The sequence below is a fragment of the Clostridium sp. D43t1_170807_H7 genome (assembly GCF_015555905.1).
Taxonomy (GTDB): domain Bacteria; phylum Bacillota; class Clostridia; order Clostridiales; family Clostridiaceae; genus Clostridium.
This window is the reverse complement of record NZ_JADNLK010000003.1, coordinates 115,344-173,014: the sequence shown is the minus strand read 5'-3', so window position 1 is coordinate 173,014 and position 57,671 is coordinate 115,344. Positions and strand designations below refer to the sequence as shown.

The 57,671-nt window shown below is 28.8% G+C and carries 43 protein-coding genes, 4 pseudogenes and 2 riboswitches (2 of these 49 cut by a window edge); of the genes and pseudogenes, 43 read left to right on the top strand and 4 right to left on the bottom strand.

The features are described from left to right. The 11 genes from I2E98_RS03235 to I2E98_RS03185 form a co-directional block, all read left to right on the top strand. A protein-coding gene (locus I2E98_RS03235) for an ABC transporter permease (protein WP_195467525.1) crosses the window boundary here: on the top strand, nucleotides 1-1,051 show its 3' portion. Its footprint begins 566 nt before the window's first position; 1,051 of the gene's 1,617 nt are visible here — the last part of the coding sequence; its start codon lies beyond the left edge, outside the window; it ends in the stop codon at nucleotides 1,049-1,051. Nucleotides 1,052-1,200: 149 nt separating this feature from the next. After that, nucleotides 1,201-2,088 carry a HAMP domain-containing sensor histidine kinase gene (locus I2E98_RS03230; RefSeq protein ID WP_195467524.1) on the top strand — a complete coding sequence of 296 codons (888 nt, stop codon included), beginning with the start codon at nucleotides 1,201-1,203 and terminating at the stop codon, nucleotides 2,086-2,088. A gap of 128 nt (nucleotides 2,089-2,216) precedes the next feature. Further along, the gene (gene uvrA, locus I2E98_RS03225; RefSeq protein WP_195467523.1) at nucleotides 2,217-5,042 is read left to right on the top strand and encodes an excinuclease ABC subunit UvrA; all 2,826 of its coding nucleotides are present in this window, start codon (nucleotides 2,217-2,219) and stop codon (nucleotides 5,040-5,042) included. A gap of 73 nt (nucleotides 5,043-5,115) precedes the next feature. After that, the gene (locus tag I2E98_RS03220) at nucleotides 5,116-5,565 is read left to right on the top strand and encodes an FHA domain-containing protein (RefSeq protein ID WP_195467522.1); all 450 of its coding nucleotides are present in this window, start codon (nucleotides 5,116-5,118) and stop codon (nucleotides 5,563-5,565) included. A gap of 86 nt (nucleotides 5,566-5,651) precedes the next feature. Continuing rightward, complete coding sequence (locus tag I2E98_RS03215) at nucleotides 5,652-6,875, top strand: FtsW/RodA/SpoVE family cell cycle protein (protein WP_195467521.1); 1,224 nt, start codon at nucleotides 5,652-5,654, stop codon at nucleotides 6,873-6,875. A gap of 4 nt (nucleotides 6,876-6,879) precedes the next feature. Beyond that, nucleotides 6,880-8,433 (top strand): penicillin-binding protein 2, encoded by a 1,554-nt coding sequence (locus I2E98_RS03210; RefSeq protein ID WP_195467520.1) that lies wholly within the window; start codon nucleotides 6,880-6,882, stop codon nucleotides 8,431-8,433. Nucleotides 8,434-8,603: 170 nt separating this feature from the next. Continuing rightward, nucleotides 8,604-10,469, top strand: a complete 1,866-nt coding sequence (gene uvrC, locus I2E98_RS03205) for an excinuclease ABC subunit UvrC (protein ID WP_195467519.1) — start codon at nucleotides 8,604-8,606, stop codon at nucleotides 10,467-10,469. A gap of 78 nt (nucleotides 10,470-10,547) precedes the next feature. Beyond that, nucleotides 10,548-11,462 (top strand): UDP-N-acetylmuramate dehydrogenase, encoded by a 915-nt coding sequence (gene murB / locus I2E98_RS03200; RefSeq protein WP_195467518.1) that lies wholly within the window; start codon nucleotides 10,548-10,550, stop codon nucleotides 11,460-11,462. 349 nt (nucleotides 11,463-11,811) lie between these two features. Next, nucleotides 11,812-12,696: an RNase adapter RapZ gene (gene rapZ, locus I2E98_RS03195; protein WP_195467517.1), complete on the top strand. Its 885-nt coding sequence runs from the start codon at nucleotides 11,812-11,814 to the stop codon at nucleotides 12,694-12,696. Further along, entirely contained in the window at nucleotides 12,693-14,021 is a 1,329-nt protein-coding gene (locus I2E98_RS03190) for a YvcK family protein (protein ID WP_195467516.1), read from the top strand. The genes rapZ and I2E98_RS03190 overlap by 4 nt, the downstream gene beginning before the upstream one ends. 177 nt (nucleotides 14,022-14,198) lie before the next feature. Further along, nucleotides 14,199-15,143, top strand: a complete 945-nt coding sequence (locus tag I2E98_RS03185; RefSeq protein WP_195467515.1) for an LPXTG cell wall anchor domain-containing protein — start codon at nucleotides 14,199-14,201, stop codon at nucleotides 15,141-15,143. A gap of 179 nt (nucleotides 15,144-15,322) precedes the next feature. Here the strand turns inward: I2E98_RS03185 and I2E98_RS15920 are convergent. After that, nucleotides 15,323-15,504: pseudogene (locus I2E98_RS15920) on the bottom strand (transposase); the annotation flags it as partial. Between the two features lie 351 nt (nucleotides 15,505-15,855). On the opposite strand from I2E98_RS15920, the gene I2E98_RS03180 reads away from it, so the two are divergent. The 19 genes and pseudogenes from I2E98_RS03180 to I2E98_RS03090 all read left to right on the top strand — a co-directional run bounded on the left by I2E98_RS03180 (nucleotide 15,856) and on the right by I2E98_RS03090 (nucleotide 39,817). Then, complete coding sequence (locus I2E98_RS03180) at nucleotides 15,856-16,221, top strand: hypothetical protein (protein WP_195467514.1); 366 nt, start codon at nucleotides 15,856-15,858, stop codon at nucleotides 16,219-16,221. 102 nt (nucleotides 16,222-16,323) lie between these two features. Then, a complete protein-coding gene (locus I2E98_RS03175) occupies nucleotides 16,324-17,346 on the top strand; it encodes an ABC transporter permease (RefSeq protein WP_195467513.1) in 1,023 nt (340 codons plus the stop codon). Between the two features lie 4 nt (nucleotides 17,347-17,350). Continuing rightward, nucleotides 17,351-18,619 (top strand): hypothetical protein, encoded by a 1,269-nt coding sequence (locus tag I2E98_RS03170; RefSeq protein WP_195467512.1) that lies wholly within the window; start codon nucleotides 17,351-17,353, stop codon nucleotides 18,617-18,619. Continuing rightward, on the top strand, nucleotides 18,619-19,287 hold the full coding sequence (locus I2E98_RS03165) for an ABC transporter ATP-binding protein (RefSeq protein WP_347708011.1): 669 nt from the start codon (nucleotides 18,619-18,621) through the stop codon (nucleotides 19,285-19,287). Before I2E98_RS03170 ends, I2E98_RS03165 begins: the two co-directional genes overlap by 1 nt. A gap of 7 nt (nucleotides 19,288-19,294) precedes the next feature. Continuing rightward, complete coding sequence (locus tag I2E98_RS03160; protein WP_195467511.1) at nucleotides 19,295-21,541, top strand: hypothetical protein; 2,247 nt, start codon at nucleotides 19,295-19,297, stop codon at nucleotides 21,539-21,541. Between the two features lie 262 nt (nucleotides 21,542-21,803). Further along, entirely contained in the window at nucleotides 21,804-22,754 is a 951-nt protein-coding gene (gene whiA / locus I2E98_RS03155) for a DNA-binding protein WhiA (protein WP_195467510.1), read from the top strand. Between the two features lie 133 nt (nucleotides 22,755-22,887). Next, nucleotides 22,888-24,184: pseudogene (gene dnaE / locus I2E98_RS03150) on the top strand (DNA polymerase III subunit alpha); the annotation flags it as partial. An 18-nt stretch (nucleotides 24,185-24,202) separates the two neighbouring features. Beyond that, entirely contained in the window at nucleotides 24,203-25,024 is an 822-nt protein-coding gene (locus I2E98_RS16270; protein WP_347708010.1) for an LAGLIDADG family homing endonuclease, read from the top strand. A gap of 387 nt (nucleotides 25,025-25,411) precedes the next feature. Beyond that, nucleotides 25,412-26,230, top strand: a pseudogene (locus I2E98_RS03140) (DNA polymerase III subunit alpha); the annotation flags it as partial. Nucleotides 26,231-27,074: 844 nt separating this feature from the next. Further along, nucleotides 27,075-27,419: a hypothetical protein gene (locus I2E98_RS03135; RefSeq protein WP_195467508.1), complete on the top strand. Its 345-nt coding sequence runs from the start codon at nucleotides 27,075-27,077 to the stop codon at nucleotides 27,417-27,419. Between the two features lie 98 nt (nucleotides 27,420-27,517). Continuing rightward, a pseudogene (locus tag I2E98_RS03130) lies at nucleotides 27,518-28,987 on the top strand (OB-fold nucleic acid binding domain-containing protein); the annotation flags it as partial. Nucleotides 28,988-29,489: 502 nt separating this feature from the next. Further along, nucleotides 29,490-30,449: a 6-phosphofructokinase gene (gene pfkA, locus I2E98_RS03125; RefSeq protein WP_195467506.1), complete on the top strand. Its 960-nt coding sequence runs from the start codon at nucleotides 29,490-29,492 to the stop codon at nucleotides 30,447-30,449. 66 nt (nucleotides 30,450-30,515) lie between these two features. Further along, nucleotides 30,516-31,928 (top strand): pyruvate kinase, encoded by a 1,413-nt coding sequence (gene pyk, locus I2E98_RS03120; protein ID WP_195467505.1) that lies wholly within the window; start codon nucleotides 30,516-30,518, stop codon nucleotides 31,926-31,928. Between the two features lie 575 nt (nucleotides 31,929-32,503). Next, entirely contained in the window at nucleotides 32,504-33,871 is a 1,368-nt protein-coding gene (rlmD, locus tag I2E98_RS03115; RefSeq protein WP_195467504.1) for a 23S rRNA (uracil(1939)-C(5))-methyltransferase RlmD, read from the top strand. Between the two features lie 396 nt (nucleotides 33,872-34,267). Continuing rightward, the gene (locus I2E98_RS03110) at nucleotides 34,268-34,867 is read left to right on the top strand and encodes a TetR/AcrR family transcriptional regulator (protein ID WP_195467503.1); all 600 of its coding nucleotides are present in this window, start codon (nucleotides 34,268-34,270) and stop codon (nucleotides 34,865-34,867) included. 53 nt (nucleotides 34,868-34,920) lie between these two features. Next, on the top strand, nucleotides 34,921-35,760 hold the full coding sequence (locus tag I2E98_RS03105; protein ID WP_147732834.1) for an alpha/beta hydrolase: 840 nt from the start codon (nucleotides 34,921-34,923) through the stop codon (nucleotides 35,758-35,760). Between the two features lie 29 nt (nucleotides 35,761-35,789). After that, on the top strand, nucleotides 35,790-36,698 hold the full coding sequence (locus tag I2E98_RS03100) for an Mph(B) family macrolide 2'-phosphotransferase (protein ID WP_195467502.1): 909 nt from the start codon (nucleotides 35,790-35,792) through the stop codon (nucleotides 36,696-36,698). 797 nt (nucleotides 36,699-37,495) lie between these two features. Further along, the gene (locus I2E98_RS03095; protein WP_291659008.1) at nucleotides 37,496-38,407 is read left to right on the top strand and encodes a radical SAM protein; all 912 of its coding nucleotides are present in this window, start codon (nucleotides 37,496-37,498) and stop codon (nucleotides 38,405-38,407) included. A gap of 231 nt (nucleotides 38,408-38,638) precedes the next feature. Beyond that, nucleotides 38,639-39,817 carry a cyclopropane-fatty-acyl-phospholipid synthase family protein gene (locus I2E98_RS03090; RefSeq protein ID WP_195467501.1) on the top strand — a complete coding sequence of 393 codons (1,179 nt, stop codon included), beginning with the start codon at nucleotides 38,639-38,641 and terminating at the stop codon, nucleotides 39,815-39,817. Between the two features lie 99 nt (nucleotides 39,818-39,916). Here the strand turns inward: I2E98_RS03090 and I2E98_RS03085 are convergent, their stop codons facing one another. Next, a complete protein-coding gene (locus I2E98_RS03085) occupies nucleotides 39,917-41,596 on the bottom strand; it encodes a PTS transporter subunit EIIC (protein ID WP_195467500.1) in 1,680 nt (559 codons plus the stop codon). Nucleotides 41,597-41,967: 371 nt separating this feature from the next. Here I2E98_RS03085 and I2E98_RS03080 point away from each other — a divergent pair, with 371 nt between their 5' ends. Then, on the top strand, nucleotides 41,968-42,144 hold the full coding sequence (locus I2E98_RS03080; RefSeq protein WP_195467499.1) for a hypothetical protein: 177 nt from the start codon (nucleotides 41,968-41,970) through the stop codon (nucleotides 42,142-42,144). A gap of 547 nt (nucleotides 42,145-42,691) precedes the next feature. Further along, nucleotides 42,692-43,384: a DNA/RNA nuclease SfsA gene (gene sfsA, locus I2E98_RS03075; protein WP_195467498.1), complete on the top strand. Its 693-nt coding sequence runs from the start codon at nucleotides 42,692-42,694 to the stop codon at nucleotides 43,382-43,384. Between the two features lie 41 nt (nucleotides 43,385-43,425). On the opposite strand, the gene I2E98_RS03070 is transcribed toward sfsA, so the two are convergent. Both I2E98_RS03070 and I2E98_RS03065 read right to left on the bottom strand, forming a co-directional pair. After that, nucleotides 43,426-43,773 carry a hypothetical protein gene (locus I2E98_RS03070; protein WP_195467497.1) on the bottom strand — a complete coding sequence of 116 codons (348 nt, stop codon included), beginning with the start codon at nucleotides 43,771-43,773 and terminating at the stop codon, nucleotides 43,426-43,428. Between the two features lie 3 nt (nucleotides 43,774-43,776). Beyond that, complete coding sequence (locus tag I2E98_RS03065; protein ID WP_195467496.1) at nucleotides 43,777-45,018, bottom strand: DUF1576 domain-containing protein; 1,242 nt, start codon at nucleotides 45,016-45,018, stop codon at nucleotides 43,777-43,779. Nucleotides 45,019-45,271: 253 nt separating this feature from the next. Here I2E98_RS03065 and I2E98_RS03060 point away from each other — a divergent pair, with 253 nt between their 5' ends. The 11 genes from I2E98_RS03060 to I2E98_RS03010 all read left to right on the top strand — a co-directional run. After that, a complete protein-coding gene (locus I2E98_RS03060; protein WP_195467495.1) occupies nucleotides 45,272-45,946 on the top strand; it encodes a hydrolase in 675 nt (224 codons plus the stop codon). A gap of 96 nt (nucleotides 45,947-46,042) precedes the next feature. Further along, nucleotides 46,043-46,209: riboswitch (Lysine riboswitch) on the top strand. 143 nt (nucleotides 46,210-46,352) lie between these two features. After that, nucleotides 46,353-47,645 (top strand): diaminopimelate decarboxylase, encoded by a 1,293-nt coding sequence (gene lysA, locus I2E98_RS03055; RefSeq protein WP_195467494.1) that lies wholly within the window; start codon nucleotides 46,353-46,355, stop codon nucleotides 47,643-47,645. Nucleotides 47,646-47,877: 232 nt separating this feature from the next. Continuing rightward, on the top strand, nucleotides 47,878-48,102 hold the full coding sequence (locus I2E98_RS03050) for a DUF3006 domain-containing protein (protein WP_195467493.1): 225 nt from the start codon (nucleotides 47,878-47,880) through the stop codon (nucleotides 48,100-48,102). Next, nucleotides 48,099-48,620, top strand: a complete 522-nt coding sequence (lepB, locus tag I2E98_RS03045) for a signal peptidase I (protein WP_291656599.1) — start codon at nucleotides 48,099-48,101, stop codon at nucleotides 48,618-48,620. The genes I2E98_RS03050 and lepB overlap by 4 nt, the downstream gene beginning before the upstream one ends. 46 nt (nucleotides 48,621-48,666) lie before the next feature. Continuing rightward, nucleotides 48,667-50,757, top strand: a complete 2,091-nt coding sequence (gene ftsH, locus I2E98_RS03040) for an ATP-dependent zinc metalloprotease FtsH (RefSeq protein ID WP_195467491.1) — start codon at nucleotides 48,667-48,669, stop codon at nucleotides 50,755-50,757. Nucleotides 50,758-50,880: 123 nt separating this feature from the next. Next, nucleotides 50,881-52,974: an AAA family ATPase gene (locus tag I2E98_RS03035; RefSeq protein ID WP_195467490.1), complete on the top strand. Its 2,094-nt coding sequence runs from the start codon at nucleotides 50,881-50,883 to the stop codon at nucleotides 52,972-52,974. Between the two features lie 130 nt (nucleotides 52,975-53,104). Further along, nucleotides 53,105-53,280: riboswitch (Lysine riboswitch) on the top strand. A 207-nt stretch (nucleotides 53,281-53,487) separates the two neighbouring features. After that, nucleotides 53,488-54,930 (top strand): YfcC family protein, encoded by a 1,443-nt coding sequence (locus I2E98_RS03030; protein WP_195467489.1) that lies wholly within the window; start codon nucleotides 53,488-53,490, stop codon nucleotides 54,928-54,930. 169 nt (nucleotides 54,931-55,099) lie between these two features. Further along, nucleotides 55,100-56,233: a M20 family metallopeptidase gene (locus tag I2E98_RS03025; protein ID WP_195467488.1), complete on the top strand. Its 1,134-nt coding sequence runs from the start codon at nucleotides 55,100-55,102 to the stop codon at nucleotides 56,231-56,233. Nucleotides 56,234-56,488: 255 nt separating this feature from the next. Then, a complete protein-coding gene (locus tag I2E98_RS03020) occupies nucleotides 56,489-56,857 on the top strand; it encodes a GntR family transcriptional regulator (protein ID WP_195467487.1) in 369 nt (122 codons plus the stop codon). Then, on the top strand, nucleotides 56,857-57,558 hold the full coding sequence (locus I2E98_RS03015; RefSeq protein ID WP_195467486.1) for an ABC transporter ATP-binding protein: 702 nt from the start codon (nucleotides 56,857-56,859) through the stop codon (nucleotides 57,556-57,558). Before I2E98_RS03020 ends, I2E98_RS03015 begins: the two co-directional genes overlap by 1 nt. Further along, nucleotides 57,552-57,671, top strand: partial view of an ABC transporter permease gene (locus I2E98_RS03010; RefSeq protein ID WP_195467485.1) — the 5' end (the start) only. 684 nt of this gene lie beyond the right edge of the window; only the first 120 of its 804 coding nucleotides appear in the window; the start codon lies at nucleotides 57,552-57,554; its stop codon lies off the right edge, out of view. The genes I2E98_RS03015 and I2E98_RS03010 overlap by 7 nt, the downstream gene beginning before the upstream one ends.

Sequence of the window (57,671 nt, the reverse complement as noted above, 5' to 3'; positions counted from 1 at the left end):
AAATATAGTAACTACAGTAGTTGGAATGATAGCTTTTTTATTAATTATGATAGTTTCGATGAATATGCAAAATTATATTAATGCATTTGTTGAAAATAGTGATTCAATAGTGAAAGGATTATCTAGTATATATCCACCAGCAATGTATTTAAAAGATGCTTTAGTAAATTATAATATTGTTGATTTGATAAAGTTTATATTAATATCAATACTTCCATTTGTAATATTTATTATAGTATTTAGCAAAACATTTAAAGTTATAAATGGAAAGTTAGCTGAAAGTTATAAGAAAGCAAATTATAAGGTTGAAAGATTGGAATCAAGTAGTATCACAAAAGCATTAGTTTCACAAGAGTTAAGAAGATATTTTGCAACACCTATTTATGTTATGAATACAGCCTTTGGAATGGTATTATTAGTTGCAGCATCTATAGCTACTTTGTTTGTAAGTAAAGAAACATTAGCAGAGTTAATGGGATATCCAGAAATAGTAAATATTATTCCATTAGCAATATTAGTGCTATTAGTATTTACTATTGGATTATCTTGTACAACAAATTCATCTATATCATTAGAAGGAAATAGATTATGGATATTAAAATCTTTACAAATAGAGCCTAAGGATATATTTAAAGGAAAGATAATAACTAATTTAATAATAACAATTCCAGCAGCCATTGTAGCAAATATTATATTTTATATAGGATTAAAATTTGAGATTAAATATTTAATACTTAATGTAATGATAAGTATAGTATTTGCAGGGATATCAGCAGTATTAGGATTAATAATAAATTTATATTTTCCTAAAATGGACTGGACAAATCCAACAACAGTAGTAAAACAAAGTGCAAGTGTAATGATTACTATTTTAGGATTATTAATATTAACGTTAGCAATGATAGGTATATCAGTTGCACTAGTTGAAATATTTAATATTACTAATATGATTATTATTTTAACTGTAGTGTTAATATTATTTTTAATACTATTATTTGCTTCAATTAAGATATTAGATAGTATAGGTAGTGAAAAATTTAATAGATTATAAACAAGTTACCTCTGAGGTTGATATAAATATTGGATTAAACTTCAGAGGTAATTTATTTGTTATTGTGAGTTATTGGAAATGTTTAATATATAGAATATAATATATTTTAGAAAATATAAGAGAAAAATGGGTTTAGAAGAGGAGAAAATATGGTGATAATATGCTTAATAGGGATAATTATTGTTTTAATTGCTATTATTATAGGGTATAAGAGAGAGTTTAAAAGAATAAATAAGGAAATTACTAATAATTTAGATGAATATGTAAATATAAAAACAAAGTCTGTAGATAAGGATGTTGAGAATTTAGTTCAAAGTATAAATCTAATTTTTGATTCAAAACAAAAGGTTGTATCAGAAAAGAAGAAAAGTGAAGATGAACTAAGGGCAAGTATAACAAATATGTCTCATGATTTAAGAACTCCTTTAACATCTATAATGGGATATTTACAGATGATAAAATCGGAAAAATCATCAGAAACTGATAAAAAAGAATATATGGACATAGTAGAGAAAAGAACAAAATCTTTACAACAGCTTATAAGTAGTTTTTATGATTTATCAAGAATAGAAGGAAATGAATATAAATTTAATTATAAGAAGGTTAATTTAAGTAACATACTATGTGAAAATATAGCTTTATTCTATAATGACTTTATAAATAATAATATTGAGCCAGTTATTGAAATTGAGGAAGGCATTAAAGAAATTATATCTGATGAGAGTGCTATTACTAGGATTTTTTCAAACTTAATAGGAAACATGATTAAGCATGGTGAAAATTTTGTGAAAATAACCTTAAAGCAAGAAAATGATATGATAATTACAGAGTTTATTAACAAAGCAACAGGATTAACAGAAGAAAATGTGGATAAATTGTTTGATAGGTTTTATACTGTGGATAATTCTAGAAGTAATAAGAATACCGGGTTAGGGTTATATATAACAAGAATATTAGTAGAGAAGCTTGGTCATAATATAAAAGCTAATTTAAAAGGAGATAATCTTGTTATTTCAATAGCTTGGAAGAAAAATTAAAAGATGAAAATTTCATTGACAATAAAAATCAATAATTCTAAAATTAAATAAAGAATGTTTGTTCGAGAGTAAAATATACTATTTCTGACAAAAATAAAATAATGAAGTATATTGAAGAGGTTTAAAAAATGAAAGATAAAATTATAGTAAAGGGTGCAAGAGTACATAATTTAAAAAATGTATCATTAGAAATACCAAGAGACAAATTAATAGTTTTTACAGGGTTATCAGGTTCAGGTAAATCTTCTTTAGCTTTTGATACATTGTATGCAGAAGGGCAAAGAAGATATGTTGAGTCTTTATCCTCATATGCAAGGCAGTTTTTAGGACAAATGGATAAACCAGATGTAGATTATATTGAAGGGTTATCGCCTTCAATATCTATAGACCAAAAAACTACAAGCAAAAATCCAAGATCAACAGTTGGTACAATTACAGAAATATATGATTATTTAAGATTATTATATGCAAGAGTAGGTATTCCACATTGTCCTAAGTGTGGAAAGGTAATAAGGCAACAATCTGTGGATCAAATTGTGGATCAAATAATGGCTCTTGGGGATAGAACTAAAATTCAAGTTTTATCACCAATAGTAAAAGGTAAAAAAGGTGCACATGAAAAAGTACTAAGTAATATAAAGAAGAATGGATACGTAAGAGCAAGAATTGATGGAGAGATTTATGAATTAGCAGAAGAGGAAATAACTTTAGAAAAAACTAAAAAGCATAATATAGAAGCTGTAGTAGATAGATTAATCATTAAAGAAGGCATAGAGGGAAGACTAAGTGATTCATTAGAAGCAGCACTAAAGTTAGGAGAAGGTTTAGTAATAATAAATGTAATTGGTGAAAAAGATATATTATTTAGTGAAAATTTTGCTTGCCCTGATTGTGGAATTAATATACAAGAGTTTGAACCAAGGATGTTTTCATTTAACGCTCCTTTTGGAAAATGTGAAAAATGTGATGGTTTAGGAACGTTAATGGAGATAGACCCAGATTTAATTATACCAAATAAAGATTTAAGTATTATGGAAGGTGCTATAGCTACATGGGGGGAAGGTAGATTAAAAGATGATTCTTGGACTTTTGCAATATTAAAGTCATTAGAAAAAGAATATGGATTAGATTTAAATAAGCCTATAAAGGAGTTTTCTAAAGAGCACTTAGACTTATTACTATATGGAACAAATGGAAATAAGTTAATAGTTACTTATACAAAAGATGGAGTAAAAGCTAATTATTCATATGTATATGATGGAGAAATAAATTCGTTAGTAAGAAGATATAAAGAAACAAATTCAGATGTTATAAAAGGCGATATTGAACAATATATGAGTAATAAATATTGTCCAAAGTGTAAAGGTGCTAGGTTAAATAAAGAAGTCTTAGCAGTAACTATTGGAGATAAGAATATATATGAATTTACTCAAATGTCAATAAGAGACGAGTTGGATTTTATTAATTCATTAGAGTTCACAGAAAAAGAAAAATTAATAAGTAATCAAATAGTTAAAGAGATAAAAAATAGATTAAAGTTTTTAGTTGATGTAGGATTAGATTACTTAAACCTTTCAAGAAGTTCGGGAACTCTTTCTGGTGGTGAAGCGCAAAGAATTAGACTTGCAACACAAATTGGTTCTGCATTAATGGGAGTTTTATATATATTAGATGAACCTAGTATAGGATTGCATCAAAGAGATAACGATAAGTTAATTCAGACATTAAAAAATTTAAGAGATGTTGGTAATACTGTTATAGTTGTTGAGCATGATGAAGATACTATGAGAGAGGCTGATTTTATTGTGGATATTGGACCTAGAGCAGGAGAGCATGGTGGTCAAATTATTGCTGCAGGAACTGTTGATGAGATTAAAGCATGTAAAGAGTCTATAACGGGACAATATCTAACAGGAGAGAAGGAAGTTAAAGTTCCAGAGGTAAGAAGACAAGGTAATGGGAAGTTTATTACTGTTTCAGGAGCAAAGGAAAATAACCTTAAGAACTTAACTGTTAAATTCCCTCTAGGAGTTTTAACAATGGTTACTGGGGTTTCTGGATCAGGTAAAAGTACATTAGTAAATGAAATACTTTATAAGGGATTAAATAAAATAATAAACAAAAGTAAAAATCCTACAGGAGTTTATAAAGAAATAAGTGGCTATGAAAATATAGATAAAATTATAGATATTGATCAAAGCCCAATAGGAAGAACACCACGTTCAAATCCAGCAACTTATACAGGAACTTTCGATATAATAAGAGAATTATTCTCTCAAACACCAGAAGCAAAGATGAGAGGATATAAACCAGGAAGATTTAGTTTCAATGTAAAAGGAGGAAGATGTGAAGCTTGTTCAGGTGATGGAATTATAAAAATAGAGATGCAGTTCTTATCAGATGTTTATGTTCCTTGTGAAGTATGTAAAGGAAAGAGATATAATAGGGAAACTCTTGAGGTTAAATACAAAGGAAAAAATATTGATGATATATTAAATATGACTGTTGAAGAAGCATTAGAATTCTTTGAAAATATACCAAGAATAAAAAATAAGATTCAAACATTAAAAGATGTAGGATTAGGATATATAAGATTAGGTCAGCCATCAACTCAATTATCAGGTGGTGAAGCACAAAGAATTAAGCTTGCTTTTGAACTATCAAAGAGAAGCACTGGAAAAACATTATATATTTTAGACGAACCAACAACGGGACTTCATGTTGATGATGTAAATAGATTAGTTGAAATACTACAAAGATTAGTTGAGGCAGGAAATACTGTTGTAGTAATAGAACATAATTTAGATATGATTAAATGTGCTGATTATATAATAGATTTAGGTCCAGAAGGTGGAGATAAAGGTGGAACTTTAGTTGCACAAGGTACACCAGAAGAAATAATTAAAAATGATACCTCATATACAGGAAAATATCTTAATAAACTATTAAGATAAATAAGATGTCTTGTTATTTTTTTCAATAAGATTTAATATATAATGGTAAATATCATTAATTTGAGGTGAAAATATGAATTTTGGAAGGTTAGTCACTTTTATATTTGGTATAATTTTTATAGTTCTATTATATGTAATCATATATTATGCATTAAAGATAATGTATAGAGATGTAAAAACAGGCGATAAGAAAAAAAATAATAACACAGGAATAAGATATGGTATAGAGATTATTCAAACAGGAGTAAACTCTACATTGGAAAATGGATCAGTAGTGCCAATTAGGGGAATTACAACAATAGGTAGAAGAGCAGAAAATACAATTGTATTAACAGAACCTTTTGTATCAGGAAGTCATGCAAAAATATATACTAAAAATAATAATTTATATGTTGAAGATTTAAATAGTACAAATGGTGTTTATGTTAATAATGAAAAAATTAATGAAAAGGTGAAGCTTATTGCTGATGATGAAATTAAAATAGGAAGCGCTATTTTTAAAGTTTTAAAATCAAGTAAGTAAAATATTTAATCTATAATTTAGTTTAAATAAACTTATAATTTTATAAATAGAAAAGGATATTTCATTTAACATAGTAGAGGTGGATTATGAAGGCATTAAAGCGTGAAAAAAGATTGCTGAGATGGGTATATCTACTATGCTTGCTACTTTTCACAACATTAGGTTTTATTGAACAACCTTTTGATAAATTTGCATTAATAATGGGAGTAGTCTTATGTATTTTAATAGGCTATTCCCACTTTGTAATTAGAAGATTTTATCCTGATGGAGATAAATTTATATTAATTTTTGCAAGTGTATTGGCGGTAGTAGGGATAGCAGCATTATATAGAATAGATAAAGGAATAGCAATTAAGCAATTAATTTGGATTACAGGGGGAATAGTTTCCTATATTTTAATTGTAGTTATCTTACCAGATTTAAGAAGTTTTGCAAAATATAAAAATCTATATATGATAGGAACCTTAATATTAATGCCATTAGCATTGATATTTGGTACAGAATTAAATGGAGCAAAGAACTGGATTATAATAGGTAATTCTATTTCTTTTCAGCCATCTGAGTTTGGAAAAATAGCATTAGTATTATATTTAGCATCTGCTTTAGCAACATATGAAAATAAAAATAATTTTAAGGAAGACTTTATACAATTATGGCAACCAGCTTTAGTAGCAGGGTTTTCTATGGGATGTATGGTACTTCAAAGAGACTTAGGTAGTGCATTGATATTCTTTGGTATTTCTATAACATTACTATATGTTTCAACTTCAAAGAAAAAATATGTATTTACCTCATTAGGATTAGCAGGGGTTGGATCAGTAGCTGGATATATGCTTTTTGGGCATGTAAGAGAAAGAGTTATGATTTGGTTAGATCCATGGAAATATAAATTAGGTGAATCGTATCAAATAATAGAAGGAATGTATTCAATTGCAGCAGGTGGACTTTTTGGAGTTGGATTAGGGCAAGGACATTTTCAAAGTTTACCTGTAAAAGAAAGTGATATGATTTATGCTGTTATTTGTGAGGAGTTTGGAATAATATTTGCAATAGGGTTAATGATAATATACTTCTTATTATTCTATAGGGGTATAAGGGCCGCTTTTGTCACAGATGATAAATATTCACAATTAATAGCTGTTGGATTTAGTACAATGATAGCATGTCAAACTCTAGTTATAATAGGAGGAATATTCGCTGTTATACCACTAACGGGAATAACATTGCCTATTATAAGTTATGGTGGTTCATCGGTACTAACTATATTCTTTGCATTAGGAATATTGCAAAAAATATCAGAGGAGGCATAAAAGGATGAATGATTTAGCAAAAAGTGTTAGAAACGTAATGACTGTATTTTTAGTTTTATTTATTGCATTAATATCCTATATTGCCTATTTTCAATTAATTAAAAGTCCAAAAATTAATGATATGCCAGGAAATACAAGAGTAATGGCTGTTAAGAATGAGGTCTTAAGAGGGACTATATACGATAGAGATGGAAATGCATTAACAACTAGCGAAAGAATAAATGATACATCTCAGAAAAGGGATTACTTATATGGTGACTTATATGTTCATGCATTAGGTTATACAAGTGCTGTTTATGGAACTACTGGTTTAGAAGAGGAGTATGAAAGCGAATTAACTACTTATAATGCTTTTGGAAATAACTTTAGACAGTTCTTAGATAGTATTGATGTAAAAGGTCTTATAGAAAATATAAAGAATGATAAAGAAAATACAGGAAGTTTTAATTTTTCAAGTAATTTTAAAACTTTTATGGATGGAATTAAATTCGATGAATTAACAAAAGAAGCTGATAAAGTTGGAAATGGAGTTGTAACAACTTTGGATACAACATTACAACAAGTAGCTTCAGATGCATTAGGAGATAATAAGGGTGCTGTTGTTGCATTGAATCCTAAAACAGGAGAAATATTAGCAATGGTATCAAAACCTACATTTAATCCTAATAATTTAGCTGATGAGATGAATAAAGCTAATAGTGGTAGTGCAGATGATACACCATTAATTAATAGAGCTATAAATGGACTTTATCCTCCAGGTTCTGTATTTAAGACTGTTACATTAACAAGTGCTTTAGAAAATATGCCATCAGTAGTAAATAGAACATTTAATGATGATGGAAAAATAACATTCCAAGATGGAAGAACTTTAAGTAATTTTGGAAATAATGTATATGGCTCAATAGATTTAAAACAAGCATATAAGGTATCAAGTAATGTTGTATTTGGTACATTAGCAATGGAACTTGGAAATGAGGCATTAAAAACTACAGCAGAAAATTATGGATTTAATTCAGTAATAACTGGGCCAGGAGTATCTATAACAGCAAGTAGATTCCCTTCATTAGATAGCTCAGAAGTTGGTAATATAGCTCAAAGTGGAATAGGGCAAGGAAGCGTTTTAGCTACACCTATGCAAATGGCTTTAGTAGCAGCTACAGTAGCTAATGATGGTGTTATGATGCAGCCTAAATTAGTTAATTCAATCGTTGATAAAGATCAAAATACAATAAGAACTATAGATAGTAAACAATTGAAGCAAGTTATGTCTAGTGATATAGCAGAAACAATTCAAGATTATATGACTAATTTAGTTAATAGTAATTTAAGTAAGTGGCCAGCCTTTAAAGGAACTAATGCAGGAGGAAAAACTGGTACAGCAGACTATACTTTACCAGATGGAAGCGAAGCGACTCCACACAGTTGGTTTATAGCAGCAGCACCAATGGATGACCCACAAATAGCAGTGGCAGTAATTGTTGAAAATGGTGGTACTGGTTCAGGAGCAGCTGCAACAGTAGCTAGTAAGGTTGTTAGGCAAGCAGTTTTAGGATATTAAATTATCACCTTTGGGGTTAAAAAATTTCAATATACTAATAAAATTAAAGAGTTAAGAGAAAAGAGTTAAGAGTTTAGATGATAATTTAGTATAATAAGAATTTCATCTTTCAACTTTTAAATCTTAAATCTTAACTCTTAACTTTTTTACAAAAGAAAGGGGAGATAGAGATGTTTGATTTTGAATATCATTTAAAGAATTTACCTGATAAACCTGGAGTTTATTTAATGAAGAATTCATTAGGTGAGGTTATTTATGTTGGAAAAGCAAAGATTTTAAAAAATAGAGTAAAAAGCTATTTTCAAAATTCCAAGAATCATTCTGAAAAAGTAAGGGTTATGGTAAAGAATATTGCTGAATTTGAATATATAGTTACAGATTCAGAGATGGAAGCGCTTATTTTGGAATGTAATTTAATAAAGAAATATAGTCCTAAGTATAACATTTTGTTAAAGGATGATAAATTTTATCCTTTTATAAAAATAACTACAAAGGATGACTTTCCAAGAGTTTTTGTAACTAGAAATTTTGCTAAGGATGGAAGCAAGTATTTTGGGCCATATACTAATGGAGCAGCAGTATATGAAACTATAAATTTAATATATAAAATATTCCCTTTAAGAACATGTAAATTAGCAATAAAGGAGAATGGAGATACTGTAAGACCTTGCTTAAATTATCATATAAAGAAATGCTTTGGTCCTTGCGGAGGACATATAGGTAAAGAAGAGTATGGAAAGATGATAAAGGATATAATTGATATTTTAAGCGGAAAAGAAACTTATGTTACTAAAATGCTTAAGACAGAAATGGAAAATGCAGCAGAAAACTTAGAGTTTGAAAAAGCTGCATCATTAAGAGATAAGATATTAGCAATAGAAGCCATAGTTGAAAAACAAAAAATATTTAAGACTATGGAGGGTGATGAAGATTTTATAAATATTGATCAAGATGAAAAGGACAGTTGCATTCAAGTATTCTTCTCTAGAGATGGAAAGATACTTGGAAGAGAACACTTTATATTTGAAAATACAGCAAATGAAAGCATAGCAGAGATATTAGAGGAGTTTATAGCATCCTTTTACGGTGGTACAGCTAAAGTTCCTAAAACAATATATGTTCCTGAAATTAATGAAGTTGAGCTAATGGAGGAATACTTAACTATAAAAAGAGGATCTAAGGTATGGATTAAAGTTCCACAAAAGGGACAGAAAAAAGATATGCTAGAAATGGTTAAGAATAATGCTAAGATTACCTTAGAAAAATTTAAGGATAAATATCTAAAAGATAAAGAAATGAATAGAATATCATTACAAGAGCTTCAAAACTTGTTAGAGCTTGATGAATGGCCAACTAGAATAGAAGCTTATGATATATCAAACATTCAAGGTGTAGATTCTGTTGGAACAATGGTTGTATTTGAAGAAGGAAGAGCAAAAAATAGTGATTATAGAAGATTTAAGATAAAAACTGTAAAAGGTGCTAACGATTATGACAGTATGAGAGAAATCTTAACTAGAAGATTTAATCATGGGTTAGAGGAAGTAAAGGCAATTCAAGAAAGAAATTTAAAATTATCTGCAGGAAAGTTTTCCAATTTTCCAGATTTAATAATGATGGATGGAGGTAAAGGACAAGTAAATATAGCACTAGAAGTGTTAGAAAGTTTAAATATAAACATTCCAGTATGTGGATTAGTCAAGGATGATAAACACCAAACTAGAGGTATAGTATATAATAATAAAGAGTTAATTATTAATAGAAGCTCAAATTTAATGCAATTAATAAGAAGAATACAAGATGAAGTTCATAGGTTTGCAATAACATATCATAGAAGTTTAAGAGACAAAAGAACATTACATTCTATTCTAGATGATATACCTAATGTAGGAGAAAAAAGAAGAAGAGCTTTATTAATGAAGTTTGGTAGTGTAGATAATATTAAAAAGGCAACAGTAGAGGAATTGTTAGAAGTTCCATCTATAGATAAAAAATCGGCAGAAAGTATTTATATTTACTTTAATGGCAATAATTAAGAGGAAATTACTTGTTTAATGTTATAATATACTTTATACTATTAAACTGTAAATATTTTATATTTTAAGGAGCTTATCATGAATAAATACGGTAAATTTGTAGGGCTATTTAGAGAATTTTACAATGAAGATAATATTAAAATAGATGAGAAATTAAGTGGTTATGTTAATTTTAAAGTTGGAGGACCAGCTGACATATTATTAATTCCAGATTCAAAGGAACAAATAAAAAAGAGTATTTGTATTTGTAAGGAAAATAATATTCCGGTTTATGTTATAGGTAATGGATCTAACATATTAGTTAGAGATGGTGGATTTAGAGGTGTTGTTATATCACTAAAGGGCGTTCACAATGTAACTGTAAATGATGAGAGAATTGAAGCTGAATGTGGTGCAATGTTAAAAGAAGTTTCTGATAAAGCTATGGAAAATTCATTAACTGGATTTGAATTTGCATGTGGTATACCAGGAACTATTGGCGGAGCAGTATTCATGAATGCTGGTGCTTATGATGGAGAAATTGCACATGTTATTGAAAGTGCTGAAGTAATTGATGAAAATTGTAATGTAATAACCCTTACAAATGAGGAATTAGATTTCGGATATAGATCTTCTTTAGTTATGAAAAAAGGATATACAGTATTATCAGCTGTATTTAAATTAAAAAAAGGTCAAATAAAAACTATTAAGGATTTAGTTGATGACTTAACTAATAAAAGAGAGTCTAAACAACCACTTGAATACCCATCAGCAGGAAGTACATTTAAGAGACCAACAGGTTATTTTGCTGGTAAGCTTATTCAAGATGCTGGATTAAAAGGATATTCTATAGGTGGGGCAGCTGTTTCAGAAAAACACTCAGGATTTGTAATTAACAAGGGAAATGCTACAGCTAAGGATATTACTGATTTAATAAAGCATATTCAAGATGAAGTTAAAAAGCAATTTGGAGTTGACCTTCATACAGAAGTAAGAATAATAGGTGAAGAATAGGAAGTTACCAATTGGGTAGCTTCTTTTTTTATACCTTATATAAGGTGTAACATAAGATATGTAAAGTTCATATTATATATTAGCAAAGGCCCAAAATTAATATATAAATAAATTAGGGAGATTTATATGAATTATTAGAAATGAAGAAGCTATGAAAATAGCTTCTTTATTCAATATAATATTTAAGTTTTACAATGACATAGTTAAAATTTTGATATATATGATATAATTGAAATAAGTTACATTAGAATGAAATTCCAAATTTTAATTTGGTTAATTGAACTTTCACATTCTAGTTAAAATGAGAATATGTTTTTTACATAAAAAAAGAGATTTTTGGAGGTATTACATGAGATTTATTATAGTTACAGGATTATCAGGAGCAGGTAAATCAGAAGCAACTAAAAGCTTAGAAGATATGGGGTATTTTTGTGTAGATAATCTTCCACCAACACTAATAACAAAGTTTGCAGAAGTATGTAGACAAAGTGATGGAAAAATAGATAAAGTTGCATTAGTTATAGATATAAGAGGTGGAGTATTCTTTAATGATCTATTCCAAAGTTTAAGAGATTTAGAAAAAGAACAATTTAAATATGAAATATTATTCTTAGATGCAACTGATGAGGTGCTTGTAAAGAGATTTAAAGAAAAGAGAAGAAGCCATCCATTATCAGGTGGCGGTAGAGTTATAACTGGAATTGGATTAGAAAGAAAGAAATTAAGAGAAGTTAAAGATAAAGCTGATATTATAATAGATACTTCAAAATATAAAATAGGCGATTTAAGAGAAGAAATGACTAAGTATTTTGGGGATGAAACATTACCTGAAAAACAATTATCAATTACTGTATTAAGTTTTGGATTTAAATATGGTATACCAGTTGATTCTGATTTAGTATTTGATGTTAGATTTATACCAAATCCATTTTATATATCAGAATTAAAACCATTTTCTGGCTTAGATACACCAGTTAGAGATTATGTATTAGAACAATATGAAACTAAAGCATTCTTAGAAAAAATAAATGATATGTTAGAATTTTTAATTCCTAACTATCAAAAAGAAGGAAAAAGACAACTTATTATTTCAATAGGATGTACAGGCGGAAGACATAGATCAGTAGCCATAGCAAATGAGATTTATGAGAATTTATATGAGAAAAATTATAATGTGTATATTGAACATAGAGATATTAAAGAGGATGTTCATAAAGGGGATAAAAAGCTATGATAATGGAATTTTTAATGAAGCCGGGAATAAAAATGAAAAGGTGGATATTCCTTGGATTAGTTGGGGTAGTGGTGCTTGTATTAGGAGTTGTTGAAATTTTTTCAAATAAAGATTGCAGCAACTCTATAAGACTTTTATATTTATTTTTAAGTTTAATTGGAATTGTAATAATGTATATAGCATATTCGGAATTCGTTAAATCTTTTATTTCTTTAATAAATTCTGAAAAAGTTAAAATAACAATAAATGATAAGAATATAGAAGAGCTTGTAGATGAAGAAAGAGTTCGTGTAGGTGGTCCTAAAGTAGTTGTTATTGGTGGAGGAACAGGTCTTTCTACAATGTTGAGAGGGTTAAAACTATATACAAATAATATAACGGCGATAGTAACAGTTGGAGATGATGGAGGAGGATCAGGAAAGCTTAGAGCTGACCTTGGAATGCTTCCTCCAGGGGATATACGTAACTGTATTCTAGCATTAGCAGATACTGAGCCTATTATGGAAGATTTACTTCAATATAGATTTAAAGAGGGCTCATTAAAAGGGCAGAACTTTGGTAATTTATTTTTAGCAGCAATGGCAGGAATAAGTGATAACTTTGAAGATGCCGTACAAAAAATGAGTTCAGTACTTGCAGTAACAGGGAAAGTGTTACCTGTCACACTTGATGATATGAAACTTATAGCAGATCTTGAAAATGGAAGTGTAGTAGAGGGTGAATCTATAATACCAGAAGAAGTTATAAAACAAAAAAGTAAGATAAAACAATTAAGAATTAATCCAGAGAGAGCTAAGCCGTTAATGGATGCACTTGTAGCTATTAAAGAAGCTGATGCTATTGTTATGGGACCTGGAAGTCTTTATACTAGTATAATACCTAATCTTTTAGTGGAGGATATAGTTGATGCTATAGAGAAAAGTGATGCAATAAAAATATATATATCAAATGTAATGACTCAACCAGGAGAAACAGATAATTTTTCAGTATCAGATCATATAAAAACATTAATGAAATATAACGGGAAAAATAGTATAGATTATGTTATTGCAAATAATGGAACTATACCAGAAGAAATAAAAGAAAGATATTTGAAAAAAGGTTCTAAATTGGTAGATCTAGATTATGATAATATAAAAGATTTAAATGTAGAAGTAATAGAAACAGATTTGATTAAAATTGCTAAAGGATATGTAAAACATGATTCTGATCATTTAGCACAAATTCTAATGACAACGATTTTAGATAAGAAGTTACTTTATGATAAGGATAAGATTATTGAGTATATGTACTTGTCTAAGAAAATTGGAGATAGGGTTAAGTAAGTGTATCCTATAATATAAATAAAATTTAATATTAATGAGTGTAGTATAGTGAAAGACTAGTTAAAAAGATGAAGTAAACCAGACGAAGATCAAGTTGTAGAAAATATACCTACTACATTACCAGATGACGTTCCTGTTCAAGATGTACTGCCTGAAGATGATAATATCGACAACGACATGAACGTTAAACCAGACGAATATCCAGAACCAGATTTTGACGATGATATGATGGTAAATCCAGACGAAGATCAAGTAGTAGAAGATACTCCAGTAACTCTACCAGACGATGTTCCAGTTCAAGATGTGTTACCAGATGATAGTGGTGTAAGTGACGATATGCTGGTTAAACCAGAACCAGTAATACCAGATGATAACTTTGATGATGGTATGAACGTTAAACCAGATGAATATCCAGAACCAGATTTTGATGATGACATGATGGTTAATCCAGATACTGACCAAGTTGTTGACGATACACCAGTTACATTACCTGATGATGTACCTGTTGAGGATGTAGAAACTCCAAGTGAACCAAGTGTTCCAGAGCAACCTGAATTTGAACACGAAGTAGTTGAAATTGTTAATGGTAGCGGAGAAGCTGATAACCCTCTTGAATTAACAATTAAAGATGTATTAATAGATGTGTTTAACGGATTCTTAAATGAATTAAAAGCATTAAATACCAAAGTAATATCTGTAACAACACAAGACGATTTTACTTTATATGTAATTAAATTTAATAGAGTTACTAGAAATAGTGGGGACAGTATGTATGCTGTTATAAAAGTAGAAAATTCAAGAGTTGAAATGATAAATGCTCTTAATAAATTTGCTAAAGAAAATAATACTTCTATAAAGGATGAAGTTGCAGATGGAACTACAAATAATGATACAATAGTTTATCCAGAAAACAATGATACAACATCTGACGACAAGAATAGTAATACTGAAAGCACAAAACCTAACACTAATACTAACAACAGTACAACAGATGATAATACAAATAATAAACCTTCAAAATTACCTAATACAGGTAACGCTGTTGGAATTGGAACATATTTATTATTAGGAATCTGTTCTATATTAGGGGGATTAGGATTAATAAAAAGAAATAAAAAATAATATAAGATAGGAAGCTGTATCAGATTGAATTAATAAATTCAGTCTGAATACAGCTCCTTTTTTAATTGTATAAAATTTTATACAATTAATTTTATGTAAATATAACCATTAATTTTGTTTTTTACATGACAAAAAGAAGGTTAAATGCCTTCTAGTATAATTTTATTATATAGTTTTTATTATGTACTTTTCGCTTTGTGCAATAGCTCGCCGTTTCGATATTGTAAAGTTTTGTTGTGCAATTTATTAACATTATAAGCAAATGCCATTATCAAAGGTCCATTCTGACTTTTTTATTCTCTCTCATTAAAAATTCTCTAAATCCATAATTTTGTTTAATTACTGCAGATGCACTTTTAATGGAACTATACCAGAAGAGATAAAAGAAAGATATTTAAAAAGGCTCTAAATTAGTAGAGTTAGATTATGATAATATAAAAGATCCAAGTGTATAAGTAATAGAAACAGACTTAATTAAAATTGCTAAAGGATATGAAAAACATGATTCGGATAATTTAGCACAAGTTTTAATGATGACTATTTCAGGGGAAAAGTTACTTTATTATAAAAATTTGTAAAAAAATTAAAAAATACAATAAATATATTTACAATAAAATACATATATGTAATAATAAATATGTAATCGCGATTAACTAATATTTAATCAAAATGTAAAAAATTTATACTAATACCATTTAATAAGGGGAAATATATGAATAAAAAAATTAAAAATGTTATATTTGGACTTGCAATGGCAACTATTTTATCGATACCAACATTAGCATATGCAGATCATACGAGTTCAATTCATACTAAAGGGGGATTTGATTCACATCATCATAGAAGTATAAACCTTTTCACAAATAAAACAACTGCTAGTGGTAATAGTGATTGGTACGATGTTATTAAAGGGAAGGTAACTGCAATATCACATACTCATAAGATACAGATTATATCTTCTACAACAGGTAAAGTACTTGATTCTAGAAGCAATTCAAAGAGTGGATGTGTAGCTACAGGCTCATTTTCAGTAAATACTAGGGATACTAATGTTAAAAGTTATTACTCTAAAAATTAATTCGATATAATTTAAATAGGATCTAAGAATTAATTTAAATTAATTCTTAGATTTTTTAATAACTAATTGTAATATGTATTAAACAATATATGGAGAATATGAATGAAAATAAAAAAAATTAAAATTTCGGCAATAATTATAATGTTTATGTGTACTACTGTTACAGTATTTTCACTAGCTATAGTAAGCTATTATAATAACTTAAAATTTATGATGTTAGAAAGTGAAGCTTTTTATTCAAAAGATATAAAAAGCTTTATTATGGAATCAGAAAATTATGAAAAAACAATAGATTATAAGTGGACTAATGAATTAAGTAACAGTGATTATATTTTATATAAGAAAAATATAGTTTCAAATCAACAAGTATCAGCGGTATATACTAAAGGGCAAACTTATATGCCTCCTATTTTAAAGGGAAATTATTTTACTGAATCTGATATGAATGATAAAAAAGGAGTAGCTATAGTTGGAAAAGAAATATTAAAAAGTTTATATAACAAGGAAAAGTATACTTTCATGGATGATGAACTAGATATAATAGGGATTTTAGGGTATGAAAATAAATCAAGCATATATGATAATATGATTTTGATAAATTTGCCATATTTAATAAATAAAACTGGAATAGATGGTATGTATCTAATAGATGGAATAGATAATAGTACAAATATAAAGAACCTTATTGATAAAAAACTTGAGGGATGTAATATTTATGAACAAGATAATAATGAACTTAGCAATAAAATCTATGTAAATGATAATTCAGGATATAAACAAATTTTTATATGTTTAATAGTTATTATGATATTAACTAGTTTTTCAGTATCATTAATCTGGATTAGTGATAAAAAGGATAGTATTGCAGTAAAGAAACTTATAGGAGTAAAAGATATTAGAATTATAAGTGATACACTAATAGAATACGTTAAATATTCCAGTATATCTGCTATTATAGGAATAGTTATAATAATGATATTAAATTGTTTAACTTCAATAAATATAAATATAAATTTAGAGATAGTAGTTAAATCATATTTATTAACTTTTATAATTACAATTATTATAGCAATACCATCGTTATTAAAGTCGTTAAAGGGTAATATATCAACATTAATGAGGTAAAAAGATGAAAAGGGTTTTAGAATATATATATAATAGCATTTGTAAGAATTTGATTTTATCTATAAGTGTTTTTTTATTATTGGTAGTAGGAATATTTTTAAGCATAACAATTAATGTTAATTATAAAGAACAGAATTCAAGTAATGAAATTATTAAAAAAATTTTAGGAGAGCATTCTTATTGTGAGTTATTAGAAACTTTTACAAATGTTGAAGTGGATAATAATCATGAAGAAAATTTAAAGTTATTAGATAAGAAGGAAGAATTATATACGAGTGAAAAATTTTATAAATTTTATAAAATATTACAAAATAAATATAAATTAATAGAAACTGAAGAATATGTTTTTGAATTTAATGATGAAATACTAAATGAAAAACTTAGTGATATTAGTACTATAGTAGGAGAGGAAGAGTGTAAAGCGCATGAAAATCATGAAGGTCATACTGTACATATAGGATATAGTACTTTGATGGTAAATGAACAGTTTTATGATGAAATAAATATAAAGTTTAAAAATAGTGATTATATAGATGAAGAATATCTTCCTGTAATTTTAGGAAGTAAATATAAGGATAAAATTAATATTGGGGAAACTGTATCAATTAGATTAAATGAAAAAAATATAAATATTAAAGTTGTTGATTATTTACCAAGTAATAAGCATTTTATAAAATATGGAGGAATAATAAATCTAGATAATTATATTATATTACCTTTAGATGATATAGAAGTGATAAAAGAAGATAGAAATATGCTTATAAATAGAATAAATAATACAGTGATAATAAGTGAAAATCCTAATGCAGATAAACTTTTGGCAGAAGTTAATGAAATAGCACTAGCTAATGGATTGGGGGAATTTGAATTTATTGACTATAGATATAATTTACAGGTATTTCAAGAATCATTAAAAGATTATTTATATACAATGGGAGTATTAAGTTTATTATGCTTAATTTTTTCTGTAATTTCAATTATTTCTATTACTGTAAGTAAGATAAGTATAAATATTAAGGAGTATGGAGTACACCTTATAAGTGGAGCTAGTATGAATGATATAAAATCATATATATTGGCAGAAATAAGTATTTTTGTTTTAGTTGCATCATTTTTTGCAATATACTTTAGTGGATTTAATATTAATGTGACTTTGGATTTGATATTGAAGGTATTTGCATTTGATATAGTTATAATCGGAATTATAAGTATAATTCCAATTTATAAAATAAATAAAATTAATATAAGTGAATTATTAAGGAGAAATAACTAGTGAATTTAATTGAGATAAAAAATATGAGAAAAGTTTATGGGAAAGGTGAGAGTGAAACTATTGCATTAAATAACATAAATCTAAGTATAAAAAAAGGTGAATTGATTTCTATAATGGGAAGAAGTGGTTCTGGAAAATCTACTTTATTAAACATTTTAGGAGGATTAGATGAGCCAACTAATGGAGAGTATAGATATAAAGAAAATATATTAGATTTTAAAAATAAAAATAAAATAACAAAATACAGAAGAGATAATATTGGGTTTATAATACAAAATTATACATTAATTGATGATTTAAATGTTTTTAATAATATTGCATTACCTCTAAAATATAAAAATATAAATAAAAAAATAATAAAACAAAAGGTTTATGAAATCTGTAATAAATTAAATATAGAAGATAAAATAAAATCTTATCCATCACAATTATCAGGTGGTCAGAAGGCTAGAGTAGCAATTGCAAGAGCATTAATAACTGAGCCAGAAATAATTTTAGCCGATGAGCCTACTGGATCAGTTGATACTGTTACTGAGGAGGTAATATTAGATATATTTAAAGAGATTAATTCCACAGGAAAAACTATTGTAATTGTTACTCATGATAGTGCAGTAGCAGAAATTAGTGATAGAGTTATTTTTATTAATAATGGAAGTATACAAGGTTAGATATTTTATGAGTAGGTGTAATGAGAATAATATATTTAGAAAAATAATTATGGTAATTATGATAATCGCAATTACTATTATGTGTGGATGTAATTATAGTAATAAAAATAATGATGATAATATAATTATGAGTTATACACAAGAAGAATATATGTTGCCACATGATGTTAATGAAATAAATGATATTCAGGTTTTAGAAAACGGAGAAATAGCAATAGCAGGTATTAATAAGGATGGTAATTTCTTTAATTATAAGTTAAATAAAAATAATGAAGAATGGTTACAAGAAGATGTTAATTTAAAACTAATGTGTGACAAGGAAAATATTATAATGAATAATAGTATAACCCAAAATGGTATTATTATTAATGAATGTATTTGTTATAATGATATAAATGAAGACAGCTTGAATATCTATATATCGAACAGCGAAGGAAAAGGAGAGGAAGTAAATTTATTATCTGGAGAATATAATGATATAAGTAAATTTGTTTACGATTATAACGAAAATATAATTATTTTTACTAATTCAGAAGAAGAAGTAAATATTATAGATTTAAAAAATGAGAGTGAAGAAGTACGAAAAATAGATTTATCAACTAATAATAAAATAGATGCAATTTGTTTTAATGATGAATATTTATTTTTTTATACAAGTGATGAAATTATTAAAATGGACAAAAAAAGTAATCAAATTATAGATAAAGTAGATTTAAGTAATGAACTTCAAGATATGGTTATAGAATTATATAGGTCTAATGGTGATTATATATATGCTGTAACAAATAAAGGATTATATACAATTAGTAATGATAATAAAATAACAAAAGTTTTTGATTTATCAAAAATATTAAGCACAGAATTTAAATTGGTTAAATTTAAGGAAATTAATCAAGATGAATATTTAATGTTGTTTTATGATTATGAGGAAAGTAAATATATTTTAAAAAAGTTTAAAATACAAGAAGATGATATTAAATTAGAAAAAAAAACTTTTACAATTTATTCTTTATATGAAAATGAAATAATTAATCAAGTAATAAGAAAATATAGTAGTGAAAATGAAAATGTTGATATAAAATATGAAATTGGTATAGAAACAATGGATTCATCTAAAACGGTTAATGATGAAATAAAAAATCTTAATATTGATATTGTATCTGGTAATGGTCCAGATTTAATTGTGTTAGATGATTTGCCAATAAAGTCATATGTAGATAAGGGTTTATTATTAAATCTTAATGATATAAGTAGTCAAATTATAGGTGGTGAAAATTTATTTAATAATTTCTTTGAAATACTGAAGAATAATAAAAGTGAGATACATTTTGTTCCATTAAGATTTGCTTTACAATCAATTTCAGCTAAAGAGATAAATGATATCAATAATTTAAATAAACTGACAGAGGTAATAAAAACACTCGATGGGAAAGAAAATATAATGGATATTTACGAACCTTCAGATTTAGTGTGGTTATTATATAGAAGTTGTGGTGAGGATTGGATAATTAATGAGAATGAAATAGAACGAAATAAATTAATTGAGTTTTTAAATAGCACTAAGACTATATATAATATAATAGTTAATAGTATTTCTGATGAAAAATTAAATAAAGATTATGATAAACGTGAAAGATTTGGTGATGCATTAAATGGAGAGTCATATTCTTCAGTAAATTATTATGATAGAAATAATTTAGATGAAATATTATATAGTAATGGTCCAAGAATAAATATAAGTAATATAACTACTATTTATGATTTATCTAAAATTGAATCAATAAAAAAATATAGAAATGATATTAATTATGAATTTTGGAATGGACAAGATACGCAATTTATTATACCTGTTTGTTCAATAGGTATAAATTCTAAAAGTGAAGCAATAGACTTAGCTAGTGAATTCTTGATCAAATGTTTTAATTATGATTATCAGAGAGTAGCACAAGATTGTGGATTACCAGTAAATTTAAATGTGTTTAGAAAAAATTTATCAAGTGATGAATTAGAAACTTCTGAATCTAGATATACTATTGAAGGAGAATTAATAGAGACCACTATAAAAAAATTAAGTGAAGATGAGATAAATATATTAGAAAAAAATATAGGTCAAATTAATAGAATCTTAGTTCCAGATAAACTAGTATTAAATCAGATAATTGAGTATATTGAAGAATATATATTAGATGAAAGAACATTAGATGAAACTCTTTTAAATATAGAAAATAAATTACAACTTTATTTATCTGAATAATTTATAATGTCATTAATAGGCTATATGATTTAAAATATTCTATAATTAATTTTAGAAATATTTTTAATTATATAGCTTTTTATTTTATAAAAATAAATTATAAAATTAAACAATAATAATATATATATGTAATATTAGAGTTAAAAATTTAATCATTTATAAATATAATACTAAATTTCAATAGAAAATAATACTATGACACATACGGCACAGTTTATGATATAATAAAGTATATATTTATAGTTAGTTAGGAGAATAATTTATGTCGTTTTCAGCGAAAGTAAAAGGAGAAATATGTAGATATATTGATATATCTAAAGAGGAAGCATTAGCAGAGCTTTCGGCAATAATGAAAGGTAGTGGAACAATAGGATTTAGTGGGAAAGGTCTTAGCTTTAGAATTACAACAGAAAATCCAGCTTCAGCAAGACATATATTCACTATACTAAAGGAACACTTTAATATACATTCTAAATTAATGGTTAAAAAGAGTAATTCTTTAAAGAAAAACAATATATACATGGTTTTAATTGAAGAAGATATGGGGGTTAGGGATCTACTTCAAGAAACAGGAATTTTTAGAGAAATAGAAGGTGTATTAACTCTTGATTATAAAATAGATCCTGAAATGGTAAAAACAGAAGAATTAAAGAAGGCATATATAAGAGGAGCTTTTATTGGTGGAGGAAGTGTAACTAATCCTGAAAAGACATATCATCTAGAATTTGTAACTCATAGTGAGGAATATGCAATAGATTTATCAAAGCTTATTAACTTATTTGGATTAAACTCAAAAGTTATTCAAAGAAAAAATAGCTTTATAATATATATAAAAGAAGGTGAACAGATAGTTGACATTTTAAATATCGTTGGTGCTCATACTTCATTACTTGAATTAGAAAATATAAGAATTATGAAGGAAATGAGAAATAACGTAAATAGACTTGTTAACTGTGAAACTGCAAATTTAAGTAAGACAGTTAATGCAGCAGTTAGACAAGTAGAAAGTATAAAACTTATACAAAATAGTATAGGACTTCAAAGATTACCTAAAAATCTTCAAGAAGTTGCAGAACTAAGATTAAGCTATCCAGATGAGTCACTTAAGGAATTAGGTGAAATGTTAGATCCACCAGTAGGTAAATCAGGAATAAACCATAGACTAAGAAAAATAGAAAAGATAGCTGAAGAAATTAGAAGTGGAAATTACTAAATAGTCAATAATTTAAATATAGTTTTTAGAATAAGGTCTGCTGCGGCAGACCTTAAAGTTATATAAGTAATTGTAATATTTTAGTTATTAGTTTAAAATTTTTAATAAATAATCATAATAAGGGGGTGTCTTAATGGAAAATAAAAAGTTCTGTCATCTCCACTTACATACAGAATATAGCTTACTTGATAGTTCTGCTAAAGTTAAAAAAGTTATTAGTAGAGCCAAGGAGCTTGGAATGGAGAGTATAGCCATTACTGACCATGGTGTTATGTATGGTTGTGTAGCATTCTATAAGGAGGCTATAGCACAAGGCATTAAACCAATACTTGGTTGTGAAGTATATGTAGCAAGTAAGTCTATGAATATTAAGATTAATGATAAGGATAATGGTACATATCACTTAGTTTTATTAGTTAAAAATGAAAAGGGATATGAAAACTTAATGGAAATAGTATCATCTGCGTCAATAGATGGTTTTTACTATAAACCAAGAGTTGATCATGATTTCTTGAGAAAACATAGTGAAGGTTTAATTGCTTTAAGTGCATGCCTTGGTGGAGAAGTACAAAAGAATTTACTAAGAGATAATTATGAAAAGGCAAAGGAAGTTGCCTTAATGTATAAGGATATTTTTAAAGAAGGTTTTTATTTAGAAATACAAGACCATGGAATGGAGGAGCAAAGAAAGGTTACAGAAGGGAATATTAAGTTATCTAGGGAAACAGGAATTCCTTTAATTGCAACTAATGATGTCCATTATATTAATCAAGAGGATTCAAAGGCACATGACATTTTAATGTGTATTCAAACAGGGAAGACTGTGGAAGATCAAAATAGAAGGAGATATCCTTCGAATCAGTTCTATTTAAAGTCTCCTGAGGAAATGTGGGATATGTTCTCTTATGTTCCTGAAGCTTTAGAGAATACAATTAAAATTGCTGATGAGTGTAATTTTGATTATGAGTTCCATGTTTCTAAATTACCAAATTTCCCAGTTCCACAGGAATATAAAACTCACTTTGATTATCTTGAAGAAGTGTGTTTTGATGGGTTAGTTGAAAGATATGATGTGTTTGAACAGTTTAGAGATAAATTAATCAATGTTCAAGACATAAAAGACTTTGCAGAAACTAATAAAGAAGCAAAAGAATATGTTGATAGATTAAGCTATGAGCTTGGTGTAATTAATCAAATGGGATATGTTGATTATTTCTTGATTACTTGGGACTTTATTAAGTATTCAAATGATCATGGGATACCAACTGGTCCAGGCCGTGGATCTGCAGCTGGGTCAATAGTTGCATATACTTTGGGAATAACAAAAATAAATCCGATAAAATATAGCTTACTTTTTGAAAGGTTCTTAAATCCGGAAAGAGTAAGTATGCCAGATTATAAAAAAGTTTAAACTAAGAATATGTAAATTTTCTTAGAGGTGTAGAGTTGTGAAAAGATATGAGTTAGATAATTATAAAAGTGAAATTATTAATTTATATATAAATAAAAATATGCCATGCAGTAAAATAGCAAATGAAATTAATTCAAGTTTATCTGGAATATATGATGCATTAAAAAGATGGGGAATTAAAACAAGAAGTTTAAGTGATAGTCATAAAGTGTATTATTTAAATGAAAATTATTTTGAGAAGATAGATACCGAAGAAAAAGCATATTGGTTAGGATTTATATATGCTGATGGGTATATAACAGGAGATAAGTTGGGAATATCATTAGCAAAGTGTGATAAAGAACATTTAGAAAAATTTTTAAAATGTATAAAATCAGATTATAAAATTAAAGAATATAAATCTAAATCAATTTATGGAGAATGTGAATATTGCAGGGTCTTATTAAATAGTACTAAGTTAGTAGAAGACTTGAGAGAAAAAGGTGTTCTTAATAATAAATCATTGAAGCTAACTTTTCCTAACAATGAAATAATAGATATGAGTTTATATAATCATTTTATTAGAGGATATTTTGATGGTGACGGATCTTTAGTTTTATCTAAAAACTCTATAAATTTTAAGATTTGTGGTACTAAGGAGTTTCTAGAAGGATTAATAGATGTTTTTAATACTGTCATATATGAATATAACTACCAAAAAAAATTATTTAAGAGGCATATGGATGATAAAAATAATTATTATATAAGTTATGGAGGTAGAGTAAAAACATTAAAGGTTATAGATTACTTGTATAATGATTGTAATATTTATTTAAATAGAAAATACAATAAATATATTGAGTTAAAATCTACATTTTAAACTTTATAGTCGTGCATATTAGAAATAATATGCTTAAAGAGCCTCGAATTGCTTGAAAGCCCTTAGAGCTATTGATACTACAACGTAAAGATGAAATAAACTTAAGCGTGAAAGTTAAAAAATTAATAGATTGGGTAATAAGCAGCGAAGTCCTAAACAGGGAAACGTTCAACGACTAGTCCAAGGGGACGTAGCTATCTTTAAGTGAAATTCTAAATTTTAATTTGGTAAATTGAATTTACTCAGCGACTGAAAGGAGTCGAGTTTCATTATAAATGGTAGCGAAGTGGGGCAACCCAAACCGTATAAAGGTCGGTGGGTGAAGATATAGTCTATACCCACTACAAAAGTAGTGTTTAAGTATCTCGAAAGAGAGGGTAGTAATAGATAGATTCGGATTTTTGTTATGAAAGAAGACAGGAAGTAATTGATTATGTTGTTGATAAATATGGAGTTAAAAATGTATCACAGATAATTACCTTTGGTACAATGGCCGCTAGATTATGTTTAAGAGACGTAGGAAGGGCTATGAACTACTCCTATGCAGAAGTAGATAGAATAGCTAAAATGATTCCTACAATGCTTGGAATAACCATAGAAAAGGCATTAGATTTAAATCCTGAGCTTAAAGCAGCATATGAAAATGAAGATAGAGTGAGAACATTAATAGATGTTAGTAAAACTCTAGAAGGGTTACCAAGGCATTCATCAACTCATGCAGCTGGTGTAGTTATAGCATCAAAGCCATTAGTTGAATATGTACCACTTCAAAAAAATGAAGATATGATAGTAACCCAATTTGATATGACAACATTAGAAGAGCTTGGACTTCTAAAGATGGATTTCCTTGGCTTAAGAACTTTAACAGTTATGAGTGATGCTGTTAAGATGATTAAAGAAAATAGAGGAATAGACATAGACTTAGATAAAATAGATTTTGAAGATAAAAATGTTTATAACATGATTGGTGAAGGAAAAACAGCTGGTGTGTTCCAGTTAGAATCTCCAGGAATGACATCATTCATGAAGGAACTTAAGCCTGACTGCTTGGAAGATATTATAGCCGGAATATCGCTATATAGACCGGGGCCAATGTCAGAGATTCCAAGGTATATAGAAGGTAAAAGAAATAAAGACAGTGTGCATTATGAGACTCCAGAACTTGAAAGTATACTGGATGTCACATATGGAGTAATGGTATATCAAGGTGCGAAACGTTCTACAAAAACAAAAACTATAGAAATATAGTCTAAAATTGTAGGGATAAATATTTATCTAACTTATCATTTGAAATGAAAGGTGAAAGTCCTTTTAAGAACTAATTAAGGTAGTTCTTACCTAATACTACGACATGCATAATTAGTTCAACATAATTATGTGTGGAGCTCGTTGAAGTCGATGAAAATCAGACCTGAAAAGTGGTTAGAAAAGTAATCGGGGGTCTATAAAATTAATATGGCTACGAAAGAAATTCTCGTTAAAAAAATCGTTAACCATTAATGTACGAATAGAAAGTATTTATTTCAAGTGTAATTTAAATATTCTTGGTTATTTAAATTATAATTATAAACATAATTGCTTTTAGCTTACCTTAAGATGGCGAAGAGGCACTTGGCGGTTTATAGAGAAAGCCTAAGTTAATATGTAAAGATAGAATGATAGGAACGTTTGAACTTATTCAGTAGATGATAAAATTGTTGAAAGTTGATGCTACTCATGAATAGGAAATGATTCATTAGGAATAAGGGCAGCAGCCTGTAGTAGTGATGATATAAAGTAATGTTTATGGAGCGAAGGGGCATAGTTAATGTTACGAATGTATGTTCTCTAATTATTTAGTAAATAATATAATTAGAGGTGATTAAAATGAAATATAGCGTGGAAATAAAACAAAAGGCAATAGAATATTATTTAGTTGGTTATTCAGCACAAAAAATATCATGATCAGTTTTTAAAATATATTAAATCTACAAATACGGTAAAATTAAAAAAGGGAAAATATCCTAGTTATTATGTAAGTTTAACCTCAAAACATATGTGTGAAAGTCTTATGAAATATGGAATTGTACCACGAAAGACAGGATTTGAATGTTTCCCCAAAAGCATTCCAAAGGAATTTAAAAGAGATTTTATTAGAGGAGTTTTTGATGGAGATGGCATAACTGATATAAGAAATTGTAGAAGTGGATTTGTAGGAAGTAATAATTTAGTAAATAATATTCTAGCCGAATTGGATAAATCAAATTTAAGAGTATTTAATACTCATAGCAAAAATGTATATTATTTTCTTGGAGGAAAGAAGTTTTCAAGAGAATTATTTGAATATATGTATGAAAATGCAACGCTATATCTTAAAAGAAAATATGATAGAATGAAATACATTTGTAATAATTAATGGAACGCCGTATGCGGTGAAAGTCGCATGTACGGTGTGAAGTGGGGGAAAACAAAGCCTGACCGTTAAGACGAAGGTAGAGTTACCTATCACTATAACAAGTTATGCAAATAGTTAGAGACCTAGGGGGATACTCCTTAGGTAGAAGTGATATGGTTAGAAGAGCCATGTCAAAGAAAAAGCACAGTGTCATGGAACAAGAAAGAAAGAATTTTATATATGGAATAGTAGATGAAGATGGTAATGTAGAAGTACCAGGTTGTTTGAGAAATGGTATAAGCGAAAAAGCGGCAAATGAAATTTTCGATCAGATGATGGACTTTGCTTCTTATGCTTTTAATAAATCGCATGCAGCAGCCTATGCAGTAATAGGATATCAAACAGCATACTTAATGCATTACTATCCAGTAGAAACTATAGCAGCAATGGTTAATTCTGTTATGGGTATAAGTGAAAAAGTTGCACATTACACTAAGTTTGCAGAAAGCTTAGGGATACAAGTGTTACCACCAAACATAAATGAAAGCTATTCAAAGTTCACCGTTAAAGGAAACAGTATAAGATTTGGTCTAGCAGCAATAAAAAATGTTGGTTTAAATGTTGTTGATGGAATAGTTGAAGCTAGAAAAAATAAAGGAAGATTCGAATCATTAGTTGATTTCATAAATAAAATCGACTTATCAACAATAAATAAAAGAGCTGTAGAAAGCTTAATAAAAGCAGGAGCTTTTGACGAGTTTAAGATATTTAGATCAAAATTATTAGCTGTTTATGAAAAATTAATGGATAGTGTAGCTAGTGATAAAAAAAGAAATATAGATGGTCAAATTAGTCTTTTTGGTATGGCTGATGAAAGTATAAAGGCACCAGAAGTAAGATATCCAGATATAAAAGAGTTTGCAAAAAATAATTTATTATCAATGGAAAAAGAAATGATTGGTCTTTATATATCAGGGCATCCTCTAGATGAATACGAAAAAAGCTTAAAGATGATGACATCAACTACAATAGAATCGATATTCCAATCATATGAAGCTATTATGGATGGATTAGGTGACGATGAACATTTAATTCAAGATAATCAAAGAGTAATACTTGGAGGAATATTAGCAGAAGTAAATCAAAAGGTAACTAGAAATAATTCAATAATGGCCTTTTTAAAACTAGAAGATTTAACAGGGATTATTGAAGTTGTAGTATTCCCTAAAACTTTAGATAAAGTAAGAAATTTAATTAATTTAGATTCAATGGTTGTTATTAATGGAAGAGTTAATATAAAGGAAGATGAAGAACCAAAGCTTATTTGTGAGAGCATAGAGCCTCTAGAAAAGGTAAATAGCAGTAAACTATATATAAGGGTTGATGATTTGCAAAAAGCAAAAGAAATGAAGCCTAAGTTAATAGAAATAGTGAAAGAGTATAAAGGTGATTCTGCACTTTATGTATTTACTTCAAAGGACAGAAAAAATTATAGAATGCCAAGAGAGATGTGGGTAGATTTAAATACAGATGTTGTTCTTGAATTAAAAAAAGTTTTTGGGGATGACAATGTAAGAGTAGTTGAATAAATTTAAATAAAAACTTTTTAATATCTTCACAAATTATTTTTTGTGAAGATATTTTTTTTAAATTTAAAAAAAATTGTAAGATTTCACAAAAATTAAATTGAAAGAATATTTTATAAAATAAAATTTTTTTAAAAATAAAAAAATTTCAACAAAATGAATGTTAATTAAATAACAATGATCCGAAAATTTGCTAAAAATTACAGCATTTTTACATAAAATATAGTAAAATAAGGTATGTAAAAAGCTACAAATGGGTAAAATTTTAATTAATAATATGCATATATTTTCGAGAAATTTAGGGTAAAATAGACATATAAGTTTGTAAATAAACGATAATTTTAGACAGAAGTACATTTATTTTAGTTGCATTACTATCAGTTTACAAGTAAAATAAATAAGGTGGTAAAAAGTTTAACAATAAACAAAATAGTAATATGATGACAAATATTTCAGAGTGAGTGGACATGCAGAGTCCTTAGTAGTATCAAGGAGGAATATTTATATGAAGAAAATAGCTGTTTTAACAAGTGGTGGAGATGCTCCAGGAATGAACGCTGCAATAAGAGCAGTAGTAAGAACTGCAATACATAATGGTATTGAAGTTATGGGAGTACAAAGAGGATATGCTGGATTAATTAATGGTGAATTATTCCCAATGAATAGATCATCAGTTTCAGATATAATTCAAAGAGGCGGTACAATTTTAAGAACTGCTAGATGTTTAGAATTTAAACAAGAAGAAGTAAGAAAAGAAGCTGCACAAATTCTTGCAGATAATGGTGTAGATGCTTTAGTAGTTATTGGTGGAGATGGATCTTTCACTGGTGCTAAATTATTATCTAAGTTAGGTGTAAAAACAATAGGTTTACCAGGAACTATCGATAATGATTTAACTTATACTGATTACACAATAGGATTTGATACAGCATTAAATACTGTAGTTGATGCTATAGATAAAATTAGAGATACTTCAACTTCTCACGAAAGAGTATCTATCGTAGAAGTTATGGGAAGAGATTGTGGAGATATAGCTGTTCACACAGGTGTAGCTTGTGGAGCTGAATATATAATAACACCAGAAAAAGGTTATGATAAAGATGAATTATGCAAAGTTATCTTAGAAGGTAAAAAAGCTGGAAAGATGCATAACTTAGTTTTACTTGCTGAAGGTGTTGGTGGAGCTTCAGAATTAGCTAAATATGTAGAAGCTCAAACAGGAATCGAAACAAGAGCAACAGTTTTAGGACATATCCAAAGAGGTGGAGCTCCAAGTGCTTTTGATAGAGTATTAGCTTCAAGAATGGGTTCAAAAGCAATTGAACTATTAATGGAAGGTAAGACTTCAAGAGTTGTTGGTATCAAGAATAATGAAATATTTGATCAAGATATAGATGAAGCGTTAGCTTTAGATAGAACTTTTGATGAAAAACTATATGAAATTTCAGAAGAGATTTCTAAATAATTTTAATAAATACGCTAATAATTTATTTTAAATACATTAAATTTAGAGATTAAAGGAGAGTTTTAAATGAGAAAGACTAAAATCATTTGCACTATCGGTCCAGCTAGTGAAAAACCAGAAATATTATCACAAATAATTGAAGCAGGAATGAATGTTTCAAGACACAACTTCTCTCACGGAGATCACGAAGAACATGCAGGAAGAATCAACTTAGTTAAAGAATTAGCTAAGAAGCACAACAAAGAAATCGCTGTTATGTTAGATACAAAGGGACCAGAAATCAGAACTGGTAAATTTGATCCAAAGAAAGTTGAATTACAAGCAGGAGCTAAATTCACTGTACATGCTGGTGGAGATGTTATCGGTAATACTGAAGAGTGTTCAGTAACTTATGCTGGATTAGCTAATGATGTTAAACCAGGAGATACTATCCTTATAGATGACGGTTTAGTAGGATTAACTGTTGAATCAATCGATGGAAACCAAATCCACTGTACAGTTCAAAATACAGGATTTGTTGCAACGCACAAAGGAGTTAACGTTCCAGGAGTTTCAATCAAATTACCAGCTTTAACTGAAAAAGATATAGCTGACTTAAAATTCGGTTGTGAAATAGGAGTTAACGCTGTTGCTGCTTCATTCATCAGAAAAGCTTCAGACGTTGAAACAATCAGACAAATATTAAACGAAAATGGTGGAGAACACATCCAAATCATCTCTAAAATCGAAAACCAAGAAGGTGTTGATAACATAGATTCAATATTAGCAGTTTCTGACGGATTAATGGTTGCTAGAGGAGATCTAGGAGTTGAAATTCCATTTGAAAAATTACCAGCTGTTCAAAAGATGATGATCGAAAAATGTAACGCTGCTGGAAAGCCAGTTGTAACTGCAACTCAAATGTTAGACTCAATGATGAGAAACCCAAGACCAACAAGAGCAGAAGTTTCTGACGTAGCTAACGCTATATTAGACGGAACAGATGCAATCATGTTATCTGGAGAATCAGCTAACGGAGATTGGCCAGTAGAATCAGTTCAAACAATGGCTAAAATAGCTACTGAAACTGAAAAGAAATTAAACTACGAAACTGCAGTTTCTAAAGCTAAATCTCATGTTCCAGCTACATCAGGAGTTATCTCAAGAGCTGCTTGCAATGCTGCTAATGAATTAAAGGCTGCTGCAATAGTTTCTTCAACTAAGAGTGGAGCAACTGCAAGAAGAATTTCACAATGCAGACCAGAATGCCCAATCGTAGCTGTAACTCCATGTGAAAAAGTTGCTAAGAGCTTAGCATTCTGCTTCGGAGTATACCCAGTAGTTGCTGAAGATCAAAATTCAACAGATGCTATGATGGCTAACGCTACTAAAATAGCTGTTGAAAATGGATTCGCTAAATCTGGAGATACAGTTGTAATAGCTGCTGGATTAGATCAAGTTGGATCAACTAACCTTTTAAAAGTAAGCGTAGTAGAATAATTTGACATAAAAAAGAAGTGTAAATATTACACTTCTTTTTTTATATTTTATGGGTGTGCCTCCGGGGAAGAACCATATATTGGTTCTTCCCCGGAGGCACACCCATATATTGTAACTAAATTAGTGAAATGAATAAAATTATTCGTTAATTAGTGAAAATAGCATTAAAAATGCAAGATTGACTAGCAAAAATCAATAAAAAATAAAAAAGTTAACAAAAAGTTAACATTTAAAGTTACAAAAGTAGGTTATAATTGATAGTATCATAATAGTTCGAAAGAATTAAAATGGTACAGTGTGGCAACTGATTCTATTAAAAAATGCACCGTAAGGTGTATTTTTTTTTGCAAAATTATAATTGTGATAGTATAAAAGAAATATCTCCAAAGTAATATTTTACCTAGGTAAACAAAATAGCTAAGAAATGTAAGATTTGTAGCATGTAAATATATATACCATGTTTATAAGGGGGATAATATAGTATATAATATTAATAGTTTATTCATTTAGAAATTAAGTATAACAATAATTAATACAAATATGAAAAGATAAAACATGATTGATAGGTGATAAGTTTGGTAGAAAAAAATAAAGAATATACATTAGATATAATTTCTCAGGGATATGAGGGAGAAGGAATAGCAAAGATTAATGATACTTTTCCTATATTCATAGAAGGGGCATTAAAAGGTGAAAAAGTTAATGCAAGAATAGTAAAATCGAAAAAAAACTTTGCTTATGCTAAGTTAATTGAGGTTCTAGAACCATCAAAAGAAAGATGTGAAGCAAAATGCAATATAAATAAAAGATGCGGTGGATGTAAACTACAACACTCTACATATAAAGAGCAATTAAATTTTAAGTTTGAAAGAGTAAAAGATTGTATAACTAAAATAGGAAAACTAGATGAGAATATAGTTAAATTTCCATTAGGTATGGAAGAACCTTGGAGATACAGAAATAAGGTTCAATTACCTATAGGTATGGTAAATGGAGAATTAAAGATAGGATTTTTCGCACCAAGAAGTCATGAAATAATAGATATGGAGACTTGTTTAATTCAAGATGAAGTAGCTGATAGAGTAGTTGAATTAACAAGACAATGGATAAAAAAGAACAATATAAAGCCATATAATATTGATGGAAAGTATGACGAAACAGGAATTCTTAGACACATAATGATTAGACGTGGATTTACCACTAATGAAGTAATGGTGGTTTTGGTGACTAATGGAAATAAATTACCTAATAAAGATGAGTTTGTACAATTAATAGTTGATAATATACCAGGGATAAAGAGTATAGTACAAAATATTAATTCTAAAGCTACGAATGTGATATTAGGCCAAGAATGTATAACATTATGGGGAGAGCCTACTATAAGTGATTATATAGGTGATTTTAAATTTAATATATCTCCGTTATCATTCTTCCAAGTTAATCCTATTCAAACAGAAGTTTTATATGGTAAAGCTTTAGAATATGCTCAATTAACTGGAGATGAAACTGTATTTGATGCATATTGTGGAACTGGAACAATAACTTTATTTTTATCACAAAAGGCAAAGAAGGTTTATGGAGTAGAAATAATTCCACAAGCTATTGAAAATGCAAATATAAATGCTAAAGAAAACAATGTTGATAATGTTGAGTTCTTTGTTGGAGAATCAGAAGTTGTTATACCTGATTTAATAAATAAAGGTGTAAAAGCAGATGTAGTTGTGGTAGATCCACCAAGAAAAGGCTGTGATGTTAAGCTATTAAATGCTATAACTAACATTGATGCAGAAAGAATTGTATATGTAAGTTGTGATCCAAGTACTCTAGCTAGAGATCTAGCCATTTTAGAGCAAAATGGATATAAAACACTAGAAGTTCAGCCAGTAGACATGTTCCCTCAAACAGCTCACGTTGAGACCGTATGTCTGCTAGAACGGAAATAGTCAGTAAAATCAAGGGGTTCATGGGATAATCAATCATGCAGTTTCGTGTGTTTTAAGTCTGTGGGAACAGAAATAGCACTTTTGTTTACCCTGCAATATGTATGTTTTGCCTGAAAGGTTTAACTATATATCATATTTTCATATACTATTATAGTTTCAGATATTACGGAAGTTTTGAAATGGAGAAAATAATTATCCGTTTTATTAATGGAATGGAGATATAGTTTGATTGAGAGTAATAGATTAGCTGGCTGACTAGGATCAATGATCTGAGTCGGCTTCTTAATATTTTGAGAAAAATAAAGTTTAAATTGACGTAATTTTGCATACATGTTATTATAAAAACAAATAAATATTTTGTTTTTATATTTATAAAGTAAGGAGGGAGTTTAGGTTATGGCAAAATTTACAGAGTTAGAAAAAGAAAGAATTCGAGAAGAATTGATTGAAGTAGCCTATCGTTTTTTTATAGATAAAGGATTTAAAAGTACTTCTATTGAAGATATTACTTCATCAGTTGGAATTGCAAAGAGTTCTTTTTATATATTTTGCGAATCAAAAGAAATGCTATATATGGAATTGTTAGCACGTGAGGGAGAACAAATTGAGAAACAGGTTTGGCCAGAGGTTATGGCAGCTAAGGATATATATACAGCTATAAAGACATATTTAAATAAAATGTCAATGGAATTGGAATCAAAAATATTAACCCAAAGGCTGATTTATGACCTGGAAGAATACAATATCGTATCAAGAAAACTAAATCCACAATACATCGGTTCTGAAAGTCTGAGAAGTATTGTTCCACTAATGGAATTTATTAAGACACGACAAGACTCTAAGGAGATTATTGATGAAGATCCAAACGTTATAGCTGGAGTTTTAAGGGCTGCTTTACTAATAGGTTCTCAAAAGAGAGATTTACAGCAATATAACTATGTAAGGGTTAGAGATTTATTATTTGAAGCTGCTGCTAACCAAATTATTCGGACTTAATTGAATATAGGTAAAGATATTATCGACAGAAAGCAGAAAAGTGGTGATAAGTTATGACAGAAAAAATAATTCGTTTTAATGATGTTCATATCTGTACTGAAAGTTTTGGAGAAATTAATAATCCAACGATCTTGTTAATTATGGGAGCTACTGCATCAATGATTTATTGGGAAGAAGAGTTTTGTAAGAGACTAAGTAACCAAGGATTTCACATTATACGATATGACAATAGAGATGTAGGCAAGTCAATTACTTACGAATATGGCCATCCAGAGTATACCTTTGAGGATTTGGCTGATGATGCAATCCAAGTTCTAGATGCCTATAAGGTTGATAAGGCCCACATAGTTGGTATGTCTATGGGTGGAATAATTACGCAGATAATAGCACTTAAACATCCAAGCAGGGTTCTTACTATATCATTAATTATGACATCAAATTTCGATTCTAGTCTTCCCAAAAAGGATAATAAAGTAACTAAGGCCTTAAGTGAGCTAAAAATCAGAAACTGGCAAGACAAAGATGAAGTGGTAGAGTGTTTTATCAAAAAAAGCAAAGTTCTTATAGGATCAAAACATATATTTGATGAAGAGAAGATTAGGAGACTGAATGAAGAAGAATTTGATAGAGCTATTAATTTGCAGAGTATGGAGAATCATGGATTTATTAAAGGCTGGGGTTCGTATTTGTCTAGAACCAATGAAATCAATGCTCCTACATTGGTAATTCATGGAACAGAAGACACTATTATTCCCTACGAGCATGGAATTCATCTTTCCGAAGTGATACCAAATGCAGTATTGGTTACCTTAGAGGGTACAGGGCATGAGCTTCACCATAATGATTGGGATGAAATTATTAATGCTATATCAAAGCATGCAACAAATTTATGAATAAAAATTTTTAGACAGGAGTGATTTGAATGAGTAAAGATATGAAACAAGTTATAGAAATAGCTAAAAAACATAATCTTATTCTAAAGGAAGAAACAATGCAGTTTAATGAATCCGGACTTGATTTTCAAGTTGTATTTGCTCTAGATGAAAGTGGAGTAGATTGGGTTCTTAGATTGCCTAGGCGTGAAGATGTTATGCCTAGAACAAGGGTAGAAAAACAAGCATTAGATTTGGTTAATCAGTATGTTAAATATTTTCAGGCACCAAACTGGATTATTTACACAGATGAGCTAATAGCATACAAGAAGTTAGATGGTGTGCCAGCAGGAACCATTGATCATAATATCGGAAATTATGTTTGGGAGATAGATATTAACAACGTTCCACCATCATTTCACATGTCTCTTGGAAGAGTGTTAGCAGAGCTTCATAGCATACCTAGTGATAAAGCTACAGAATTTGGACTAATAGTGCAAACACCTGAAGAAGCGAGAAAATCAATGAAGCAGCGTATGAATGATGTAAAAACAAAATTCGGTGTAGGTGAGAAATTATGGAATAGATGGCAGTCATGGGTTAATGATGATGAAATGTGGCCAAAGAAAACTGGACTGATTCATGGAGATGTTCATGCCGGACATACCATGATTGATAAAGAAGCTAACGTGACTGGATTGATCGACTGGACTGAAGCTAAGGTAACAGATATTTCAAATGACTTTGTTTTCAACTACAAGGCTTTTGGAGAAGAAGGATTAGAAGCTCTGATAATTGCTTATAAAGAAGCTGGGGGTTATTACTGGCCTAAAATGAAAGAGCATATTATTGAACTGGTCGCTGCATATCCGGTTTCAATTGCTGAGTTTGCAATAGTATCTGGTGTTGAGGAATATGTTCAAATGGCGAAGAAGGCATTGGAAATAGACAATGTTTAAGCTGTATACTATTTGGCGAAAGGAATCCCCGGGGTAAAAAACGCATAAATTACCCCATTGACAACTAGACTTGTTAAATTGTATAAGACCTATGTGTAGACGCATATTGAGAACGTAGCTTTACTTATCAAGGAACGATAGTGACGAAGATAAGTATCTAGCACGTTCCATGCAAGAGATGTCAAAGAACGAATGAAGTGAGTGATTTGTAACATCTTACTGCTGAGAACGTAGCTTTACTTATCAAGGAACGATAGTGACGAAGATAAGTATCTAGCACGTTCCATGCAAGAGATGTCAAAGAACGAATGAAGTGAGTGATTTGTAACATCTTACTGCTGAGAACGTAGCTTTACTTATCAAGGAACGATAGTGACGAAGATAAGTATCTAGCACGTTCCATGCAAGGGATATTAAAAAAGTATAGAATATACCAATGCACATAATAAATATTATTATGTGCATTTTTTAGTATCTTTAAATAATATTTTTAAGGTCTAATTAAAAATAGTTATCAATGAACAGTAATAATATATGAAAAAATTTTATATATTATTAAATAAGTAGATTTAATATAAAGCAATTGTAGAGGAATTATTTTTTTAGTATTGGTATAAAGGATATTTGTAATTATTTTAATATTATTTGGAAGGGAGAGGTTTAAATGTTAAGTCCAAAATATAAAATTCAACAATTTGCTTTAAAACAAGTTTTAGAATATTTAAAAAAAAGATCCAGAAAATAATTTACCAAAGATTATAAGCTGGATAAGAAAGTTTGATACAGAAAAAATATATGTGAATCAATATGATATGATAGATGAATATTTAAAAGATCCAGAAAATAATTGGACTATCTTAATGTACAATATAGTTAATAATGTTCATCCTAATATTGTTCAAACTGTATTTACAAACTTCTTGTTAAATGCATCTATTAGAGGATGGGCTGAGATAGAAAAAAATAGAGATAAATATGGTCATGAAATACCATTTACGATACTTGTAGACCCAACTACAGCTTGCAATAAGCATTGTGTAGGTTGTTGGGCAGCTGATTATAATAAAGCTTTAAATTTAAGCTATGAGCAATTAGATAAATTATTTACTGAAGGAAAAGAGTTAGGAATTTACTTTTATATAATGACTGGTGGAGAACCATTAGTTAGAAAAAACGACATATTAAAATTAGCTAAAAAACATAATGATTGTGTATGTATGTTCTTTACAAATGGAACATTAATAGATCAAAAGTTCTGTGATGATTTAATTGAAGTAGGAAACTTAGTACCAACTATAAGTGTTGAAGGATTTGATGGTGCAACAGATGGAAGAAGAGGAGAAGGTTCCTGGAAGGATATTATGAGAGTCATGGACCTTATGAAATCTAATAGAATTCCATTTGGATTCTCAACTTGTTTCACCACAGCAAATTGTGATAGTGTTCTATCTGAAGAATTTATAGATTTAATGATAGATAAGGGAGCATATTTCTCTTGGTACTTCACATTTATGCCAATAGGATGTAAGACAGATACATCGTTAATGGCAAATCCAGATCAAAGAGAAAAGTTATATAGAACTATTAGAAGTTGGCGTAGTACAAAATCTATATTTAATATTGATTTCTGGCATGAGATGCTGAATATGTTGGAGGTTGCATTGCTGGAGGAAGAAGATATTGCCACGTTAATGCAAATGGAGATGTAGAACCATGTGTATTCTGTCACTATTCAAATGCAAACATTAAAGATGTATCATTAATTAATGTGCTATTGAATAAAATTTATAAATATTGGAATAATTTAATGTAGAGGCTAGTAGAGCTTTAAACCATTGTTATTAAGAATATATTTATTAAATTATCATATAGCGCCATAAATATATATATTAATAACAATGGTTAATTTATTTTATAAATTTATGAGAGGAGTTAATTATATGGATATAGAGAAAAATTTTTTTAAGACCTTCTTAAAAAATTTTGATGAAATTTCTTTTCAATTAAAGTTTTGGGACGGTGAAGAAATAAAGGTAGGACATGATGAGCCTAAATTTAGAATAGTATTAAAGGCACCTTTAAAAAAGAAAGACTTATTAACTAGTACTTCACTAACTTTTGGTGAAGCTTATATGAATGGAGATGTAGAAATAGAAGGTGATATGTTCACTGTATTCAATGAACTATTAAAATGTATAGATAAATTCTCTACAAATTTTAAAAGTTTAAATAAAATATTTGGTGGCTCAACTTCTATGAAAAAGCAAAAGGAAGAAGTTTCATCACATTATGATATAGGAAATGATTTTTATAAAATATGGTTGGATGATACATTATGTTATTCATGTGCATACTTTAAAAATGAAAATGAATCATTATATGATGCACAAATGAATAAGATTAATCATATATTGAAAAAACTTAATCTAAGCGAAGGTTTAACTTTACTTGATATTGGTTGCGGTTGGGGTGGATTACTTATAGAAGCAGCTAAACAATATAAAGTTAAGGGATTAGGAATAACATTAAGTGAAGAACAATATAAAAGATTTAAGGAAAGAATAAAAGAAGAGAACCTTGAAGATTTCCTAGATGTAAAATTAATGGATTATAGAGAATTGAAAAAGAGTGGACTTTCATTTGATAGAATTGTAAGTGTTGGAATGCTAGAACATGTAGGAAGACCAAATTATGATTTATTCTTTGAAAATGTTAATGCTGTATTAAAACAAGGTGGATTATTCTTATTACATTATATAAGTGGTCTTAAGGAATCAGAGGGAGATGCTTGGATAAAGAAATATATATTCCCAGGAGGTGTTATACCAAGCTTTAGAGAGATAATAGAGATATCAGCTGATTATAACTATCATACACTTGATGCTGAAAGCTTAAGATTACATTATAAAGAAACATTATTACATTGGGCAAAGAACTTCGATGATAATATAGATGAAGTTAGAAAAATGTTTGATGAAAAGTTTATAAGAATGTGGAGAATGTATTTATACTCTTGTGCAGCTTCATTTAATAATGGAGTAATAGACTTACATCAAATACTATTTGTTAAGGGTGTTAATAATAACTTACCTATGACAAGAGAATATATGTATAAATAGTTTCAGTAATTAAATATATTAAACTTAACTAAAAAAAGTGGCCTTAGGCCACTTTTTTTAACTCTAATATTTTAAATACATCAAATTTTTATAATAAAATTATTCACCAAGAATTTCGTTTATAGCATTCTTGTAAGCATCTGCTTTTGCACCGAATATTGCTTGAATTCCGTTACCAACTTCAACAACACCAGCAGCACCAAGGTTCTTTAATTCGTCCTTGTTAACATTTGCTTTATTTTTTACTTCAACTCTTAATCTTGTGATACAAGCATCAACAGATACTATATTTTCTTCTCCACCTAAAGCAGCTAATACTAAAGGAGCTTTTTCAGCTATTTCACCTTTACCAGCAGTCTTTGGAGCAGCAGCTTCTGTAGCACCACCCTTAGAGTTTTGGAAATCAGCTTTAGTGTAAAGTTTAGTTTCTCCTTCGTTTTCATCTCTACCAGGAGTCTTTAAGTTAAATTTAGTAATCATGAAATAGAATACAAAATAGTAAACTATAAAGTATACAATACCAACAAGAAGAACTGTTAACCATTTAGTTGGAACTCCAGCACCTGCAGGAAGTAATCCGAATAGAGCATAATCAATGAATCCACCAGAGAATGTCATACCTATGAATACATTTAAAACACCCATTAACATATAAGCTAAACCAGCGAATATACAGTGAACTACGTATAATACTGGAGCAACGAATAAGAATGTAAATTCTAATGGTTCAGTAATACCTGTTAAGAATGAAGTTAATGCAGCTGTTGCTAATAATGAACCAACAACTTTTCTTTTGCTTGGATTAGCTGCTTTATACATAGCAAGTGCAGCACCAGGTAGACCAAACATCATTAGTGGGAATTTACCAGCCATGAATCTAGTTGTTCCATTAACAATTTCGCTCATAGTTGAAGCAGAAGCACCAACTAAATCAGTCATACTTGATAATTGAACGAAGTAAGCAGTATTTGCACCAGCAACTGTTTGAATTGAACCATTAACTAATACGTTAGCTTCAACGAAAGATCCATACCAGAATGGAGTATAGAACACATGGTGTAATCCAAACGGAATTAAAGCTCTCTCAATAAGTCCATATAAGAAAGTACCGAAAGGTCCAGCATTTTTAACAAATGTAGATAACATACTGATACCATCTTGAACAACTGGCCATGCAAATGCAAGTACTGCACCAACTAAAGCCATTGTAAGTGAAGTTATTATTGGAACAAATCTAGCACCTGAGAAGAATCCAATAACTGGTGGTAATTGAATTGTACAGAATCTATTGTGTAATAATGCAGTAACTATACCTGTAATAATACCACCAAATACAGACATATTTAATGTAAATATACCTAAGTTAGTAGTTACATAAGTTCCATATTCACCAACTGAATCTGGAGTAAGAACTCCTAATTGAGTAACACCTAAAGCTAAAAGTGTAGAAACAACTTGGTTCATTACGATAAATCCGAATACTGAAGCTAAAGCAGCAGTACCCTTATCCTTTTTAGCTAAACCAACAGCAACCCCAACAGCAAATAGTACAGGCAAGTTACCGAATACTATATCACCTATGTTTTTCATAACAGTTAAAACAGCTGTTACAGCTGGAATATTAACAAATGCTATTAGCGGTTCGTAAATAGCAGGTGCATTGCTTAATCCTGCTATTCCTAGTAGTGCTCCACCAACACCTAGTAATATACCAGCGATTGGAAGAGCTGCAATTGGAAGCATGATTGCTTTACCGATTCTTTGTAAAAATTGCATCATTTTATTATTCCTCCTAAAACTAATAATTTAAAATTATAAATAATAGCATGAACCTTAAATGCTTATAAAAAATAAAAAAGGCCCAAATATCTATAAATTATAAATTTATCCCTTATTATTATTTCAGATAAAAAAATAATTTATACATATTTAAGCCTTGCCTGCATTACCAGTAACACGCTTGCTTATTCAATTACAAGACATATGATAGCATAGCAAAAAAAAAATGTAAAGGTTTTTTAAAAAATTTTTTAAAAGAAAATTCATAAATTAAAATTTTATGAATAATGAGTAAAAACATATTATTTATATTGAGATTTTGAAATTTATTATATAGAATAAAAATTATCAAATACTAGGGGGATGACCAAATGGCATACATAGTTTCATATGCATTATTAATAGCGGCAGTATTTTGTTCATATAAATTAGCTAAAGAAAAATTACAAAATCATCTTGTATGGCCTATATTAACAGCACTTTTAGGCCCGGGAATATTTATAGTTCAATATTTAGTAACAATATTTATGAAAAAGAAATTAGTTTAAATTAATTAAGCTGGAGTTTATATTAGATGAAAATAATCTAATAGACTACAGCTTATTTTTTTTACTTTAAACTCTTTGAAATAAGTGTAAGAAGTTAATAAATAGGAAAATATAATTGATAGTTAAAAGAAATTTTATAAATAAATTAATGGGGATAATTTTATCTATGTGTATAAAGTATCTTAGTAATGTTTAAAGTTATCCACAAAATGTGGATAACTTTAAAAAACTGTTGAAAACTTTTCTAAACCTATTGACACAATATATTAGGGTATCAGAAAAATATATAACAAGATAGGGGGTATTGTAGAAAAAACACATACAATGTTGAATTAAAAATATCGAACAAATATTCTATTAAAAAGTTATCAACAATATTAACATAATTGTGGATAAAATCTGTGGATAACATGATTTTTTACTAAATATAGAAATAAAAAGTTTAATTGTAAAATGAAAAGTTGTGGATAAATATTATTAGAAGATATAATATTATATAAATAAATGAATAATATTAAGGTAAAATGTAATATTTTAAGGAGAAAACATGAAATATAATAAAAAAATACTTAAAGCAGAATTTATAAGCAGACCTAATAGATTTAATGCAATTGTCAAACTTAATGAAGAAGAGATAAAGGTTCATGTACCTAATACAGGTAGATGTAAGGAAATCTTAATACCAGGATGTACTGTATTTTTAAGAGAGGAACCTAATCCTACAAGGAAGACCCCCTATGATTTAATGGCAGTATATAAGGGAGAAAAACTCATAAGCATAGATTCACAGATACCTAACAAGGTAGTTGATGAAGCATTAAGAAATAAAAAGATAAAAGGTCTTGAAGATTATACTAATATTTTAAGAGAAAAAACATTTGGAAAGAGTAGATTTGATTTTAAGATATCTACAGATGAAGGAAAAGAATATTTTCTAGAGGTAAAGGGTGTTACCCTAGAGGAAAATGGATATGCTAGATTTCCAGATGCACCAACAGAAAGAGGAGCAAGGCATCTATTAGAATTAGTGGAGGCAAAAAAGCAAGGATATGGAGCTGGTGCAATGTTTTTAATACAGCTAGAAGATGTAAATAAATTCTCTCCAAATGATATGAGAGATAAAGAATTTGGTGAAGCTCTAAGATTTGCTAAGGAAAATGGAGTAGACATTTTTGCATATAATTGCATAGTAACAGAGGATGGAATAGAAATAAATAAACCTGTTGAAATTATACTTTAGTAAAAAAGGTTAAGAGTTACTATAAGCAACTCTTAACCTTTTTAGTTAGCTTCTTGTCTAATTATACTAATTTTTAAAATACCATCTTTATAAGAAATTTTAGCTGAATTTACCATCATTCCTACTAATGTAAGTTCAGAGTCAAACTCACATTCTCCACCAAGATTCCAATAATAATTTTCAACTTCATATTGCCTTGGAGTATTTAAAATAGAAGATAAAGACTCTAATTCATTTTTTGAAACATTGTCAACTTGTCCATAGATATCAAAATAAGAATTTTCATCATCAGAATTTAAATCAATATGAACATCAATAGTCCCTAATTTATAAAAATAGGCTATTAATTCATTAATAATCTTAATGTTTTTTTCAATTTTAAATTTCATAAGTTAAATCTCCTTTTTAAAGGTGGTTATTAATGGAATTAATATCATTGCAACAAATCCGCCTGCTAAACCATTGTTATAAAGATTAAGACCACCATGTAAATATCCTATATTTGTAACTATATTAACATGAATTATACCAGCTAAAATACCATATTTCCACCCAAATTTACCACAAATGGGAGCCAGTGTAGTTGAAAATAATATAGATAACAATAAAGAAGGTGAAGTAACTTCATTTATATTAAATATAGCAGCTATGGTAGCGCCAATAACTATAGGAATAGTATTTTTTATATTTTTACCAAAGCATCCAAATCCTATTATAGTAAAAATTCCACATATAGTAGCACCATTTAAATCTCCACCAATAAGAATAACAAAACAAGTTGCTAAAATACCTAATACTCCCATATTAATATATGTAGTTTCCCTAAATAAAATATAGAAATCACTTATTAATCTACCAGTTTGTTTATTAATATTAGTAAGGTTAGTTTTATTATTTTTACCATAAATAACTCCAATAATAATTAAATAAATACAACAAATAATAAGCAAAATAAATAAAATTTTATTTGATCCACTATGCCAAATAAGTCTAGAATCTAAGTTAATACCGAAACCTCTCATTATTGACATCAATAATGTAGCAAGTAATCCACTAGCAAATCCAATATTATATAAGTTATATCCATTATGAGCTTTTATACTATGTGAAGCTATAGGAGGCAGAACAAAGCCAACTGCAATACCAAGCAGTGTACCCCAAATTATTGAACCAAGATTATACTGATTATTTCCAAAACTAATTTGACTTACTATAGGAGAAAGAGAAGTACCTAATAAAGCAACTAATATGTAATTAAGAAATGGTTCTTTTTGATATCTAGAAAATAAATAAACACCTAATATAATAGGCCAAATATTAAATATGTTTTTACCTAGAAAAGAAAACCCTGTCATTAGCCATAAAGACATTATTGTTGAACCATTAGGTTTAATTCCTATAATAATTAAAAGTAATAGTGACAATAAACTTGTTAGAGCAGCATTTACTAAAGCAGCACCAATTCCACCAACTTCCATATAATCAGTGATTAATATGTCTGAAGACAATATTATGGATTTCAGACCATGAAAAATTTCAGATGGTGAATCTAAGCAAAAAGCAAAGGCAATAAAAAATAAATATAGCACGGAAAGGATTACATAGGGTGGATAATAATTTTTTAATAGGTTCATTTAAAAACCTCCATCCAATTTTTTAAGAAGACTTATTACTTAAATTTTTTATAGTAGTAGAGTTTAGTAGCTAAATTGAAAAGTAAGAGCACATTTTAATTCAATTTTAGTTGTATATAAACATATTTTATCAAATAATTGTTAAAATTTATAGAGTAACTGTTAAAATTGACGTAATTTATTATAAACTTCTTTAAAATTTGATTTAAAATAGTATAATAAGATTTATAAATTTAGTAATAGAGGTGTTTTAATGGAGATAAAAAGAAATAAAACTGTGCCTGAAATTAAAGGGCTTCTGAGAAGTCATGTAGTAGAAGTGCCATCTTGCATTAGAGATTGCTCAGGAATAAAGATATTTGGAAAGAGAATAAAATCATTATTATTTACAACTGATGTTGCAATTATAAGAAACACTAATGCAGATGCAATAATAGCTGTATATCCATTTACCCCTCAACCGTTAATAACAGCAGCATTAGTTATGGCTGCAGATGTACCTGTTTTTTGCGGAGTTGGTGGAGGAATAACTCAAGGCAAAAGAGTAGTTAATTTAGCATTAGATGCAGAGTTTAAGGGGGCTATGGGAGTAGTTGTAAATTCGCCTACATCTAATGAAGTAGTTTCAAAGATAAGAAAAACAATAGACATTCCTTTAATAGTTACAGTAGTTTCAGTTCATGAAAATATAAGAGAAAGAATAGAAGCTGGAGCTACAATATTAAATGTATCTGGAGGAAAAAATACTCCTGAAATAGTAAGAAAGATAAGAGAAGAGTTTCCTGAGTTTCCTATTATAGCAACAGGTGGACCAACTGAAGAAAGTATAAGAAGAACTATAGAAGCAGGGGCTAATGCTATTACTTATACACCACCATCAAATGGAGATACTATGAGTAATCTTATGGATAAATATAGAAGTGAATAATTAAAATGGAATAATATTAAAAATATGGTTGAATAATTTTAGTTATATGGTATCATATTATTAAACATAAACATACAATATAGAAGCTAATAGAATACCTATGTTAGAGGTGCTGTTTATAAATAGTAATAAATAGGAGCCGACAGGCAATGATCATTTATGAAAGGTATAACAGCCGAAGGAGTAACTTATGTAAAGGGTTATTTCTGGGTATGCATATAATATATGCATAACTGTCACGGAAGTGGAGTGCTAAAAAGGTGCGATTATTAAATTATTCAATTTAAATAATTGAATTTATTTTAGATAAAAAATTGCATTTTAATAAGCAAAACTACCACTATAGGTTTTTTATAGTGGTAGTTTTTTTGTATTAGTAATTTATAATTAATTGGAGGCAATAGCAATGAAATTATTTGGGGCGATGGAAATTAAAGAAAATGAGCTATTTATAGGGGGAGTTAGCTCAACAGAGTTAGTGAATAGATTTGGTTCACCACTATATGTAATGGATGAAAGTCTTTTGATAGACACATGTAAAAAATATTATAGAGATTTTAAATGTTTAGAAAATAATAATAGAGTAGCTTATGCAGGCAAAGCGTTTTTAACTAAGGCAATGTGTAGACTTATATGTGAGCAGGGACTTTATTTAGATGTAGTATCAGGAGGAGAGTTATACACAGCTTATAAAGCAGAATTTCCTTTAGATAAAGTATATTTCCATGGCAATAATAAGAGTGTAAATGAAGTTGAATTAGGTGTTAAGCTAGGTGTTGGAGTATTTGTAGTTGATAATTTGGATGAAATGAAAAGATTAAATGAAATAGCTAAAAAATATAATAAAAAGCAAAATATATATTTAAGATTAACACCAGGAATAGAGGCTCATACTCATGATTATATAAAAACGGGACAAATAGACTCTAAATTTGGATTTGCACCAGTTGGAGATACAATAATGGATGCGGTAAAGTTAGCGTTAGATTGTGAAAATCTAAATTTAAGAGGATTACATTGTCATATAGGTTCACAAATTTTTGAGATACAGCCTTATGAAGATGCAGTTGAAGTTATGCTTGGATTTATAAAAGATATTAAAGAAGAAACAGGACATACAATACCTGAATTAGATTTGGGTGGTGGATTTGGTATACATTATACCGATGAAGATAAACCAAAAGAAACAAGGGATTATTGTACTTCTATATTAAATAAAGTAGATGAGGTATGTGATAAACTAGATATAGAAAGGCCTATTTTAACTATAGAACCAGGTAGATCCATAGTAGGAAATGCAGGAACTACTCTTTATACAATCGGAGCAATTAAAGAAATTGAAGGGGTTAGGACTTATGTTTCAGTAGATGGAGGAATGACAGATAATATAAGACCAGCATTATATGGAGCTAAGTATGAAATGGCTATAGCAAATAAAATTACTAATAAATGTAATGATAGAGTTGCAATAGCAGGTAAATGCTGTGAATCAGGAGATATTTTGGTTAATGACATTTGTATTCAAAAGCCTGATATAGGAGATATATTAGCAGTATTTTCAACAGGTGCATATGGATTTTCAATGTCTAGTAATTATAATAAGAATCCAAAATCAGCAGTTGTGTTTGTAAAAGATGGATTAGCTAGAGTTGTATCAAAGAGACAAAGCTATGAAGAACTTTTATCTTTAGAAGTTTAGAATTAGTTTAGATTCAGTTTATATTTAAGTGGTAAATTTAATATTAAGAGCTATATCAAAAATAGTTTGATATAGCTTTTTTTGTAACAAAACTGACATAATAATGATATATAATGGAGAGTAATACTATTAGTTATTAATTAATTGTGATATACTTATAAGTAGTTATTAAAGTTTTATATTTAATTAATATAAATATGAAAGGTGGATTTAGCAATTATCGCTAGCTGTTATGAAGGATAGAAGATTTATAGTAGATAGAATAGAAAATAAATCTGTTGTTTTAGAAGATGATAAACAGGATATAATCTTAATAGATATAAATTTATTTGATAAGGAACCTAAGGATGGCGACGTAGTGGTAATGTGCAATAATTCATTTTATGTAGATGAAGATGCTACAAAAGAAAGAAAAAATAAAATTAATAGTTTAATGAAAGGTATGTGGGAAGAGTGAGTCAAAAAGTAAAGAAATCAAATTTCTTTAATGATTGGGTTGTACCTATAGTAATAGCTGTAATATTAGCTATCTTAATAAATAAATTCTTAATATTTAAGGTTAAAATTCCATCAGAATCTATGGTACCGACATTAAATGTAGGTGATAGGTTATTTGTTACTAGGGTTTATAATCCAGAAAATCTAAAAAGAGGAGATATAGTAGTTTTTCATTCAGAAGAGAAAAATGAAGATATGATTAAAAGGTTAATAGGTTTACCTGGTGATAACATTGTTATTAATGATGGCACAGTAACTGTAAATGGTGAAACCCTAGAGGAGAATTACATAGGGACAGCAGATAATTATAGTGGAGAGTTTACAGTACCAGAAGGAAAGTATTTCTTTTTAGGGGACAATAGATATTGGTCTCTAGATTCTAGATATTGGGAAGATCCATATATTGATGGAAGTGAAATAAAAGGTAAAGCTCAAATAAAGGTATATCCATGGAAAGACTTTGGAAAAATAGAGTAAATGGTTTTATAAAACGCTTTAGAGTTTAGTAGGAGATTTTAAAAGTATGAATAATAATGTGAACAATAGAAAAGATGGAGAAAAAAAGAATAATAATAAAAAGTTTTTAATTATTTATGCAGTTATAGCCTTCTTATTTTTATACTCATTTTCAACAGCAAAAGAAATGTTAACTACAAAAGAAATTTCTTATAATGAATTTGTTCAAATGGTTGAAAATAAGGAAGTTAAAGAAGTTACTGTTGATGGAACAGCACTTGTAATTACACCACAAGATACAAGTGATATGAAGGGAAAAGTTCTTTATACTGGTAATGCAAATAATCCAGATTTAATAAAGTTATTATTAGATAATGATGTTAAATATTATCCTCAAATAACAAAACAACAATCTGTATTCATGGACTTCATAATACTTAATGTATTACCATTAGTATTGATGTTCTTCTTAGTTAGATTCTTATTTGGAAAAATGGCTAAGAAAATGGGTGGTGGCCCAATGGGAATGGGCATGGGAAAAAGTAATGCCAAAGTATATGTTGAAAAAGATATTAAAGTAAGCTTTGAGGACGTTGCAGGACAAGACGAAGCTAAGGAATCATTAACAGAAATAATAGATTTTCTACATAATCCTAAGAGATATACAGAAATAGGAGCTAAGTTACCTAAGGGAGCTCTTTTAGTTGGGCCTCCAGGAACAGGTAAAACTCTTATAGCAAAAGCTGTTGCAGGTGAAGCAAAGGTACCATTCCTTTCTGTTTCAGGTTCAACATTCGTTGAAATGTTTGTTGGTATGGGGGCAGCTAAAGTAAGAGACTTATTTAAAGAAGCAGAAAAAATGGCTCCATGTATCATATTTATAGATGAGATTGATTCTATAGGTAAAAGCAGAGATAATCAAATGCAAAGTAATGATGAAAGAGAGCAAACTTTAAATCAATTACTTACTGAAATGGATGGATTTGATACATCTAAAGGAATAGTTATTTTAGGTGCTACGAACAGACCTGAAATATTAGATAAGGCACTTTTAAGACCTGGTAGATTTGACAGAAGAGTTATTGTTGATAGACCAGACTTAAAGGGAAGAATTGCAATATTAAATGTTCACTCTAAAGATGTTAAGATGTCATCAGATGTGGATTTAGAATCAATTGCAAAGGGAACTCCAGGGGCAGTAGGTGCTGATCTTGCTAACATAGTAAATGAGGCAGCATTAAGAGCTGTTAGAAGTGGAAGAGAATTAGTTATTCAAGAAGATTTAGAAGAAGCAGTTGAAGTAATAATTGCTGGTAAAGAAAAGAAAGATAGAATACTTTCTAAGAGAGAAAGAGAAGTTGTTGCATTCCACGAAGTTGGGCATGCGTTAGTAGCTGGATTATTAGAAGGAACTGATCCAGTTCATAAAATAACTATAGTTCCAAGAACAATGGGAGCGTTAGGATATACAATGCAACTTCCAGAAGAAGAAAAATATCTTGTTTCTAAGGAAGAGTTAATGAACCAAATCATGGTTATGCTTGGAGGTAGAGCTGCAGAAGAGGAAGTATTCAACTTAGTATCTACAGGAGCTTCTAATGATATAGAAAGAGCAACACAAACAGCAAGAAATATGGTTACTATCTATGGTATGACTGATAACTTTGACATGATGGCTTTAGAATCAGTTCAAAACAGATACTTAGATGGTAGAGCTGTTAGAAATTGTAGTGAAGAAACTTCAACATTAGTAGATAAAGAAGTTTTAGCAATTATAAGAGAATGTCACCAAAAGGCAAGAGAGATATTAAGAGAAAATAGAGATTTATTAGATAAAATATCTGAATATCTATTAGAAAAAGAAACTATCTTTGGAGATGAATTCTTTAAATTTGTATATGAAAAATATCCAGAATTAAAGATAAAAAGAGAAGAAGAAAAGAAAAGCAGAGAGCTTGAAAATAATAAAAAGGATTCTAAGGAAATAGCTACTGAGGTAGAAGAAGACTTAATAGACAAAAAAGTTGCGCAAGAAGTAATTGAAGCTGTTGAGAAGGAAGAAGAAAGTATTATAAATGAAGCATCTGCAGATGTAGAAATAATATTAGATATAGATAAAAAAGAATCTAATAATGATGATGAATCAAAAGATAAATAGGAAATTATAAAAGTAAGGGGTTAAGCTAGTAGATTTAATAGCTTAACTCCTTAAATGTCTTATATAATAGTTAATAATTTTAAATTAGTAGTTAATCTTAACTTAAATGAAAGGTGTGGCAGTTTGAATAAATTTGAATTTTTACAAGAAGAACAAAATCTAGAGTTAACTTTAGACCTATTAAGCAAAGAAATATTAAATTACATACAAAAAAGAAAAGACGTTGCAGATTACATATTAGAATATAGAAAAAAATTCATTGAAGAATATAGAGATGACGAAGATAAAGTAATGGAATACTTTGATCATGAGAGATATGTAAAAGAAGAAATGTATAGAACTATAGATAGAAAATTAGCTGAATTTACAAAGTTAAAGGAATCACCTTACTTTGGAAAAGTTAATTTTGAGGATAACGGATATGCAGAGCAAATCTATGTTGGTAGATATGGGTTAACTCCAGAAGGAAGTTTTGATGCTGCCATAGTAGATTGGAGAGCTCCAGTTGCATCATTATTCTATAAAGGGACATTGGGAGAAACTAGCTATAAGTCACCAGATGGAGAAGTTCCAGTAGATATATTAGCAAGAAGACAAATAATGGTTAAAAAAGGGAAGCTAGAAGGATTCTTTGATTCAGATGTTGATGTTAAAGATGATATTCTTCAAATGATTTTATCATCAAATGCAGGAGAAAAGCTTAAGGATATAGTTATGACTATCCAAAAGGAGCAAGATGAAATCATAAGAGAAGAAAGAATGAAAGTTGTAGTAGTTAATGGAGTTGCAGGTTCAGGAAAAACTACAATAGCACTTCATAGAGTTGCATATCTTTTATATAACTTTAGAGAACAATTAGGAGATAAGGTATTAATATTAGGACCTAATGATATATTTATTGATTATATTGGAGATGTACTTCCTACATTAGGTGAAAGTAATGTTAATCAACAAACTTTTGCTCATTTTGCAATAAATGAAATTGGGTTAAATGAACCAGTAGTTGACTTTACGGCTTATTTAGAAGAAGTTTTAAAAGGTAATGAAGAAGTTATAAAGGAAATTAAATATAAAGCTGGTGAAGAATTTATATCTATTTTAGATAAGAAATGTGAAGAATTAGAAGAAAATTACTTTAATTTCAAGCCAGTTAAATTCTTTGATGAAGAAGTTGTAGGATTAGAAGAAATTAATGAGTTATTTGAAAAGCACTATAAATACATGCCTTTATTTAGAAGAAGTCAAAAGATAAAGAGAGTTATTACTTCAAAGCTTAAAGATAAAAGAGATGAATTAGTAAGAAATTTAAATGCTGAAGTTAAGGATAAGCTGGCTAGTCTTTCAGAGGAGCAATTAGTTATTGAACAAAATAATATAGAGTTCCAAAGAAGAATAAGAATCAGAGAAATAGTTAGAGAACTTATGGCTCAAAAAGAAAATTTAGCAAAGTGGATAGATAATGAAAATATAGTGGATATTTATAAAGAATTTACTAATACTAAAGATTTATCATACTTAGATTTACCTGCAATTCTTTATTTAATGATTAAGCTTGATGGTAAAAAGACTAAACAAGATATTAAGCATATAGTAATTGATGAGGCTCAAGATTATAGTATGTTACAATTCATTGTATTAAAAGAGTTAACAGGATGTAGAAGCTATACTATAGTTGGGGATGCAAATCAAAGATTAATAAAAGTAGAAGAAGAACCAGCAATGCTTAAACTTAAATCTTTATTTGGTGGATTTGTTAAGAACTATGCTTTAAATAAGAGTTATAGATCTACATTCCAAATCATGGAGTATGCAAGTAAGTTATTAGATGAAAATGCAATAGTACCATTTGTAAGAAAGGGTAAGTTTGATGTTGAAGAAATCGAAGTTAATAATGAAGATGATTTAATTGATACTATCTTAGAATCATTAGAAGAATATGATGATGAAAACTATGATAATATTGCAATTATAACTAAGGATAAAGAAGATCTTAAGAAAATATCGCCAGAACTTAAGAAGTTTACTAAATTATTAGCTTTTGATAGAGAAGACATTATTTATAGAGGTGGTAAGGTTATAGTTCCTTCTTACTATGCTAAAGGACTTGAATTTGATGGGGTTATAATAGTTAACTTTGATGATAATACAGATGATTTAGTTAAGTATATTATGGCAACTAGAGCACTTCATAGATTAAAGGTAATAAATTTCAAATAAATGTAAGGGCCTCTGGGGAACATCCATATAATGGATGTTTCCGGAGGTTTATTTTGGAATTCAATAATTATGCAAAATAATCTTTACAATATGCATAAAAAATTGTATATTATAAATGACAAGTAGATATGAAGTAGATAGAGGTTGCGATATTTAAGAGTAGATTTACGGAGGTAAGCACAAAGATGTAGATTGAAAGGAAATTTCGCCGAAACATATAGTTGATGCTTTGAGACTATAGTGTTGGGGTTATGTAAAATATACATAACACTGTCACAAATTCATTTGTGAAGAGCTATTACTTAACGGTTATATTATTGATAATAAATACTTTTATTATAACATTTGGTATTTTAGTGATTATATAGTCTTGAGTGAGAAGCTCAAGGCTTTTTTATTATTTAATATCAAATGAAATATGAAAAACTATTACTTATTAGTTAAAAATTTTTAAAAGATTATCTCCTTCAAGCTATCATGTCAAGATATTAAAAATAGGAGGATTTCAAACTAATGCAAAATGTAGCAGGTAACGAAGGACAAAGCTTTTGGAAAAAGTTTAGTGGTGGAATAAAGGTTCCACATACATTAGTTATTATTTTTTCAATAATAATTTTAATGGCAATAGCAACATATATAGTACCAGGTTGTGCATATGAGAGAGTAGCTACTGAGGTTAATGGACAAACTAGAACTGTAGTTTTAAATGGTTCATTTACATACGTTGAAAATGAGGCACAAGGATTGTTTCAAGTAATGCAGGCACCAGTAAAAGGTCTTGAACAGTCAGCAGAAATTATAGCATTCTTATTTGTAGTTGGGGGTGCATTTAGTTTAATAACTAGAACAAAAGCGATAGATTCAGCTATAGCTAAAGTTGTTAATATATTTAAAGGAAATGAGTTATTAATAATTCCTATTATATTCACATTATTTTCTCTTGGTGGAGCAACATTTGGTATGACTGAAGAAGCTATACCATTCATAACAATATTAGTTCCATTAATGCTTGCCTTAGGGTTTGATAGTATATTAGCAGTTGGAATAAGTTATTTAGGATGTATTGTAGGATTTGCAACAGCTATGCTTAATCCATTTACAGTAGGAATAGCACAATCAATAGCTGAAATTCCACTATTCTCAGGGATAACATATCGTACTATTGCATGGGTTATAACAACAGCAGTAGGAATTATATTCTTAATGGTTTATGCAAGAAAAATTAAGAAGAATCCTGAGTTTAGTCCAATGTATAAATTAGATCAAGAAAAACGTGAAAAATTAAAAGGAACTCAAAGTGAAGAAACTAAATTTACACTTGCACATAAAATTATAATTGCTTCAATTGGTGTTTGTTTAGCAGTTATTATATGGGGAGTATTAAAGCTAGGATTCTGGATTCCAGAGATAGCAGCAGTATTCTTAATAACGGGAGTATTTGCAGGAATAGTTGGTGGATTAAAGGCTGATGAAATGGCAGAAGCTTTTATAGCTGGAGCTAAAGATATGATTGGAGCTGCTATGGTAATTGGATTCGCAAGAGCTATAGTAATAATAGCTGAAAATGCTCAAATCATAGATACAATATTATATGGTTTATCATCATTTATAGGTAAGTTACCATCATTATTAGCAGCATGTGTAATGTTACCAGTTCAAATGTTTATAAACTTCTTTGTTATTTCAGGTTCTGGACAAGCAGCTTTAACTATGCCTATTTTAGCACCACTTGGTGATTTACTTGAAATATCAAGACAAACAACAGTATTAATATTCCAATTAGGAGATGGTTTCTCAAATGCTATTTTCCCAACATCAGGAGTATTAATGGCATGTTTAGGAATGGCTGGAATACCTTATTCAAAATGGTTCAAGTGGATAATGCCATTACAAATTATATTATTTGCATTAGGTATTATATTTATAACTTGTGCTATGATGATGGGTTGGGCATAGGATTTAAAAATTAAGTATAATAAATAAATATATAGTTTAAAATATGCTCAATATCTGTTATAGAAGATTGTTGGTGATAAGGATTTTCTATGATAGATAGAGAGTATATTTTTATATAAGTGTAAATTTAAGTTGATTTGCAATTTAGATTATGTGGGAGGAAGAAGAAATGAAGGCTAGAATATATAACGAAGGTCAATTAATTAAGGAAAGATTAGCTGAAATAAGTGATTACATATATAATAATCCAGAGTTAGGAAATGAAGAATATAAGGCTGTTGAAGCATTAACTACATTCTTAAAAGATCATGATTTTAAAATAGAAGCTCCAATAGCAGATATGGCTACTGCATTTAAAGCAACTTTTGATAGTGGAAAACCAGGGATGACTATAGGGTATTTATGTGAATATGATGCATTGCCTAAAATAGGTCATGGATGTGGACACAATATGATAGGGGTTATGTCTGCAGGTGCAGGTGTAGTTTTAAGTAAGGTATTACACGAAATTGGCGGAAAAGTTATAGTATATGGAACTCCAGCAGAAGAAACTAATGGAGGAAAAGTTATATTAGCAGAAGCAGGTGTATTTGATGAATTAGATGCAGCAATGATAGTTCATCCAGATGGAGAAACTAGAGCAAGTGGATCAAGCAGTGCCTTATATCCAATAAGATTTATATATAAAGGGAAAACAGCTCATGCGGCATCATGTCCAGAAAAGGGAATAAATGCATTAAACAGCGTTATTCAATTATTTAATGGAATAGATGCACTTCGTCAACATGTAACACCAGATGTAAGAATGCATGGAATAATAACTAAAGGTGGAGTTGCAGCTAATATAGTTCCAGATGAAGCAATTGCAGATTTCTATTTTAGAGCTTCAACTAAGGAAAGAGTGACTGAGGTTGTAGAAAAGGTTAAAAAGATTGCAGAAGGAGCAGCTTTAATGACTGGAGCAACACTTGAGATGGAAAGATATGAATTACCTTATGATGATTTAAATACTAATGAAACATTATCAGAAATGTTTAATAGTAATTTAAGAGAGTTAGGTATTACAGATATAAAAGAAGCTAAGTCAACTGGTGGTTCAAGTGATATAGGAAATGTAAGCTATGTTGCACCAACTATACATCCATATATAGGAATAACAGATTGTCCAATGGTAGGTCACAGTGTTGAAATGGCAAATGCTACAACAACAAGCAAAGCACATGATAGATTATTAATAGCTGCTTTAGCAATGGCTTATACAGGTCATGATGTAATAGTGAGAAATGAAAGTTTAAGAAAATAAATGTAAATAAAAGGGTCTTCCTCCGGGGTTAATCCAATATTTGGATTAACCCCAGGGAAGGCTTTTTTTATTATTAGAAATGATTATAGAATAGCGGCTGAAATATTAAAAATTAATCTAATATTAATAAATAGTGCATAAGAAATATATATAAAAAACAACTTAATACCCAAAATATGGTTGACAAATATAAACTTAAATTATATTATTGTATTAAGGACGTAATACAATAATACAAGATAAGGAGTTGAGACTATGACATGGGAATTCAAAGATAGCAGGCCTATTTATACTCAGCTAGTGGAGCAGATAACATTAAAAATAGTATCAGGTGAGTATAAAATAGGTGAAAAGCTTCCATCAGTAAGGGATTTAGCAAGTGAAGCAACAGTGAATCCTAATACCATGCAAAAGGCTTTAGCAGAATTAGAAAGGAGAGGGTTAGTTTATAGTGTAAGAACAAGTGGAAGATTTATAACGCAGGATTGCAATATTATTAAAGACACGCAAACAACCTTAGCAAAGGATGAAATCAAAGAATTTTTAGAAAAAATGCAAAAGATAGGATTTGATAAAAATAGATTATTAACTACATTAAAAGAGGTTATAAAGGAGATGGAATAATGGGTAATTCAGTATTGGAATGCAAGGGGTTAGTTAAAAATTATGGTAGAAAAACTGCTTTAAATGGAATAGACCTAACTATAAATAGGGGCCGTATAGTAGGTTTACTTGGACCGAATGGAAGTGGAAAGAGTACATTAATAAAGTTGGCAAATGGTCTTTTAACTCCAACAAGTGGAGAAATTTTAATTTGTGGTATGAAGCCAGGGACTGAAACAAAAAAGATAGTATCATATTTACCTGAAAGAACTTACTTAAATGATTGGATGAAGGTATGCGATATAATTGACTTTTTTTCAGACTTTTATGAAAACTTTAATTCAGAAAGAGCTTATGATATGTTAAAGAAATTAAATATTAATGCAAATGATAAGCTTAAAACTATGTCTAAAGGAACAAAAGAAAAAGTACAATTAATATTAGTAATGAGCAGAGAAGCAGATTTATATTTATTAGATGAACCTATAGCAGGGGTAGATCCAGCAGCTAGAGACTATATACTAAATACAATTATAAAAAACTATAATGAAAATTCTACAATTGTAATTTCAACTCACCTTATTTCAGATATAGAAAAGATATTAGATGATGTAATATTTATATCGAATGGAAATGTACACTTGTCTAAGAGTGTTGATGAAATTAGAGATGAAGAAGAAAAAAGTGTTGATGTGTTATTTAGGGAGGTATTTAGATGTTAGGAAAATTGATAAAATATGAATTCAAGGCCACAGGAAGATTATTAATTCCATTGTATGGAGCACTAATAATATTTGCTTTTATAAACAAGATATTCATGGGAGATTTTTTATAT

Excerpts from the sequence above, each read along its gene's own strand:
- I2E98_RS03230 (WP_195467524.1), top strand. The coding sequence starts at position 1,201 with ATGGTGATAATATGCTTAATAGGGATAATTATTGTTTTAATTGCTATT.
- uvrA (WP_195467523.1), top strand. The coding sequence starts at position 2,217 with ATGAAAGATAAAATTATAGTAAAGGGTGCAAGAGTACATAATTTAAAA.
- I2E98_RS03220 (WP_195467522.1), top strand. The coding sequence starts at position 5,116 with ATGAATTTTGGAAGGTTAGTCACTTTTATATTTGGTATAATTTTTATA.
- I2E98_RS03215 (WP_195467521.1), top strand. The coding sequence starts at position 5,652 with ATGAAGGCATTAAAGCGTGAAAAAAGATTGCTGAGATGGGTATATCTA.
- I2E98_RS03210 (WP_195467520.1), top strand. The coding sequence starts at position 6,880 with ATGAATGATTTAGCAAAAAGTGTTAGAAACGTAATGACTGTATTTTTA.
- uvrC (WP_195467519.1), top strand. The coding sequence starts at position 8,604 with ATGTTTGATTTTGAATATCATTTAAAGAATTTACCTGATAAACCTGGA.
- murB (WP_195467518.1), top strand. The coding sequence starts at position 10,548 with ATGAATAAATACGGTAAATTTGTAGGGCTATTTAGAGAATTTTACAAT.
- rapZ (WP_195467517.1), top strand. The coding sequence starts at position 11,812 with ATGAGATTTATTATAGTTACAGGATTATCAGGAGCAGGTAAATCAGAA.
- I2E98_RS03190 (WP_195467516.1), top strand. The coding sequence starts at position 12,693 with ATGATAATGGAATTTTTAATGAAGCCGGGAATAAAAATGAAAAGGTGG.
- I2E98_RS03185 (WP_195467515.1), top strand. The coding sequence starts at position 14,199 with ATGAACGTTAAACCAGACGAATATCCAGAACCAGATTTTGACGATGAT.
- I2E98_RS03180 (WP_195467514.1), top strand. The coding sequence starts at position 15,856 with ATGAATAAAAAAATTAAAAATGTTATATTTGGACTTGCAATGGCAACT.
- I2E98_RS03175 (WP_195467513.1), top strand. The coding sequence starts at position 16,324 with ATGAAAATAAAAAAAATTAAAATTTCGGCAATAATTATAATGTTTATG.
- I2E98_RS03170 (WP_195467512.1), top strand. The coding sequence starts at position 17,351 with ATGAAAAGGGTTTTAGAATATATATATAATAGCATTTGTAAGAATTTG.
- I2E98_RS03160 (WP_195467511.1), top strand. The coding sequence starts at position 19,295 with ATGAGTAGGTGTAATGAGAATAATATATTTAGAAAAATAATTATGGTA.
- whiA (WP_195467510.1), top strand. The coding sequence starts at position 21,804 with ATGTCGTTTTCAGCGAAAGTAAAAGGAGAAATATGTAGATATATTGAT.
- I2E98_RS03135 (WP_195467508.1), top strand. The coding sequence starts at position 27,075 with ATGAAATATGGAATTGTACCACGAAAGACAGGATTTGAATGTTTCCCC.
- pfkA (WP_195467506.1), top strand. The coding sequence starts at position 29,490 with ATGAAGAAAATAGCTGTTTTAACAAGTGGTGGAGATGCTCCAGGAATG.
- pyk (WP_195467505.1), top strand. The coding sequence starts at position 30,516 with ATGAGAAAGACTAAAATCATTTGCACTATCGGTCCAGCTAGTGAAAAA.
- I2E98_RS03110 (WP_195467503.1), top strand. The coding sequence starts at position 34,268 with ATGGCAAAATTTACAGAGTTAGAAAAAGAAAGAATTCGAGAAGAATTG.
- I2E98_RS03105 (WP_147732834.1), top strand. The coding sequence starts at position 34,921 with ATGACAGAAAAAATAATTCGTTTTAATGATGTTCATATCTGTACTGAA.
- I2E98_RS03100 (WP_195467502.1), top strand. The coding sequence starts at position 35,790 with ATGAGTAAAGATATGAAACAAGTTATAGAAATAGCTAAAAAACATAAT.
- I2E98_RS03090 (WP_195467501.1), top strand. The coding sequence starts at position 38,639 with ATGGATATAGAGAAAAATTTTTTTAAGACCTTCTTAAAAAATTTTGAT.
- I2E98_RS03085 (WP_195467500.1), bottom strand. The coding sequence starts at position 41,596 with ATGATGCAATTTTTACAAAGAATCGGTAAAGCAATCATGCTTCCAATT.
- I2E98_RS03080 (WP_195467499.1), top strand. The coding sequence starts at position 41,968 with ATGGCATACATAGTTTCATATGCATTATTAATAGCGGCAGTATTTTGT.
- sfsA (WP_195467498.1), top strand. The coding sequence starts at position 42,692 with ATGAAATATAATAAAAAAATACTTAAAGCAGAATTTATAAGCAGACCT.
- I2E98_RS03070 (WP_195467497.1), bottom strand. The coding sequence starts at position 43,773 with ATGAAATTTAAAATTGAAAAAAACATTAAGATTATTAATGAATTAATA.
- I2E98_RS03065 (WP_195467496.1), bottom strand. The coding sequence starts at position 45,018 with ATGAACCTATTAAAAAATTATTATCCACCCTATGTAATCCTTTCCGTG.
- I2E98_RS03060 (WP_195467495.1), top strand. The coding sequence starts at position 45,272 with ATGGAGATAAAAAGAAATAAAACTGTGCCTGAAATTAAAGGGCTTCTG.
- lysA (WP_195467494.1), top strand. The coding sequence starts at position 46,353 with ATGAAATTATTTGGGGCGATGGAAATTAAAGAAAATGAGCTATTTATA.
- I2E98_RS03050 (WP_195467493.1), top strand. The coding sequence starts at position 47,878 with ATGAAGGATAGAAGATTTATAGTAGATAGAATAGAAAATAAATCTGTT.
- ftsH (WP_195467491.1), top strand. The coding sequence starts at position 48,667 with ATGAATAATAATGTGAACAATAGAAAAGATGGAGAAAAAAAGAATAAT.
- I2E98_RS03030 (WP_195467489.1), top strand. The coding sequence starts at position 53,488 with ATGCAAAATGTAGCAGGTAACGAAGGACAAAGCTTTTGGAAAAAGTTT.
- I2E98_RS03025 (WP_195467488.1), top strand. The coding sequence starts at position 55,100 with ATGAAGGCTAGAATATATAACGAAGGTCAATTAATTAAGGAAAGATTA.
- I2E98_RS03020 (WP_195467487.1), top strand. The coding sequence starts at position 56,489 with ATGACATGGGAATTCAAAGATAGCAGGCCTATTTATACTCAGCTAGTG.
- I2E98_RS03015 (WP_195467486.1), top strand. The coding sequence starts at position 56,857 with ATGGGTAATTCAGTATTGGAATGCAAGGGGTTAGTTAAAAATTATGGT.